Annotated in this window: 35 protein-coding genes (1 of these 35 running past the window's edge); 16 read left to right on the top strand and 19 right to left on the bottom strand. The window is 71.4% G+C overall.

The window, feature by feature from the left end:
- Window positions 1-175: 175 nt before the first annotated feature.
- Window positions 176-1,060 carry a TIGR01777 family oxidoreductase gene (locus CU044_RS18460; RefSeq protein ID WP_129769822.1) on the bottom strand — a complete coding sequence of 295 codons (885 nt, stop codon included), beginning with the start codon at window positions 1,058-1,060 and terminating at the stop codon, window positions 176-178.
- Between the two features lie 43 nt (window positions 1,061-1,103).
- Between CU044_RS18460 and CU044_RS18455 the strand changes: the two genes are divergently transcribed.
- Window positions 1,104-1,601, top strand: a complete 498-nt coding sequence (locus CU044_RS18455) for a GNAT family N-acetyltransferase (protein ID WP_129769821.1) — start codon at window positions 1,104-1,106, stop codon at window positions 1,599-1,601.
- A 39-nt stretch (window positions 1,602-1,640) separates the two neighbouring features.
- On the opposite strand, the gene CU044_RS18450 is transcribed toward CU044_RS18455, so the two are convergent.
- The 7 genes from CU044_RS18450 to CU044_RS18415 all read right to left on the bottom strand — a co-directional run bounded on the left by CU044_RS18450 (window position 1,641) and on the right by CU044_RS18415 (window position 12,119).
- Complete coding sequence (locus CU044_RS18450; protein WP_129769829.1) at window positions 1,641-2,162, bottom strand: DUF4240 domain-containing protein; 522 nt, start codon at window positions 2,160-2,162, stop codon at window positions 1,641-1,643.
- Between the two features lie 108 nt (window positions 2,163-2,270).
- Entirely contained in the window at window positions 2,271-3,236 is a 966-nt protein-coding gene (locus CU044_RS18445; RefSeq protein WP_129769820.1) for a WYL domain-containing protein, read from the bottom strand.
- A 156-nt stretch (window positions 3,237-3,392) separates the two neighbouring features.
- Window positions 3,393-6,062, bottom strand: coding sequence for a pyruvate dehydrogenase (acetyl-transferring), homodimeric type (aceE, locus tag CU044_RS18440; protein ID WP_129769819.1), 2,670 nt, complete (start codon window positions 6,060-6,062; stop codon window positions 3,393-3,395).
- A gap of 217 nt (window positions 6,063-6,279) precedes the next feature.
- Window positions 6,280-6,903 (bottom strand): GntR family transcriptional regulator, encoded by a 624-nt coding sequence (locus CU044_RS18435; RefSeq protein ID WP_129769818.1) that lies wholly within the window; start codon window positions 6,901-6,903, stop codon window positions 6,280-6,282.
- 134 nt (window positions 6,904-7,037) lie between these two features.
- A complete protein-coding gene (sucB, locus tag CU044_RS18430; protein WP_129769817.1) occupies window positions 7,038-8,849 on the bottom strand; it encodes a 2-oxoglutarate dehydrogenase, E2 component, dihydrolipoamide succinyltransferase in 1,812 nt (603 codons plus the stop codon).
- Between the two features lie 96 nt (window positions 8,850-8,945).
- Complete coding sequence (lpdA, locus tag CU044_RS18425) at window positions 8,946-10,334, bottom strand: dihydrolipoyl dehydrogenase (protein ID WP_129769816.1); 1,389 nt, start codon at window positions 10,332-10,334, stop codon at window positions 8,946-8,948.
- A gap of 255 nt (window positions 10,335-10,589) precedes the next feature.
- A complete protein-coding gene (locus tag CU044_RS18415) occupies window positions 10,590-12,119 on the bottom strand; it encodes a leucyl aminopeptidase (protein WP_129769814.1) in 1,530 nt (509 codons plus the stop codon).
- 250 nt (window positions 12,120-12,369) lie between these two features.
- Between CU044_RS18415 and CU044_RS18410 the strand changes: the two genes are divergently transcribed.
- Complete coding sequence (locus CU044_RS18410) at window positions 12,370-13,185, top strand: adenosylcobinamide-GDP ribazoletransferase (RefSeq protein WP_240045675.1); 816 nt, start codon at window positions 12,370-12,372, stop codon at window positions 13,183-13,185.
- A gap of 60 nt (window positions 13,186-13,245) precedes the next feature.
- Here the strand turns inward: CU044_RS18410 and CU044_RS18405 are convergent, their stop codons facing one another.
- From CU044_RS18405 to CU044_RS18395, 3 genes are all read right to left on the bottom strand, one after another.
- On the bottom strand, window positions 13,246-15,024 hold the full coding sequence (locus CU044_RS18405) for a phosphatidylglycerol lysyltransferase domain-containing protein (RefSeq protein WP_129769813.1): 1,779 nt from the start codon (window positions 15,022-15,024) through the stop codon (window positions 13,246-13,248).
- A gap of 75 nt (window positions 15,025-15,099) precedes the next feature.
- On the bottom strand, window positions 15,100-16,188 hold the full coding sequence (gene cobT / locus CU044_RS18400; protein WP_129769812.1) for a nicotinate-nucleotide--dimethylbenzimidazole phosphoribosyltransferase: 1,089 nt from the start codon (window positions 16,186-16,188) through the stop codon (window positions 15,100-15,102).
- A gap of 100 nt (window positions 16,189-16,288) precedes the next feature.
- Window positions 16,289-17,497 carry a bifunctional adenosylcobinamide kinase/adenosylcobinamide-phosphate guanylyltransferase gene (locus CU044_RS18395; protein ID WP_129769811.1) on the bottom strand — a complete coding sequence of 403 codons (1,209 nt, stop codon included), beginning with the start codon at window positions 17,495-17,497 and terminating at the stop codon, window positions 16,289-16,291.
- A 93-nt stretch (window positions 17,498-17,590) separates the two neighbouring features.
- On the opposite strand from CU044_RS18395, the gene CU044_RS18390 reads away from it, so the two are divergent.
- Window positions 17,591-17,800, top strand: coding sequence for a hypothetical protein (locus CU044_RS18390; RefSeq protein ID WP_129769810.1), 210 nt, complete (start codon window positions 17,591-17,593; stop codon window positions 17,798-17,800).
- Window positions 17,801-17,867: 67 nt separating this feature from the next.
- On the opposite strand, the gene CU044_RS18385 is transcribed toward CU044_RS18390, so the two are convergent.
- From CU044_RS18385 to CU044_RS18370, 4 genes are all read right to left on the bottom strand, one after another.
- The gene (locus CU044_RS18385; protein WP_129769809.1) at window positions 17,868-18,956 is read right to left on the bottom strand and encodes a trypsin-like peptidase domain-containing protein; all 1,089 of its coding nucleotides are present in this window, start codon (window positions 18,954-18,956) and stop codon (window positions 17,868-17,870) included.
- A gap of 165 nt (window positions 18,957-19,121) precedes the next feature.
- Window positions 19,122-20,912: an ABC transporter ATP-binding protein gene (locus CU044_RS18380; RefSeq protein ID WP_129769827.1), complete on the bottom strand. Its 1,791-nt coding sequence runs from the start codon at window positions 20,910-20,912 to the stop codon at window positions 19,122-19,124.
- A gap of 75 nt (window positions 20,913-20,987) precedes the next feature.
- A complete protein-coding gene (locus CU044_RS18375) occupies window positions 20,988-21,710 on the bottom strand; it encodes a class I SAM-dependent methyltransferase (RefSeq protein ID WP_129769808.1) in 723 nt (240 codons plus the stop codon).
- A gap of 71 nt (window positions 21,711-21,781) precedes the next feature.
- Window positions 21,782-22,378: a DUF3043 domain-containing protein gene (locus tag CU044_RS18370; RefSeq protein ID WP_129769807.1), complete on the bottom strand. Its 597-nt coding sequence runs from the start codon at window positions 22,376-22,378 to the stop codon at window positions 21,782-21,784.
- Between the two features lie 285 nt (window positions 22,379-22,663).
- On the opposite strand from CU044_RS18370, the gene CU044_RS18365 reads away from it, so the two are divergent.
- The 5 genes from CU044_RS18365 to CU044_RS18345 all read left to right on the top strand — a co-directional run bounded on the left by CU044_RS18365 (window position 22,664) and on the right by CU044_RS18345 (window position 29,208).
- Window positions 22,664-23,431, top strand: a complete 768-nt coding sequence (locus CU044_RS18365) for a PspA/IM30 family protein (RefSeq protein WP_129769806.1) — start codon at window positions 22,664-22,666, stop codon at window positions 23,429-23,431.
- 9 nt (window positions 23,432-23,440) lie between these two features.
- Window positions 23,441-23,722, top strand: coding sequence for a hypothetical protein (locus CU044_RS18360; RefSeq protein WP_129769805.1), 282 nt, complete (start codon window positions 23,441-23,443; stop codon window positions 23,720-23,722).
- Between the two features lie 205 nt (window positions 23,723-23,927).
- On the top strand, window positions 23,928-25,169 hold the full coding sequence (locus tag CU044_RS18355) for a sensor histidine kinase (protein ID WP_129769804.1): 1,242 nt from the start codon (window positions 23,928-23,930) through the stop codon (window positions 25,167-25,169).
- Window positions 25,166-25,852 carry a response regulator transcription factor gene (locus CU044_RS18350; RefSeq protein WP_129769803.1) on the top strand — a complete coding sequence of 229 codons (687 nt, stop codon included), beginning with the start codon at window positions 25,166-25,168 and terminating at the stop codon, window positions 25,850-25,852. Before CU044_RS18355 ends, CU044_RS18350 begins: the two co-directional genes overlap by 4 nt.
- Window positions 25,853-26,046: 194 nt before the next feature.
- Window positions 26,047-29,208, top strand: coding sequence for an efflux RND transporter permease subunit (locus CU044_RS18345; protein ID WP_129769802.1), 3,162 nt, complete (start codon window positions 26,047-26,049; stop codon window positions 29,206-29,208).
- Between the two features lie 143 nt (window positions 29,209-29,351).
- Here CU044_RS18345 and CU044_RS18340 read toward each other — a convergent pair whose 3' ends face one another.
- Window positions 29,352-30,563, bottom strand: a complete 1,212-nt coding sequence (locus CU044_RS18340) for a multidrug effflux MFS transporter (protein ID WP_129769801.1) — start codon at window positions 30,561-30,563, stop codon at window positions 29,352-29,354.
- 478 nt (window positions 30,564-31,041) lie between these two features.
- Between CU044_RS18340 and CU044_RS18335 the strand changes: the two genes are divergently transcribed.
- From CU044_RS18335 to CU044_RS18320, 4 genes are read left to right on the top strand one after another with little or no spacing between them, the layout of a single operon-like run.
- Entirely contained in the window at window positions 31,042-32,625 is a 1,584-nt protein-coding gene (locus tag CU044_RS18335) for a YwqJ-related putative deaminase (protein WP_193563998.1), read from the top strand.
- 28 nt (window positions 32,626-32,653) lie between these two features.
- Window positions 32,654-33,127, top strand: coding sequence for an SUKH-3 domain-containing protein (locus CU044_RS18330; RefSeq protein ID WP_165371923.1), 474 nt, complete (start codon window positions 32,654-32,656; stop codon window positions 33,125-33,127).
- A complete protein-coding gene (locus CU044_RS18325; protein WP_129769798.1) occupies window positions 33,120-33,509 on the top strand; it encodes a YwqJ-related putative deaminase in 390 nt (129 codons plus the stop codon). The genes CU044_RS18330 and CU044_RS18325 overlap by 8 nt, the downstream gene beginning before the upstream one ends.
- Complete coding sequence (locus tag CU044_RS18320) at window positions 33,506-34,204, top strand: SUKH-3 domain-containing protein (RefSeq protein WP_240045673.1); 699 nt, start codon at window positions 33,506-33,508, stop codon at window positions 34,202-34,204. The genes CU044_RS18325 and CU044_RS18320 overlap by 4 nt, the downstream gene beginning before the upstream one ends.
- Window positions 34,205-34,707: 503 nt before the next feature.
- On the opposite strand, the gene nadA is transcribed toward CU044_RS18320, so the two are convergent.
- Window positions 34,708-35,895 (bottom strand): quinolinate synthase NadA, encoded by a 1,188-nt coding sequence (gene nadA, locus CU044_RS18315; RefSeq protein WP_129769797.1) that lies wholly within the window; start codon window positions 35,893-35,895, stop codon window positions 34,708-34,710.
- Window positions 35,896-36,208: 313 nt separating this feature from the next.
- Between nadA and CU044_RS18310 the strand changes: the two genes are divergently transcribed.
- The gene (locus tag CU044_RS18310) at window positions 36,209-36,565 is read left to right on the top strand and encodes an iron-sulfur cluster assembly accessory protein (protein ID WP_030355429.1); all 357 of its coding nucleotides are present in this window, start codon (window positions 36,209-36,211) and stop codon (window positions 36,563-36,565) included.
- Between the two features lie 162 nt (window positions 36,566-36,727).
- On the opposite strand, the gene CU044_RS18305 is transcribed toward CU044_RS18310, so the two are convergent.
- Complete coding sequence (locus CU044_RS18305) at window positions 36,728-38,260, bottom strand: hypothetical protein (RefSeq protein ID WP_129769796.1); 1,533 nt, start codon at window positions 38,258-38,260, stop codon at window positions 36,728-36,730.
- Window positions 38,261-38,518: 258 nt separating this feature from the next.
- Here CU044_RS18305 and CU044_RS18300 point away from each other — a divergent pair, with 258 nt between their 5' ends.
- The gene (locus tag CU044_RS18300) at window positions 38,519-39,496 is read left to right on the top strand and encodes a carbohydrate kinase family protein (RefSeq protein WP_129769795.1); all 978 of its coding nucleotides are present in this window, start codon (window positions 38,519-38,521) and stop codon (window positions 39,494-39,496) included.
- A 15-nt stretch (window positions 39,497-39,511) separates the two neighbouring features.
- Here the strand turns inward: CU044_RS18300 and CU044_RS18295 are convergent, their stop codons facing one another.
- Window positions 39,512-40,897, bottom strand: coding sequence for a cysteine desulfurase/sulfurtransferase TusA family protein (locus CU044_RS18295; RefSeq protein ID WP_129769794.1), 1,386 nt, complete (start codon window positions 40,895-40,897; stop codon window positions 39,512-39,514).
- Between the two features lie 304 nt (window positions 40,898-41,201).
- Between CU044_RS18295 and coxB the strand changes: the two genes are divergently transcribed.
- Together coxB and ctaD are read left to right on the top strand one after the other, a co-directional pair.
- On the top strand, window positions 41,202-42,164 hold the full coding sequence (coxB, locus tag CU044_RS18290) for a cytochrome c oxidase subunit II (RefSeq protein WP_129769793.1): 963 nt from the start codon (window positions 41,202-41,204) through the stop codon (window positions 42,162-42,164).
- Window positions 42,161-42,223, top strand: partial view of a cytochrome c oxidase subunit I gene (ctaD, locus tag CU044_RS18285; protein WP_129769792.1) — the 5' portion only. The gene runs 1,677 nt beyond the window's last position; the window shows 63 of its 1,740 coding nt (coding positions 1-63); the start codon lies at window positions 42,161-42,163; the stop codon falls past the right edge of the window. Before coxB ends, ctaD begins: the two co-directional genes overlap by 4 nt.

Here is a 42,223-nt window from a genome sequence, read left to right as displayed (position 1 = left end):
ACGCACCCGTACCCACGGCCCGCCGGAGGCGCACCGCGTACCCCGGCGACAACCCGCACACGACGGCCGGCCCGAGCCGAGACGCACCCGTACCCACGCCCAGCAACCCGCACACGACCACCGGCCCAGCCCAAAACGAACGCCCCCGGACCGCCCCCCGCCGGAGGCGCCCCCCCTACGCCACACGAATCGCCTCCTCAATCGTCGGGAACGCGAACCTGAAGCCCGACTCCAGCAGCCGCGTCGGCACCACCCGTTGGCTCCCCAGGACCTCCGCCGACAGCTCGCCCAGCGCCACCCGCAGCGCCACCGCCGGGACCGGGAACGGCGTCGGGCGGCGCAGGACTCGCCCCATCGCCGCCGTGATCTCGCGGTTCGTGGCCGGTTCCGGTGCGGTGAGGTTCACCGGGCCTTCCAGGCTTTCCGTGTCGATCAGGTGCCGCAGCGCGGCCACCTCGTCGTGGAGCGCGACGAAGCTCCAGTACTGGCGCCCCGAGCCGATCCGTCCGCCCAGGCCCGCGCGGAACAGCGGGAAGAGCCGGCCCCAGGACCCGCCCCCGCGCGCGACCACGAGGCCCGTGCGCGCGAACACCGTGCGTACGCCCGCCTCTTCCGCCGCCAGGGCGGCTTCCTCCCACTCGACGCAGAGCGAGGGGAGGAACCCGTCGCCCGGAGGCGCGCTCTCGTCCACCTTCCGGTCCCCGGTCTCGCCGTAGAAGCCGATGGCGGACCCGCACACCAGCACCCGTGGCGGCTGGTCCAGGGTGGCGACGACCTCCGCGATCGTGGCGGTGCCGAGGACTCGGCTGTCGCGGAGTTCCTTCTTGTACGCCTCGGTCCAGCGGCGGTCGCCGATGCCGGCTCCGGCGAGATGGACCACGGCCTCGCAGCCGTTGAGGCGGCGGCCGTCGACCCGCTGCCGCAGCGGGTCCCACTCGACTTCGTCGGCCGTCCGGGCGGGGCGCCGTACCAGGCGGACCACCTCGTGGCCGTCGGCGCGAAGGGAGCGTGCGAGTGCCGTACCGATGAGCCCGGTGGAACCGGTGATCGCGATCCTCATGGGCCCATCCTGCCCGTGGAACGCCCCATGGCACAGTTGCGCCATGTCCGACGCACAGATACGTCCCGCGGTCCCTTCCGACGACGGCAGCCTGGGCGAGCTCGACCGGGCGACCTGGTCGTCGCTGCACGCCGTGTCGCCGCGGCCGGAGCCGCCGTACGGTCCCTTCTTCGACGCGCGGCACCGGCCCGAGGAATTCCTGGTCGCCGAGGTCGACGACGAGCGGATCGCCGGCTACATCCGGGTGGTGCGGCCCACGCCGCTCGCCAGCAACGCGCATGTACGGCAGATCCAGGGGCTCGCGGTCCACGAGTGGGCGCGCGGGCGCGGGGTGGCCCGCGCTCTGCTGCGCGCGGCGGCGCTGCACGCGCGCAACCAGGGCGCACGGCGGCTCACGCTGCGCGTGCTGGGCCACAACGCGCCGGCCCGCACGCTGTACGAGAAGGAGGGCTATGCCGTCGAGGGCGTGCTGCCCGGGGAGTTCTGTCTCGACGGCGTGTACGTGGACGATGTGCTGATGGGGATCTCGCTGACGGACTGAGCGCGAGGGGAGCGGCGCGCGGCCGGGTCCGGACAGGACCTACGAGCCGCCGAAGCGCTCGGAGAGCCGGGGGAAGCGTTCGGCGAGTGCCGCCTCGTCCTCGAAGTCCAGCGGTGTGCCCTCCGGCTCGGCGGGCTGCGAGGCGATGCCCAGGGCGGGGGCCACCACCCCGGTCAGCTGTTCGTACGCCTCGTCCGCCGCGTACCCCAGTTCCTCGCCGTCCCCGTCGATGTCCGGGTCGAAGTCGTCGAGCAGCTCGGCGAGCGCGTCCGGATCGTGCAGCGCGCCCTCGAAGATCTCGCGGCCCTGGCCGATGAGCCAGCAGCGGAAGTAGTCGAAGGCGTCGTCGCTGACGCCGCCGAGCAGTACGGCGGCGGCGCCCCACAGGTCCCAGCGGTACGCGCGGTTGTAACGCGACTCGAAGTGGCGCGAGAAGTCCAGTACGGAGTCGGGGTCGAGCTGCAGCAGCCGCTCGACCAGCTGATCGGCCTGGTCCTCGGGGTCGCCCTCGGCGATCTCGCGGGTGCTGTCGACGATCTCCCAGAACTCCGTCTCGTCCATCACGGGTCCAGCATCGTGCTTACGGGAGGGCGGCGCATGCCGAGCCACGGATTGTGAGCCGTTTCGTTGCCGGGTGTTCGGGTCCGTCGCCGCGGGGCGGCGTCCTGGTCATCCGTACAGCGTCCGCATCCGCCGCGCGGCCTCGGCGAAGCGGTCGCGCAGGGTGGCCGGGCTCAGGACCTCCACATCGGGGCCGAGCGTGAGCAGCTGGGAGTACGCGACGTCCTCAGACTCCACCGGCAGCGTGAGCGTGACCAGGCCGCGGTCGTCCGGCGGGTCCGCCGTGGCGAGCGCCTCGCGCGCGGCCTCGCGGTCGACGGTGTACGGCAGCCGCAGGGCACCGTCCGCCGAGAGCCGGATCAGGACCTCCGTACGCAGCAGCGAGCGCGCGAACTCCGCGGCGCGCTCCTCCCAGAACCCGGGCAGATCGAAGGTCTCATCCCTGGAAAAACGTTCCTGCAAGGTCTCCGCCGAGGTGAACCGGTCCACTCGGTAGACGCGGAAAGACCCCTGGGAACAGGCGCAGACGTACCAGACACCGGCCTTGAGCACGAGACCGTACGGGGCGAGCTCCCGCTCCACCTCGATGTCCCGGCGCAGGTAGCGCGCCGCGACCAGCCGGTCGCCCCAGACCGCCTCGGCGAGGACCGGCAGCAGCTCGGGCGTCTCCGGCTCCTGGTACCAGCCCGGCGCGTCCAGATGGAAGCGCTGCGCCGCCGAGTCCGGGGCGTCCCGCAGCGACGGCAGCAGCGCCGCGGACACCTTCAGCCGGGCCGCCGACGAGATGTCGTCGAGGCCCATCTCCCGCAGCGCGCCCGGCACTCCGGAGAGGAACAGCGCCTCGGCCTCGCCGCGCGCCAGCCCGGTCAGCCGGGTGCGGTAGCCGCCGACCAGCCGGTAGCCGCCGCTCCTGCCCCGGTCCGCGTAGACCGGGACCCCGGCCTCGGAGAGCGCCTGGGCGTCCCGGGTGATGGTCCGCTCGGACACTTCGAGCTCCCGGGCCAGTTCGCCCGCGGTCATGGAGGGCCTGGACTGGAGCAGGAGCACCATCTTGATCAGCCGAGCAGCACGCATGGATCCATGATGCAGGGAACCCCCGCCACAGCGTGACGGGGGTTCTCCCGGGGCATGACCGGACATCAGGCCCGGCCTCGGCTGCCGCAGCGCTCAAAGGCCGCTGGACGCAAGGCCGTAGCGCTCAGAGGCCGTGGCGCTCAGAGACCGCGGAACTCAGAGGCCGTAGCGCTCGCGGGCCTCCACGACCCGCTCCGGCTTGACCTCGCCCCGGCGGGCCAGCTGCGCCAGCGCCGCGACCACGATGGACCGGGCGTCCACGCCGAAGTGACGGCGGGCCGCCTCGCGGGTGTCGGAGAGCCCGAAGCCGTCCGTACCGAGCGAGGTGTAGTCCTGCTCGACCCACTGGCTGATCTGGTCGGGGACCTGACGCATCCAGTCGCTGACCGCGAGGACCGGACCCGGCGCGCCGGCCAGCGCGCGCGTCACATACGGCACCCGCTCCTCGCCGTGCAGCAGCGCCTCGTCGGCCTCCATCGCGTCCCGGCGCAGCTCGCCCCACGACGTGGCGGACCAGACATCGGCGGTGACGCCCCAGTCGTCGGCGAGCAGTTCCTGTGCCTCCAGGGCCCAGTGGATCGCCGTACCGGACGCCAGCAGCTGGGTACGGGGGGCGTCGGCCGCGGCCGGGGTGCCCTCCTTGAAGCGGTACAGGCCCTTGACGATGCCCTCCTCGACGCCTTCCGGCATCGCGGGCTGCGGCATCGGCTCGTTGTAGACCGTCAGGTAGTAGAAGACGTCCTCGGCCTCGGGGCCGTACATCCGCCGCAGGCCCTCCTTGACGATCACGGCGATCTCGTACGCGAACGCCGGGTCGTAGTTGAGCGCGGCCGGGTTGGTGGACGCGATCAGATGGGAGTGGCCGTCGGCGTGCTGGAGTCCCTCGCCCGTCAAGGTCGTACGGCCCGCGGTGGCGCCGACGATGAAGCCCTTGCCCAGCTGGTCGGCGAGCTGCCACATCTGGTCGCCCGTGCGCTGCCAGCCGAACATCGAGTAGAAGATGTAGAAGGGGATCATCGTCTCGCCGTGCGTCGCGTACGACGTCGCCGCGGCGATGAAGTCCGCCATCGAACCGGCCTCGGTGATCCCCTCGTTGAGGATCTGGCCGTCCTTGGCTTCCTTGTAGTACATGATCTGGTCGCGGTCGACCGGGTCGTACGTCTGGCCGAGCGGCGAGTAGATGCCGGCCGACGGGAACAGCGCCTCCATACCGAAGGTGCGGGCCTCGTCCGGGACGATCGGGACCCAGCGCCTGCCGGTCTCCTTGTCCCGCATCAGGTCCTTCATCAGCCGGACGAACGCCATGGTGGTCGCCACCGACTGCTTGCCCGAACCCTTGTAGACCGCCTGGAACGGCTTCTCGGACGGCTCGGGAAGGGCCACGGCGTGCACCCGGCGGGCCGGGGCGGGGCCGCCCAGCTCCGCGCGGCGCTCCTGGAGGTAGCGCACCTCGGGGGAGTCGGCGCCGGGGTGGCCGTACGGTACGAGGCTGTCGTCCAGCTTCGCGTCCGGGATGGGCAGCTCCAGCAGATCGCGCATGGCGCGGAACTGGTCGCCCGAGAGCTTCTTCATCTGGTGGTTGGCGTTGCGCGACTCGAAGCCGGAGCCGAGCGTGTAGCCCTTCACCGTCTGCGCCAGGATCACGGTCGGGGCACCCTTGTGCGCCAGGGCCGCGCGGTAGGCCGCGTACACCTTGCGGGCCTCGTGGCCGCCGCGCGAGGTGTAGAAACACTCGGCGATCTTCGCGTCGGACACCAGCTTCGAGAGCTCGATGAGCGCCGGGTCCACGCCGAAGAAGTGCTCGCGGATGTACGCCACGTCGCGGGTCGCGTAGGTCTGGAACTGCGCGTCGGGCACCTGGCGCAGCCGGCGTACCAGCGCACCCGTCGTGTCCAGGGCGAACAGCTCGTCCCAGGCCGAGCCCCACAGCGACTTGATGACATTCCAGCCGGCGCCGCGGAACTGCGCTTCCAGCTCCTGCACGATCTTGAAGTTGGCGCGGACGGGACCGTCGAGCCGCTGGAGGTTGCAGTTGATGACGAAGGTCAGATTGTCCAGCTGCTCACGGGACGCGAGTGCCAGGGCCGCCGTCGACTCGGGCTCGTCCATCTCGCCGTCGCCGAGGAACGCCCAGACGTGCGAGGCGGAGGTGTCCTTGATGCCGCGGTTGGTCAGATAGCGGTTGAAGCGCGCCTGGTAGATCGCGGAGAGCGGGCCGAGCCCCATCGAGACGGTGGGGAACTCCCACAGCCAGGGCAGCCGGCGCGGATGCGGGTACGAGGGCAGGCCCTTGCCGCCCGCCTCCTGGCGGAAGTGGTCGAGGTCCGACTCGGTCAGCCGGCCGTCGAGGAAGGCGCGGGCGTATATGCCGGGGGAGGCGTGGCCCTGGATGTAGAGCTGGTCGCCGGAACCGTCCCCCTCCTTGCCGCGGAAGAAGTGGTTGAAGCCGGTCTCGTAGAGCCAGGCCGCGGACGCGAAGGTGGCGATGTGGCCGCCGACGCCGTATCGGGCGCCGCGGGTGACCATGGCCGCCGCGTTCCAGCGGTTCCAGGCCGTGATCCGGGACTCCATCGCCTCGTCGCCGTCGAAGGCGGGCTCGGAGGCGGTGGGGATGGTGTTCACATAGTCGGTCTCCAGCAGCGCGGGCACCGGGACCCCGGCCGTTCCCGCGTGGTGGAGGGTGCGCCGCATCAGATAGGCGGCGCGGTGCGGGCCGGCGTGCTCGGTCACGGCATCGAGCGAGGCCGCCCACTCGGCGGTCTCCTCGGCATCACGGTCCGGGAGCTGGTCGAGCTCGCTCGGAAGCTTGCCTACGGGGTCGGGCATGGTCGCCGCCTTCCGGACAGGAGGGGGGTGGAGAAAGAGCCTTGTCTGGCAGGACAGGGCGGAGGACTGGGTGCAGTCCGTCTAAGACTGTAAGTCGCTGATCGATGATCGATCAAAGGGTTGAAAGGCAAAACTTCTCGATCTGGAGGAATTGGCATTCCGTGCCACAGAAGGGGGCACCGAGTGACGGAGAGTGAGTCATGACAGAAGGGGTGATTCAGGCGCGCGGCGCACATCCGAGCACATGGTCCTTCACCAGTGCGCCAATGCCGGGATCCCTTCTGCGGAACGCCTCGACCAGTTCCTCGTGCTCCTCGGCGTACGACTTCTGCACCGTTCCCAGCCAGCGGATCGACAGCGCGGTGAAGACCTCGATGCCGAGCCCTTCCCAGGTGTGCAGCAACACACTGTTACCGGCCGCTCGCACCAGCTCCCGGTGGAAGCCCACGGTGTGCCGCACCTGGCCGGTCCCGTCCGCTCTCCGGTCCGCCTCGTACAGCGCCAGTACGTGCGGCTCCAGGGCCGAGCAGTCCCGCGCGAGACGCTCGGCGGCCAGCTCCGCGGCGATCTGCTCAAGGCCCGCCCGCACCGGATAGCTCTCCTCCAGATCGGCCGCGGTCAGGTTCCGTACCCGTACGCCCTTGTTGGGCGCCGACTCGATCAGCCGCAGACTCTCCAGCTCGCGCAGCGCCTCACGTACGGGCGTCTGGCTGACCTGTAGTTCGGTCGCGATGCGCCGCTCCACGATCCGCTCACCCGGCTTCCAGCGGCCGCTGACGATCCCCTCCACGATGTGCTCGCGGATCTGTTCGCGCAGCGAGTGGATGACGGGCGGGGTCATGAAGCGCTCCTGGGGACAGCGGTCGATGGATGAACGATACGGCGGCGTGCACCATACGGCGGCGCCCCCGCCCGGAGATAGATCCGGGCGGGGGCGCCGTTGCCGTACGTGTTTTTGGCTTGTTCGCCTCGGGCCTACAGACCGAGCTCGACCTCGAACTCGCCGGCCTCCAGAATCGCCTTGACCGCCGTCAGGTAGCGGGCGGCGTCGGCGCCGTCCACCAGCCGGTGGTCGTAGGAGAGCGCGACGTACGTCATGTCGCGCACCGCGATCGTCTCGCCGAGGTCCGGGTGGTTGATGACCACGGGACGCCGGACGGTGGCACCGATGCCCAGGATGGCGACCTGGTTCGGCGGCACGATGATCGTGTCGAACAGCGCACCGCGCGAACCGGTGTTGCTGATGGTGAAGGTCGCGCCGGCCAGGTCGTCCGGGGTGATCTTGCTCGCCCGGACCGCCGCCGCCAGCTCCGCGGTCTTCTTGGAGATACCGGCGATGTTCAGATCGCCCGCACCCTTGATGACCGGGGTCATCAGACCCTTCTCGGAGTCCACGGCGATGCCGATGTTCTCCGAGTCGAAGTACGTGATCGTGCCTTCGCCCTCGTTGATCCGGGCGTTGATGACCGGGTGGGCCTTCAGCGCCTGGGCCGCCGCCTTGACGAAGAACGGCATCGGGGAGAGCTTGACGCCCTCACGGGCGGCGAAGGACTCCTTGGCCTGGGCGCGCAGCCGCATCAGCTTGGTGATGTCCACCTCGACCACGGAGGTCAGCTGGGCCTGCGTCTGGAGCGCCTTCAGCATGTTGTCGCCGATGACCTTGCGCATGCGGGTCATCTTGACGGTCTGGCCGCGCAGCGGGGACGCCTCCAGCGTGGGCGCCTTCGACGCGGCGGGAGCGGCTGCCGGGGCGGGGGCCTGTGCGGCGGCACGCGCGGCGGCCTTGGCGGCCTCCGCGGCGGCGATGACGTCCTGCTTGCGGATACGGCCACCGACGCCGGTGCCCTTGACCGCGCCCAGGTCGACGCTGTTCTCGGCGGCGAGCTTGCGCACCAGCGGGGTGACGTACGCGCCGTCGTCGCCGGTGGTCGCGGCGGGCGCCGGGGTGACCGGGGCCGGGGCCGCCGGGGCCGGAGCGGCCGGAGCAGGAGCCGCGGGCGCGGCCTGGACCGGCGCGGGCGCCGGAGCCGGGGCGGCCGGAGCCGGAGCCGGAGCGGCGGCGGGTGCCGGGGCGGGGGCCGGAGCCTCCTGGACCGGCGCGGGCGCCGGAGCGGCAGGAGCCGGAGCGGCGGCCGGGGCCGCCCCCGGAGCGCCGATGACGGCGAGCTTGGCGCCGACCTCGGCGGTCTCGTCCTCGCCGACCACGATCTCCAGCAGCACACCGGCGACCGGAGCGGGAATCTCGGTGTCGACCTTGTCGGTGGAGACCTCGAGCAGCGGCTCGTCCTCCGCGACCTCCTCGCCGACCTCCTTCAGCCAGCGGGTGACGGTGCCCTCGGTGACCGACTCGCCCAGCGCGGGCAGCGTGACGTCGGTGCCGGAGGCGCCACCGGCAGGGGCGGCGGCGGGCTCGGGCTGTGCGGCCGGAGCCGCGGGAGCCTCGGCCACGGGGGCCGGGGCGGCGGGGGCCGGGGCGGCGGGGGCCGGAGCGGGCTCGGCGGCGGGGGCCGGAGCGGCCTCCGTCGGCTGGGCCGCCTCGACGCCGCCCGTCCCGTCGTCGATGATGGCCAGCTCGGCGCCGACCTCCACGGTCTCGTCCTCGGCCACCTTGATGGAGGCCAGCACACCGGCCACCGGGGCGGGGATCTCGGTGTCGACCTTGTCGGTGGAGACCTCGAGCAAAGGCTCGTCGGCCTCGACGCGCTCGCCCTCGGCCTTCAGCCAGCGGGTGACAGTGCCCTCGGTGACGCTCTCGCCGAGCGCCGGCAGGGTTACGGAAACCGCCATGGTTTCAGTTGCTCCTAACGATGGGGTCTCCCCAGCTCGCGCGGAGCGCCGAGCGAGGGGAAGTGCGGTAGTGGTCGTCGCGCCCGGACTGAGGCATCAGTCGTGGGAGTGGAGGGGCTTGCCGGCCAGGGCCAGGTGGGCCTCGCCGAGAGCCTCGTTCTGGGTCGGGTGCGCGTGGATGAGCTGCGCGACCTCGGCCGGCAGAGCCTCCCAGTTGTAGATCAGCTGAGCTTCGCCGACCTGCTCGCCCATACGGTCACCGACCATGTGGACGCCGACCACGGCGCCGTCCTTGACCTGGACGAGCTTGATCTCGCCCGCGGTCTTGAGGATCTTGCTCTTTCCGTTGCCCGCGAGGTTGTACTTGAGGGCGACGACCTTGTCCGCGCCGTAGATCTCCTTGGCCTTGGCCTCGGTGATACCCACGGAGGCGACCTCGGGGTGGCAGTACGTCACCCGCGGCACGCCGTCGTAGTCGATCGGAACGGTCTTCAGACCGGCCAGCCGCTCGGCCACCAGAATGCCCTCGGCGAAGCCGACATGCGCGAGCTGGAGGGTCGGGACGAGGTCACCGACCGCCGAGACGGTCTCCACGTTCGTGCGCATGTACTCGTCGACGACGACATAGCCGCGGTCGGTCGCGACGCCCTGCTCTTCGTACCCGAGACCCTCGGAGACCGGACCGCGGCCGATCGCGACGAGCAGTATCTCCGCCTCGAACGTCTTGCCGTCGGCCAGCGTCACGCGGACGCCGTCCGGGGTGTACTCGGCCTTCTCGAAGAACGTACCGAGGTTGAACTTGATGCCGCGCTTGCGGAAGGCGCGCTCCAGCAGCTTGGAGCTGTTCTCGTCCTCGGCCGGGACGAGGTGCTTGAGGCCCTCGACGACCGTGACGTCCGTGCCGAACGACTTCCACGCGGAGGCGAACTCGACGCCGATGACACCGCCGCCCAGGATGATCGCGGACTGCGGGACCCGGTCCAGGGTCAGTGCGTGGTCCGAGGAGATGACACGGTCGCCGTCGATCACTAGACCCGGCAGCGACTTCGGTACGGAACCGGTCGCGAGGAGGACGTGACGGCCCTGGACGCGCTGCCCGTTCACATCGACGGAGGTGGGGGAGGAGAGCCGGCCCGCGCCCTCGATGTAGGTCACCTTGCGGGAGGCGACCAGACCCTGGAGGCCCTTGTACAGGCCCGAGATGACCTCGTCCTTGTACTTGTGGACACCCGCGATGTCGACGCCGTCGAAGGTGGTCTTGATACCGAACTGCGCGCTCTCGCGTGCCTGGTCGGCGATCTCGCCGGCGTGCAGCAGGGCCTTCGTGGGGATGCAGCCGTTGTGCAGGCAGGTGCCGCCCAGCTTGTTCTTCTCGATCAGTGCGACGTCCAGGCCCAGCTGCGCTCCGCGCAGCGCCGCGGCGTAACCGCCGCTACCGCCGCCGAGGATCACTAGGTCGAAAACGGTGCTGGCGTCGTTCGCCACGTCACGTCCTCCATGCATGTGCGCCGGGCGCGGTCCGGTGACCGGGCGGCGGCTGGTCTTCGGCCGCTATGTCTTCGGCCCTGTGGTGGGGGCCCTGTCCTGCCGAGAACCCATCTTCGCACTTGTCGAAGCAAGACGGGACGCGGGGCCCCGGAGGTGAGACGGGCCACATCGTTCTGCCGCCCTCGCCCACCTCCGGAGCCCCGGTCCCGCGGCCGGCCGGAGCCGCCCGCCGGCCGTCGCGCGGACCCGCGGTCAGCCCAGGTCGCCCGCGGCGGTGCGCTCCGCCAGCTTCACGAGCGTACGGATCGAGGCGCCCGTACCGCCCTTCGGCGTGTAACCGTACGGCGCCCCCTCGTGGAAGGCCGGGCCCGCGATGTCCAGGTGGGCCCAGGTGATGCCCTCGCCGACGAACTCCTTCAGGAAGAGCCCGGCGACCAGGCCGCCGCCCATCCGCTCGCCCATGTTCGCGATGTCGGCGGTGGGGGAGTCCATGCCCTTGCGCAGGTCGGCGGGGAGCGGCATCGGCCAGGACGCCTCGCCGGCCTCCTCCGCGATCTCGTGGATCGAGGTACGGAACGCCTCGTCGTTCGCCATGATGCCGAACGTGCGGTTGCCCAGCGCCAGCACCATCGCGCCGGTCAGGGTCGCCACGTCGACGATCGCGTCCGGGTTCTCCTCGGAGGCCCGGGTCAGCGCGTCCGCCAGCACGAGCCGGCCCTCGGCGTCGGTGTTGAGGACCTCGACGGTCTTGCCGCTGTACATGCGCAGCACGTCACCCGGGCGGGTGGCCGTGCCGGACGGCATGTTCTCCGCGAGGGCGAGCCAGCCGGTGACGTTGACGGCGAGACCGAGCCTGGCGGCGGCGACGACGGCGGCGAACACCGCGGCGGCGCCGCTCATGTCGCACTTCATCGTCTCGTTGTGACCGGCCGGCTTCAGCGAGATGCCGCCCGAGTCGTAGGTGATGCCCTTGCCGACGAGGGCGAGGGTCTTCTCCGCGTCGGGGTGCGTGTAGGCGAGCTTCACCAGCCGCGGCGGGTTGGCCGAGCCCTGGCCGACCCCGAGGATGCCGCCGTAGCCGCCCTTGGCGAGCGCCTTCTCGTCGAGGACCTGCACCTTGATGCCGTTCTCCTTGCCGGCGGCGGTGGCCACGGCGGCGAAGGACTCGGGGGTGAGGTCGTTCGGCGGGGTGTTCACCAGATCGCGGGCGCGGTTGACCTCCTCGGTCAGCGCGATCGCGCGCTCGGCGGCGGCCTTGTGCGCCTTGTCGCGCGGCTTGGCGCCCAGCAGTGCCACCTCGCCGAGCGGCTGCTTCGGGCCGTCGCCCTTCTTGGCGTTCTTCTCGCCGCCCTGGTAGGCGGTGAAGGCGTACGCGCCGAGCAGCGCGCCCTCGGCGATCGCCTCGACGTCCTCGGACGCCTCGACGGGCAGCGCGAACGCGGCCTTCTTCACGCCGGACAGAGCGCGCGCGGCGACCCCGGCGGCACGGCGCAGCGGCTCGGCGCCGTACGTCGCGTCCTTCTTCGGGACCGGGCCGAGCCCGACCGCGAGGACGACCGGTGCCTTCAGGCCCGACAGCACGGGCAGCTTGGTCACCTCACCCTCGGCACCCGAGGCGCCGAGGGTCTCCAGGACGGAGGCGAGCTTTCCGTCGAACGCCTTGTCCACGGCCTCGGCGCCCGGCGCCACAACCGGCCCTTTGGCGCCCTTCGCGACGCCGACGACAATCGCGTCGGCGCGCAGCGTCGCCGCCCCGGAAGTGCTGAGAGTGAGAGCAGTCACGGTGGTGAAATCTCGCTTTCGTTAGGTTCGTTGGCGGTCGAGGGGTGGGCCGACCGAGCCCGCCGCATCGTAAGCGGGCGCTCTGCGCGGCGGCAACGAGCCTACGCTCAGTGATATCCGCCGCCGACGGGGGCGGCGGTTCCTTCGGCTGTGGGCGGCTTTCCCACCTTTGCGGCCCGCCGGAGTGTGCGTCTGTCTGTCCTCCGGGCCGACGACGCCCCTTCGGACGTACTCGTCGTAGTCTCGCGCGATGACCTCCATGGACGGCGAAGGCGCGGACGCCGCACGCTCCCCGGTGGCCGACGGCATACGGTTCGCCTTCGGCACCCTCACCGTGCTCCCGGTCCGGCTGACGCGCTGGGACCGCGGCGCCGCCCGCGGCGGAATGCTGACCGCGCCTGCCGCCGGGCTGGTCGTGGGCGCGGGCGCGGCGGGCGCCGGCGCGCTGCTGCTCCTCGCGGGCGCGCCGCCGCCGCTCGCGGCGGTGGCGGCGGTGGCCGTACCCGCCGTCCTCACCCGCGCGCTCCATCTCGACGGTCTCGCCGACACCGCGGACGGTCTCGGCAGCGGCAAGCCCGCCGAGGACGCGCTGCGGATCATGAAGCGGTCGGACATCGGCCCGTTCGGGGTGGTCACGCTGGTGCTGGTGCTGCTCGGGCAGGTCGCGGCGGTGGCCGGTCTGTACGCGGGGAGCGCGGCCCGCGGCGCGGTGGCGGTGGTCGTCGCCGGGGTGACGGCGCGGCTCGCGCTCACCCTGGCCTGCCGTACGGGGGTGCCGCCGGCCCGGCCCGACGGTCTGGGCGCGGCGGTGGCGGGGGTGGTGCCCGTACGGTCCGCCGCGGTCGCCGCGTTGCTGGTCACGGCGGCCTGCGGGGCGGCGGGCGCGCTGCTCGGTCCCGCCGATGCCGTGCGGCACGCGCTGGCGGCCGTGGCCGGGCTGGTCGCCGCGCAGCTGCTGCTGCGGCACTGCGTACGGCGCTTCGGCGGGGTCACCGGCGATGTCTTCGGCGCCCTGGCGGAGACGGCCGCGACCGTGGCGCTGGTCGTGCTGACGCTGGGCTGGTGACACCCGCCGGCCGGGGGCGCGACGGCGAGAGCGACGTCCGGCAGGACCGTGCCGGCCCGCTCAGCGACGCGTCCCCAGCCTCCTGCGGTGCAGCCACCCCGGCAGACCCGGCGCCTCCAGGAAGCCCTCGGCGCGGCCCGCCGCGATCCCGATGCGCAGCAGATCCGCGCTCTTCTCGAAGAGCATGAAGCGCGGCTCCCAGATCGGCCGGTACTTGGCGTTGGCGCGGTACAGCGACTCGATCTGCCACCAGCGCGAGAAGAAGCTGAGCAGCGAGCGCCACAGCCGGAGCACGGGACCCGCGCCCAGCTTCGCGCCCCGCTCGAAGACCGACCGGAACATCGCGAAGTTCAGCGAGACCTGCGTGATCCCGATCTCCCCCGCGCGCCGGAGGAGTTCGATGACCATGAACTCCATCAGTCCGTTCTCGCTGTCCCGGTCACGGCGCATCAGGTCGAGCGAGAGCCCCTTGGGCCCCCAGGGCACAAAGCTCAGCACCGCCCTCAGTTCGCCCTTCCCGTCATGGCATTCGAGCATCACGCACCGGCCGTCGCCCGGATCGCCCAGCCGTCCGAGCGCCATCGAGAAGCCGCGCTCGGTCGCGCCGTCGCGCCAGTCGTCGGCGCGGCGCAGCAGCTCGGCCATCTCATCGGCCGGGATGTCCTCGTGGCGCCTGACCGTGACGCGGTAGCCGGCCCGCGCGACCCGGTTGTACGCCTGGCGCACGGTCCGCATCGCCCGCCCCTCCAGGGTGAAGTCGGCGGTCTCGACCAGCGCCTCGTCGCCCAGTTCCAGCGCGTCCAGACCGTGCCGGGCGTAGATCGTCCCGGCCTCCTCGCTCGCGCCCATCACGGCGGGCAGCCAGCCGTGCTCCCGCGCCTCGGCCAGCCACGGTTCGATCGCGCCCGGCCATGCCTCCGGATCACCGATCGGATCGCCTGAGGCCAGCGACACCCCGCCCACCACGCGATAGGTGATGGCGGCCTTGCGGGTCGGGGACCACATCACGCTCTTCTCGCGGCGCAGCGCGAAGTAGCCGAGCGAGTCGCGCTCCCCGTACCTGTCGAGGAGCACCCGCAGCCCCGCCTCGTCGTCCTCGGTGATCGGGTCGACGGCACGGCGCGAGCGGAAGGCCGCGTACAGCACGGCGAGCAGCAGCAGCGTGGACAGGACGTTGATGGTCACATTGACCCAGCCGGGCGTGACGATCCCCGGGAAACGGGAGTCGTCGGCCATCAGCGAGACGAGCCGGGCCGTGCCGTAGCGCCAGCGCTCCGTGAACGACGAGGTCCCCGCGGCGGTGTTGGTGACGGTGACGAGCAGCGCGGCCAGCAGCGAGGCGGCCAGCAGCCCGCCGACCGCCACGGCCGCCGCCAGCCGCGGGTTGGAGCGGTCGCCCTTCGCGTAGAACTCCCGCCGCCCCAGCAGCAGCGCGCAGACGAAGACACCGGTCAGCCCCAGCGAGATCCAGTTCTGCGGATAGCGCCTGATCTCCGGAAAGACCATCACGAACGAGAACAGCAGCAGGAAGGACCCGGCGAGAACGACATTGAGAATCCAGGCGGCACGCTTGCGGCGGCGCATGGTGATCGCGAGGAAGAGCGTGAAGACACCGGACGCGAAGCCCGCGGTGAGCAGATACGGGGTGAAGTAGTCGTCGACGTTGTGCCGACGCAGATCCTGTCCGAGCGAGACCCACACGGCGCTCAGGAAGTTGACGAAGGTGACGGCGCGCAGATACCAGACCGCGAACGCCGCGCCGCGCCGCGAACGTTCGGTGGCCCGGCTCGCCCCGGCAGCCCGGCCCAATGGATGGACGGCCATGCGGACTTCTCCCATAAAACACGATCATATGGGGCATCGTGCTTCATGCAGACTGATACGGCCGCCCGTGGTGGCGACCGCACCGTCGCCTCACTCGGTGACGTACTCCGCGGAGTTCTCCACCGGCTCCGCCCCGGCCCGCTCCGGCAGCTCCGCCGCGAGAGCGGCCGCGGCCCGGACGAGCGGGAGCGCCAGCAGCGCCCCGGTTCCTTCCCCCACCGTGACGCCCTGGTCCAGCAGCGGGTTGAGGGCCATCCTGTCCAGCGCCTTCGCCTGCGCGGGCTCCCCGCTCAACTGCCCCGCTAGCCACCAGTCGGGAGCGCGGAACGCCGCCCGCTGGCCGACCAGCGCACAGGCCGCCGAGACCACACCGTCCAGGATCACCGGCATCCGCCGCACGGCGCTCTGCAACAGGAACCCGGTCATCGCCGCCAGATCCGCGCCCCCGACCGTCGCCAGCAGCTCCAGCTGATCCCCCAGCACCGGCCGCGCCCGGCGCAGCGCGTCCCGCACCGCCGCGCACTTGCGCATCCACGCCAGATCATCGATCCCGGCGCCGCCGCGCCCGGTCACCACGGACGCGTCCGTACCGCACAGCGCGGCGATCAAGGTGGCCGCGGGCGTCGTGCCGCCGACGCTCAGATCGCCCAGGACCACCAGATCGGTGCCCGAGTCCGCCTCCTCGTCCGCGATCGCCATGCCGAGCCGCACGGCACGCTCGGCCTCCTCGACGGTCAGCGCGTCCTCGATGTCGATCCGCCCGCTGCCCCGCCGCACGCGGTGCCGTACGACCTCGTCGGGCAGCAGCGCCGGATCGCAGTCGAGCCCGGCGTCCACGATCCGCACCGGCACCTCCGCCAGCCGGGCCAGCACGGCGACGGGGCTCTCGCCCTCCAGCACCGCGCGCACCAGCGCCTCCGCGCTGCCGGCGGGCCGTCCCGAGACATCGAGCGCGGCGACGCCGTGATCGCCCGCGAACAGCACGACGCGGGGCTGCCGGACGGCCTTGACCGGTACGGATCCCTGCGCGGCGGAGAGCCACTCACCGAGCTCGTCCAGGCGCCCCAGCGCCCCGCTCGGCACGGCCAGCCGCTCACGCCGTTCCTCGGCGTCCCGTCGCGTACCGCTGTCGGGACGCTCGATCAGATCGGAGAAGTCATCGAGATTAAGCGAGCTCATTCGCCGACAGTATCGTCAGGCGGGGAGCGGTCTTTCCCTGGCCGGGACCACCGGGCCGCCCCCGCCGCCCCGCACAAGGCCCCACCCGCCCCGCACAGGCTCAGCGCAGCGTCACCGCCTGGCCCGCCACCACCAGCAGCACATGCTCACACTCCCCCGCCACCCCCGCGTTCAGCCTCCCCAGCTCGTCCCGGAACCGCCTCCCCGACACCGTCGCCGGCACCACCCCCGCCCCCACCTCGTTCGTCACCGCCACCACCGTGCGCCGCGCCCCCCGTACCGCCGCCACCAGCGCCCCCGTCCGCTCCCGCAGCGCCTTCTCGCCCCCCGCCGCCCACGCCGCGTCGTCCCACGCGTTCACCCGGTCCATCGCGTCCGTCAGCCACAGCGACAGGCAGTCGATGAGCAGCGGCGGCCCCTCCGCCGCGAGCAGCGGTACGAGGTCGCAGGTCTCCTCCGTGCGCCAGGACCCCGGCCTGCGGTCACGGTGCGCGCGGACGCGGGCGTCCCACTCCGGGTCGCCCTGGCGACCGCCGCCGGTCGCCACGTACAGCACCCCGGGGAACGCCGCGAGCCGCCGCTCCGCCTCCCAGGACTTGCCCGAGCGCGCCCCGCCCGTCACCAGCGTGCGCCGTGGTACCTCGGGCACGGGGTGGTACGCGCCGACCGTCAGCGTCGTCCCGTCGGGCACGGCCCGCGCGCCCGCCGCCGCCAGCCGCCGGTCCAGTTCCGGGCCGGGCGGCACATCGTGGTCGAGGTGGACGGCGACGACGTCGGTGTCGGGCCCGATGGCGCCGGCCGCCCGCAGCCGCGCCACCGCGTCGGGGCGCCCCACCACGTCGGCTGCGACCATGTCGTACGGGGCCACGGCCCGGCCGTTCTCGGGCGGCAGACCCGCGGGCGCCCCGCCGGGCGGCAGGTACAGCAGCCGCTCGCCGCCGGACGCCGTCACCTCGTACCCCGTACCCGGCGCGTCCATCGGCACCGCCCGCACCCGGTGTCCGCCGAGCAGCGTCAGCACCCGGCCGTCCGCCACCCGGCCCGCCGTCGGCAGTCCGGCGGGCAGTTCCACCGCGGGACCGTCGTGCGGATGGCTGAGCAGGACCTGCCGTACGCCCGCGAGAGAGTGCCCGGCGCGGGCCGCGGCGAGCGCGGCCCCCGGGGTGAGGTCGAGCAGCAGAACGCCGTCCACCAGCAGGGCGGTCGCGGCGCGGGCGCGCTCGCCGCGGGCGGTCGCGCAGGCGGCGCAGGTGCAGTGGGGGCGGGGGAGTCCCGCGGGGGCTCCCGTGCCGAGCAGAGTCAGTTCCACGGGGTTGATCCTCCCGTGTCACCGCTCACGGTGCGCGCCCGGCTACGCTGCGGGCAGGAAATCGATCAGTTCCGCGGGACCCGGGAGGCGCACATGGCGTGGACGTGGCGGTTCGAGAAGGCCGACGGGACGGAGGTCCCGCCGGCTGTGGAGCCGGAGGAGTTCACGACGCAGGGGGATGCCGAGTCGTGGGTCGGCGAGGCGTGGAAGGAGCTCCTCGACGGGGGCGCGGACCAGGTCACGCTGTTCGAGGACGGTGCCAAGATCTACGGTCCGATGAGCCTGCGGGCCGACGGGAGCTGACCGTACGCGTCCGGGCGCCCGCGGACCGCTCCGCGGGCGCCCGTCACTGTGTCCCGGCGCCCCTCCGCTACATCTCGCCGAGCGTCACCTCCGCGGTCTTCGCCGCGCCGCCGCGCGTGAAGGTCACCTTGATCTTCTGTCCCGGCTTGTCCGAGGCGAGTTCCTCGGACAGCGAGGTGATCGTCGTGACCGGGGTGCCGTCGATCCTGGTGATGATGTCCCCGGGCTCGATCCCGGCCTTGGCCGCGGCGCCGCCCCTCGGGGCCGTGACGACCGCGACGCCGGCCGGCTGGAAGTCGGAGCCGAGTACGGTACGGCCGCTGATGCCCAGCGCCGCCCGGCCCGAGTCGATGACCCGGCCGTTCTTGATGATCTGGTCGGCGACCGTCTTCACCATCGACGCCGGGATCGCGAAGCCGATGCCGGGCGCGGCGCTGTTGCCCAGCTGCTGATCGGTCGCGGCCAGCGTCGGGATGCCGATCACCTCGCTGTTCAGATTGACCAGCGCGCCCCCGCTGTTGCCCGGGTTGATGGCGGCCGACGTCTGCACCATGTTGGCGATGGTGGCGCCCGTACCGCCGCCCGACGAGGCCTCGCTGACGGTCCGTCCGACCGCCGAGACGATGCCCTGGGTGACGCTGCCCGACAGCCCCAGCGGCGACCCCATGGCCAGCACGATCTGCCCGACCGCGACCGCGGAGGTGTCACCGAACTTGGCGGCCTTCAGCCCGGCCGGGACCTTGTCGAGCTTGATGACGGCCAGATCCTGCTGGGGGAAGCTGGAGACGAGTCTGGCCCGCAGGAGCCGCTCGCTGTTGGCCACGGTGACGGAGAAGGCCCGCTGTTTGCCGACGACATGGGCGTTGGTGACGATGTGGCCCTTTCCGTCGTAGGCGACGCCCGACCCCAGATTGTCCCCGGCCTGGATCTGGACGACCGAGGGCAGCACATTCCTGATCGCCGTCTCGTAGGCGGTCTGCAGATCGTTGCCGGCGCGCCGCATGGCCGCCGCCTGGGTCGTGGTGTCGGGGTTCGACATGCGGGAGCCCGGGGTGGCGGCGCCGGCGCAGCCACCGGCCAGCGCCGCCGCACAGATCGCGGCGGTCAGAGGCAGCAGCGGCCGGCGGGCGCGACGGCGGCGAAGGGAAGCATCCATGCCCGGAGTATCCCGTTTGTCCTATTGGTGTGGCCTGCGGTACACCGCCGATCAGGGCCCTGGCCGTACCGGGCCCCGGCCGTACCGGGCCCCGGCCGATCAGAGGTCACCACCGGTCATGCGCCACCGCCGCCGGGGACACCGCGGGCTCACGGTGACACGGGGTCAGCGCGCCGCCGCCAGGAACTGGGTGGCGGCCAGCTCCCCGTACAGCGGATCGTTCGCCACCAGTTCGTCGTGCGTGCCCACCGCCCGCACCTTGCCCGCGTCCATCACCACGATCCGGTCCGCGAGCGTCACCGTCGACAGCCGGTGCGCCACCACCAGCACCGTCACCTCCCGGGCCGCCTCCGCCACCGCGTCCCGCAGCGCCAGCTCGTTGACCGCGTCCAGCTGGGACGTCGCCTCGTCCAGGAGCAGCAGCCGGGGTCCGCGCAGCAGCGCCCGCGCGATCGCCACGCGCTGGCGCTCGCCGCCCGACAGCTTGGAGCCGCGGTGGCCGACGAGCGTCTCCAGCCCGTCCGGCAGCCGCTCCACGAGCTCGTTCAGCCTGGCCCGTACGAGCACCTCCCGGATCCGTTCGTCGGTGGCGTCGGGGGCGGCGAAGACCAGATTCTCGCGCAGCGTCCCGGCCAGCACCGGCGCGTCCTGCTCGACATAGCCGATCGTGGCGCGCAGTTCGGGGAGCGCCCAGTCGCGTACGTCCCTGCCGTCGACCAGGACCCGGCCGCCGGTGGCCTCGTAGAACCGTTCGATCAGTCCGAAGACCGTCGTCTTGCCGGCGCCCGAGGGGCCGACGAAGGCCGTCATCCCGGGGCCGGGGATCTCGAAGGAGACGCCGTGATGGACGTACGGAAGCTCCTCGCGGTACCGGAAGGTGACGTCCTCGAAGGCCACGGTGGCCGGACGTGCGCCGGGCCGCCCGGCCGTCCCCGTCCCGACGGCCGCCGGTTCCAGGACCTCCGTCTCCAGCCGCTCCGCCTCCGCGATCCTGGCGACGGCCGCCGATCCCACCTGGTACTGCGTCACCGCCTGCACCAGCTTCGACACCGGATCCATCAGATAGAAGAGGAACAGCAGAAACGCGATCAGCGTCGAGATGGAGATGGCCCCCGAGGCCACCCGCGCCCCGCCGATCCCCAGCACCGCCAGGAACGACACCTGTACGGCCAGTCCGACCGAGGTCCCGGCCAGCGACTGCCACTTCGCGGCCCGCACGCCGTGCCGCCACGCCTCCTGGGCCGCCGCCTCCACCACGGCGGCCTCGCGCTCCTCCGCGCCCGACGCCTTGACCGTACGGAACGCGCCGAAGGCCCGCTCCAGCACGGTGGATATGTGGCCGACCGCCTCCTGCGACCGTCGCGTGGCCCGCGAGATCCTGGGCATGACCAGCGCCACGGCGGAGCCGATCACCACGATCACGCCCAGCGTCACCCCGAGCAGCACCATGTCCATCACGCCCATCAGCGCGATGGTCGCCAGGAACGCGAGTCCGCCGGTGCCCGCCGAGACGATCGACTGGGTCGTCACCGCGCGCAGCAGCGTGGTGTCGGAGGTGACCCGGGACATCAGATCGCCCGGCTGGGTCCGCTCCACCTCGGGCAGCCGCAGCCGCAGCAGCCGTCCGATCAGGGTGCGGCGGGCCGCGAGGACGACTGACTCCGCGGTCCGCTCCAGGAGGTACGAGGCGAGCGCCTCGATCGCCGTACCGAACACCACCAGCCCGGTGAGCACCAGCAGAATGCCGGTGATCGAACCGTCCTCACCGAGCCGTTCGACCAGGGCCTTCGTGGCGAGCGGCTGGGCCAGGCCGCTCGCCGCGCCGATCAGTGCCAGGAACGCGCCGAGCGCGACGATCCGGCGATGCGGCCGGAAGTGCCGGTACAGGGCCCGCCAGGTCTCCCCGGCGGAGAGCCGGGCCGTCTTGGGTGCGCCGGCTCCGCCGCCGCTCTCTATGCTGCTCACGACCGTGAGGACGCGTCCGGGGGCCCGTCACCTGAGCGACTCCCCGGCCCGGTCATCTTCCGTCTCTCAGCCGCGCACGCCGCACAGATGCAGCAGCCCGGCGACCCTGCGGTACGGCTCGGTGCGCCCCGCCCGGTCCTCCAGGGCCAGCAGCCGTTCGAGTTCCTCCCCGGCGGACGGCTCCGCGTCCCCGGCCGCGCCGTCCGTGAAGACGCGTACGCCGTACCAGGCGTGCAGCGGCGCGGCGATCCCCGCCAGCGTGGCGGTGAGCGCTCCCAGCCGGTCCGCGCGTACGAGCAGCCCCAGCCGGTTGACGCAGGTGTCCGTGTCGAAGGAGTCCAGCGCTCCCGCCCAGTCCCCGGCCAGGCCTGGCCGCAGGGCCAGGGTGTCCCCGTTGCGTACGAGCAGCGACAGCAGGCCGCCAGGCGCCAGCATTCTGGCCAGCCCCGCGAGCAGCGCGTCCCGCTCGTCGGTGTACATCAGCACGCCATGGCAGAGGACCACGTCGAAGCTGCCCGGCAGGAAGTGCACCCCGGTCTCCAGGCCGTCGCCCTCGATCAGCCTGACCCGCTCGCGTATGCCCGCGGGCTCCTCGGCCAGCGCCGCGCGCGCCGTGGTGAGGTGCGCGGCGTCCGACTCCAGCCCGGTGACCGTGTGTCCGGCGCGCGCCAGGCGCAGGGCCTGCGTGCCCTGCCCCATGCCGACGTCCAGCACGCGCAGCCGCTGTCCCACCGGGAAGCGGCCGGCGATCTGCTCGTCGAGCTGGCGCGCGACGAGTTCCCGCCGGATGACATGGCGCAGCGCGCCGTGGCCGGCCGACCGCTCGGCCGAGCCTTCCGCGCAGCCGGAGACGTCCGTGCTCAGGGCCGCTCTCCGCGCTTGACCTGCGGCTTCGGCAGCCGCAGTCGGCGCATCTGGAGCGTACGCATCAGGCCGTAGGCCACCGCGCCACGCTTCGGGGTGTCCGGGAAGCGCTCGGCGAGCTGCTTCTTGAGCCGGAACCAGAGCCCGATCGAGTCGATGACGATCAGCACGATCACGCCGAGCCAGAGCAGCAGCGCGATGTTCTGGAGGGCGCCGACCCTGACCATGCTCAGGACGAGGATCACCACCGCGAGCGGCAGGAAGAACTCGGCCATGCAGAAGCGTGAGTCGACGAAGTCGCGGACGAAGCGGCGTACCGGCCCCTTGTCACGGGCGGGCAGATAGCGCTCGTCACCACTCGCCAGCGCCTCGCGCTGCTTCGCCAGATCCGCGCGGCGTGCCTCGCGCTGGCGCTTCATGGCCGTCTTGCGGTCGGTCGGCGTCGTGGAGGCGCGACGTCGCTGCGTCTGCGCCTCACTGCGCTTGGGGGTCGGGCGGCCCTTGGGGGCCTGCGGGTCGCGGGGCTGCGTGGAGAGGCCCGGTGTCACCTGGGTGGCGGGGGCCTTCTCTTCCTTGGAACGGCTTCGGAACACAAAACCCAAGGGTACGGGGTGTCGTGGTTGGACCCCACCCCCGTGGGGAACGATCCCGCAACAGCGAGCGTCTGTATGTGGACAGAGGGGGACTTTGTCTCCCCTGTCCCCGACTTCCGTCTACTCCCTGCGCCTGACTGGGGCGCGGAGCAGTCGTCCTTGGGGAGGAGCGCATCCGCGCTCGAACAGTGCGGTAATAGAGGCAGGGCCCGTACTGTGGGTTCTGTTGGAGTGCTGGAGCTGTAGTCCGTCAGAAGGGGGCGCGCGAAGCCCATGAGCGGTGTCATGAAGCGTATGGGGATGATCTTCCGCGCGAAAGCCAACAAGGCCCTTGACCGGGCCGAGGATCCGCGCGAGACCCTCGACTACTCGTACCAGAAGCAGCTGGAGCTGCTGCAGAAGGTACGCCGCGGGGTCGCCGATGTGGCGACGTCGCGCAAGCGGCTGGAGTTGCAGCTGAACCAGCTGCAGGGCCAGTCGTCGAAGCTGGAGGACCAGGGCCGCAAGGCGCTGGCGCTCGGCCGGGAGGACCTGGCGCGTGAGGCGCTCTCCCGCCGTGCCTCGCTCCAGCAGCAGGTCACCGACCTGGAGACGCAGCACCAGACGCTGCAGGGCGAGGAGGAGAAGCTCACGCTCGCCGCGCAGCGCCTCCAGGCCAAGGTCGACGCCTTCCGTACGAAGAAGGAGACCATCAAGGCCACCTACACCGCGGCACAGGCGCAGACCCGGATCGGAGAGGCCTTCTCGGGCATCTCCGAGGAGATGGGTGACGTCGGCATGGCGATCCAGCGCGCGGAGGACAAGACCGCGCAGCTACAGGCGCGGGCCGGCGCGATCGACGAGCTGCTGGCCTCCGGCGCCCTGGACGACCAGTCCGGGATGGCGAAGGACGACATCGCCGCCGAGCTGGACCGCATCTCCGGCGGTACGGACGTCGAGCTGGAGCTCCAGCGCATGAAGGCGGAGCTCGCGGGCGGCTCGGCCCCGAAGCAGGCGATCGAGGGCGGCACCCAGGACGCCCCGCCGACCTCGAACAAATTCGACAAGCAGTAGGGATTCGTCATGATCGTACGGATCATGGGGGAGGGCCAGGTGAAGCTGGCGGACAGCCACTTCACCGAACTCGACACGCTGGACGACGAGCTGCTGGCCGAGATCAGGAACGGCGACGAGGACGGCTTCCGCCGTACGTTCCACGCCCTCCTGGACAAGGTGCGCGAACTCGGCGAGCCGCTGCCCGTCGACTCCCTGGAGCCGTCCGAACTGATCCTTCCCGCTCCTGGCGCGACCCTGGAAGAGGTCCGCGAGATGCTGAACGACGATGGCCTGATCCCCTCGGCCTGACCGGCTTCTCCCGCACTCCAGCACCCCCGCGTGCCCCGTGTCCCCGGCTCTGACCGGCGGCGCGGGGCACGCGTGCGTACGTCACGGGCACGTCTGTAGGGCGGTGCGCGACACGCGTGCGTACGGCCCGTGTCCGGGGTGCGGCGCCGACGCGCGTGAGTACCGCCGCCCGTACCCCGTACCGTTGCAGCGTGACCCCTTCCGGATGCCCGACGTGACCTCCCTCGGAACCCCGCTCGTCCGTGCGCGGAGCTGGGTGCGCGCGCATCCGCTCGCGTCCGACGGCGTGCTGGCGGCGGCCGTCCTCGTCGGCATGGTGCTCGGATCGTTCGCCGAGAAGCACGCCGGCCCCGGCGGCCCCACCTTCGGTACCCGCACGCCGGAGCCGCTCACCGTCCTGCTCATGGTGCTCGGCGCGGGGGCGCTCGTCTTCCGGCGCCGCGCGCCCATGCCCGTCCTGCTGTGCACCGGCGGGCTGACCCTCGTCGACATCCTCGCGGGGCATCCGCCCACCCCCGTGGTGTTCAGCGCCGTCATCGCGCTCTACACCGTCGGCGCCCACACCGACCGGCCCACCACCTGGCGCGTCGGCCTCGTGACCATGGCCGTCCTCACCGCCGTCGCGATGCTGCTCAGTCCCGACCCCTGGTACGCGCAGCAGAATCTGTCGATATTCGCCTGGACCGGCATGGCGAGCGCCGCGGGAGACGCCGTACGCAGCCGCCGTGGCTTCATCGACGCCATGCGCGAACGCGCGGAACGCGCCGAACGCACCCGTGAGGAGGAGGCGGGCCGCCGGGTCGCCGAGGAGCGGCTGCGCATCGCCCGCGATCTGCACGATGTGGTCGCCCACCACATCGCCCTGGTCAATGTGCAGGCCGGCGTCGCCTCGCACGTCATGGACAAGCGCCCCGACCAGGCCAAGGAGGCCCTCGCCCACGTACGGGAGGCAAGCCGCTCCGCGCTCAACGAACTGCGCGCCACCGTCGGGCTGCTGCGCCAGTCCGGCGACCCGGCGGCCCCCACGGAACCGGCCCCCGGCCTCGCCCACATCGACGGGCTCCTCGACACCTTCCGCAACGCGGGCCTGCCCGTGGAGTTCGCGGCGAACGGGGCCGGCGCCCCGGAAAGCCCCCTCCCCGCCGCCGTCGACCTCGCCGCGTACCGGATCATCCAGGAGGCCCTGACGAACGTGCGCAAGCACGCCGGGCAGGCGGCGAAAGCCGAGGTCAGCGTCGTACGCGTGGGCGCCACCATCGAGATCACCGTGCTGGACGACGGGCGGGGCACGGGCGAGCCCGCGGACGGCGGCGGCCACGGCCTCATCGGCATGCGCGAGCGTGTCAACGCCCTCGGCGGCGCCCTCACCGCGGGGCCCCGCTACGGCGGCGGCTTCCGCACCCAGGCGATACTGCCGGTCATGAACCGCACGGGGGAGAACGTATGACGATCCGGGTCCTGCTGGCCGACGACCAGACGCTGCTGCGCAGCGCGTTCCGGGTCCTGGTGGACTCCGAGCCGGACATGGAGGTCGTCGCGGAGGCCGCCGACGGCGCGCAGGCCGTGGCCCTCGCCCGCTCCACCCGGCCCGATGTCGTCCTGATGGACATCAGGATGCCCGGCACGGACGGTCTCGCCGCGACCCGCATGATCAGCGCGGAACCGGAACTCGCCGCCGTGCATGTCGTCATGCTGACCACCTTCGAGGTCGACGAGTACGTGGTGCAGTCGCTGCGCGCCGGGGCCTCCGGCTTCCTCGGCAAGGGCGCGGAGCCGGAGGAGCTGCTCAACGCCATCCGGATCGCGGCGGCGGGCGAGGCGCTGCTGTCGCCCGTCGCGACGAAGGGCCTGATCGCCACCTTCCTCGCACAGGGCGCGGGTGCGGGCGAGGGCGCGGACCCGGCGGTCAGTCCTGAGCGGCTGGACGCGCTCACGGTGCGCGAGCGCGAGGTGCTGGTGCTGGTCGCGGGCGGCCACTCCAATGACGAGATCGCGGAGCGTCTTCAGGTCAGTCCGCTGACGGTCAAGACCCATGTGAACCGCGCGATGGCCAAACTAGGGGCTCGCGACAGGGCCCAATTGGTGGTAATCGCCTACGAATCGGGCCTGGTACGCCCAAGGGTGGAGTAGCACACCTCTCGCGTGTACTCCAAGCGCGGTACAGGCCGGATAAGGAACTCGACCTGCGGTCTACACATCGGCCCCCGCCGATGGCCGATCGTATAGAGGGGCCGTCGTGCCCATCCGCGGAGGCGCCGCAGCGCCCCTCCGCGGCCGAGCCGCCGTGTCCACCTGCCGCGCACACCACAGAAGAGAGACACCCAATGTCCTGGCTGTCAAGATTCAGCCTCGCGCAACGGGCCCTGATAGGGCTGATGTCGATCATCGCGATCGTCTTCGGAGCCATCGCGATACCGCAGCTCAAGCAGCAGCTCCTGCCCTCCATCGAACTCCCCATGGTGTCGGTGATCGCCCCGTACCAGGGTGCCTCCCCCGATGTGGTCGAGAAGCAGGTCGTCGAACCGCTCGAGAACTCCATCAAGACGGTCGACGGCATCAGCGGCATCACCTCCACGGCCAGCGAGGGCAGCGCCGTCGTCATGGCCAGCTTCGACTTCGGCGACGCGGGCACCAAGCAGCTCGTCGCGGACGTCCAGCAGGCCGTCAACCGCGTGCGCTCCCAGCTCCCCGCCGACGTCGACCCGCAGGTCGTGGCCGGCTCGACGGACGACCTCCCGACCGTCGTCCTCGCCGTCACCTCCGACAAGGACCAGCAGGCGCTCGCCGATCAGCTGGACCGTACGGTCGTCCCCGCCCTGGAGGACATCTCGGGCGTCGCGCAGGTCACCGTCGACGGTGTCCGCGACCTCCAGGTCGCCGTCACCCCCGACGACAAGAAGCTCGCCGCCGCGGGCCTCAACACCATGGCGCTCTCCGAGGCGCTGAAGGCCGGCGGTGCCACCTTCCCCGCCGGTTCGTTCTCCGAGGACGGCAAGAGCCGTACGGTCCAGGTCGGCGGCGGGTTCACCTCGCTGAAGGAGATCGAGGACCTGCGGGTACTGCCCCAGGCTGCCGCGGGCGGCGCGGGCGGTTCCGCCGACGCTCCCTCCCCGGTACGCCTCGGTGACATCGCCACCGTCGAGCAGAAGCCGGCCGCCGCGACCTCGCTGACCCGGACGGACGGCAAGCCCAGCCTCGCCGTCTCGGCCACCATGGACAAGGACGGCAGCGCCGTCGCCGTCTCGGACGCCGTCAAGGACAAGCTGCCCGACCTCCGCAAGGACCTCGGCTCCGGCTCCACCCTCACCGTCGTCAGCGACCAGGGCCCGGCCGTCTCCAAGTCGATCTCCGGACTGACCACCGAGGGCGCGCTCGGTCTCGTCTTCGCCGTGATCGTGATCCTGGTCTTCCTGGCCTCGCTCCGCTCCACCATCGTCACCGCCGTCTCCATCCCGCTCTCCATCGTCCTGGCGCTGATCGTGCTGTGGACGCGTGACCTCTCCCTCAACGTGCTCACCCTCGGCGCGCTGACCATCGCGATCGGCCGCGTCGTCGACGACTCGATCGTCGTCCTGGAGAACATCAAGCGGCACCTGGCCTACGGCGAGGAGCGCGAGGCCGCCATCCTCACCGCCGTCAAGGAAGTCGCGGGAGCGGTCACCGCCTCCACGCTCACCACCGTCGCGGTGTTCCTGCCGATCGGTCTGACCGGCGGCATGGTCGGCGAGCTGTTCGGCTCGTTCTCGCTGACGGTGACGGCGGCGCTGCTCGCGTCCCTGCTCGTCTCGCTGACCGTCGTACCGGTGCTCTCGTACTGGTTCCTGCGCGCGCCGAAGGCCGCCGTCGGGGTCAGCCCCGAGGAGGCCCGCCGCCTGGCCGAGGAGAAGGAGGACCGCAGCAGGCTCCAGCGGCTGTACGTACCGGTGCTGCGCTTCGCGACCCGCCGCCGCATCACCAGCGTGGTCATCGCGATCGTCGTCCTGCTCGGTACGTTCGGCATGGCGCCGCTGCTCAAGACCAACTTCTTCGACCAGGGCGACCAGGAAGTCCTCTCCATCAAGCAGGAGCTGGCCCCGGGCACCAGCCTGGAGTCGGCCGACGCCTCCGCGAAGAAGGTCGAGAAGGTCCTCTCCGGCATCGAGGAGATCAAGGACTACCAGGTCACCGTCGGCTCCTCCGGCTTCATGGCGGCCTTCGGCGGCGGTACGGGCGCCAACCAGGCGTCGTACCAGGTGACCCTGAAGGACTCCGCGACCTACGAGAAGACTCAGGACCGCATCGAGAAGGAGCTGGCCGGGGTCGACGGCATCGGCGAGACGACGATCGGCGCGGGCGGCGGCTTCGGCAGCCAGGACCTGAGCGTCGTCGTCAAGGCGTCCGAGGCGGACACCCTCCGCAAGGCCGCGGACCAGGTCCAGGCCGCCGTCGCGAAGCTCGACGACGTCACCGACGTACAGAGCGACCTGTCACAGTCCGTCCCGCGCATCTCGGTCAAGGCCAACTCCAAGGCCGCCGCGGCCGGGTTCAACGACACCACGCTCGGTCTCGCGGTCTCGCAGGCGGTACGCGGCACCACCTCGGGCAAGGCGGTCCTGGACGACACCGAGCGGGATGTCGTCGTCACGTCGGCCAAGCCGGCCAAGACGATCTCCGAGCTGAAGAACCTGCCCCTGGGCCCGGTGAAGCTCGGTCAGATCGCGGACGTGAAGCTGGTCCCCGGTCCGGTCTCGATGACCCGCATCGACGGCTCGCGGGCCGCGACGATCACGGCACGGCCGATCGGTGACAACACCGGCGCGGTCAGCGTCTCGCTCCAGTCGGAGATCGACGCCCTGGATCTTCCCGAGGGCGCGACCGCGACCATCGGCGGTGTCTCGCAGGACCAGGACGACGCCTTCGGACAGCTGGCTCTCGCCATGCTGGCGGCCATCGCGATCGTCTTCATGGTCCTGGTCGCGACCTTCCGCTCGCTGATCCAGCCGCTGATCCTGCTGGTGTCCGTCCCCTTCGCGGCCACCGGCGCGATCGGCCTGCTGATCCTGACCGGTACGGCGATGGGCGTCCCGGCGATGATCGGCATGCTGATGCTCATCGGCATCGTGGTGACCAACGCGATCGTGCTGATCGACCTGATCAACCAGTACCGGTCGCAGGGTCTGGGCGTGGTCGAAGCCATCATCGAGGGCGGCCGTCACCGGCTCCGCCCGATCCTGATGACGGCGCTGGCGACGATCTTCGCGCTGCTCCCGATGGCACTGGGAGTCACCGGTGAGGGCGGCTTCATCGGGCAGCCGCTGGCGGTCGTGGTGATCGGCGGCCTGCTGTCGTCGACGCTGCTGACGCTGCTGCTGGTGCCGACGCTGTACGCGATGGTGGAGCTGCGGAAGGAACGCCGCGCGAAGAAGAAGGCGGCGAAGCGGCACGCCAAGCGGAACGACACCCCGGCCCCGGAGTCGCAGCGCGAACCGGAACCGGCGAACGTCTGAGGTTCCGACGCACTGAGGTACTGAGGTACTGAGGTACCGACCGGGGGATGCCCCGGGGTGGCCGCGAGGACCGGGCCGCCCCGGGGCATCGCTGTGTGCGGGTGCGGATGCGCGTACGGGCGTGGGCCGATGGCTCGTCGGGGCTACCCCGCGGCCGGGACCCGCGCTCCCGCCCGCCCCGCCCATCCCGCCGCCGTCACCGCCCCCACGCCGCACGCCGTCATCACCGTGAACAGCGGCACCGCCGTCTCCGCCCCGCCGAGCCCCGCCAGCGGCGCCACCACCGCCCCCAGCGCGCTCTGCGCCGTACCGAGCAGCGCCGAGCCCGTGCCCGCCGCGGCCGGGACCCGGGCGAGCGCCAGGGACGTCGCGTTCGTGAGGACCAGGCCCAGGCCGCCGCACACCACCGCCATCGGGACCAGACAGCCGGCCACCGACAGTCCCCCCGCCACGGCGGCGGCGAGCAGCGACACGGTGCCGGCGAGCACGGTGCGCACCCCCGTACGCAACAGCCACTCCGGGCCGATCCGGCCCGCCGACCGCGCGCTCACCGCCCCGGCCAGCGCGGTGCACACGGCGCCGCCCGCGAACGTCACGGACGAGACGCCGACGCCCAGCCCCAGTACGTTCTGGAGCAGGAACGGCGACCCGGCGATATAGCAGAAGAGCGTCCCGAAGGCGAAGGCGTACGCGAGGGTGTAGCCGGCGTACGGGAGGTCGCCCGCGACCTCCCGTGCCGTACGGAACAGCTCCCCGCCGCTGCCCGTCCGCCGCCGCGACGGCGGCAGGCTTTCCGGTACGGCGACCACCACGGCCGCCGTGACCAGCAGCGCGACCCCGGCGAGCAGCCAGAACACGCCGCGCCAGCCGGCCGCCCCGAGCACGGCGCCGCCCGCGAGCGGCGCGAGCACCGGCGCTGTCCCGGACAGGGTCATCAGGATCCCGAACAGCCGCGCCGCCGCGGCTCCTTGGGCGACATCCGTGACGACCGCCCGCCCGATCACGACCCCCGCGGCCCCGCTGAACCCGGCCACGAAGCGCAGCACGACCAGCCGGCCGAGCCCCGGCGCGACCGCGCACAACGCGGTGGCCACGGCACACACGGCCGCCCCCGCGAGCAGCGGCCCCCGTCGCCCGTACCGGTCCGAGAGCGGCCCGAAGACGAGATGGCCGGCCGTCATCCCGGCCAGGAACGAGGTCAGCGTCACCTGCACCCCGGACGCGTCGGTCCCCAGCTCCGCGGTCATCCGGGGAAAGGCAGGCAGATACATGTCCGTCGACAACGGACCGACGAAACAGAGCAGTACGAGCGCGACGGTGAGCCGGGAGCGGGGGCGGCGGTGTGATCGGGGCATGGGGCGGCAACCTCTTCGTCCGGTGCGGAGGAGACGGTGAATCGACCGGGAACACAAGGGGATTGCTGGAGCGCAACGGCACAAGAGAACACGCCACGGCTCCGGGAACCGCCCTCGGGCGGAGTACGGCGCGACGGCCGTGCTCGAAACGCCTGGGCGGTTGACGAACGTAGGAGACGGTAGACGACACCGGGGACGCCCCGCAATCAAGCGGAACGCCCCTGACCACGGCGGGGACCACGCCGGACAGGCATTGCAGCGGCGCCGGCAACCATCTGGCGCGTCGCCGCGTCGCCGCGTCGCAGCAGCGACCGGGAACCGTCTCGGCCGATGTCACCGGTGCGTGGCATTCTATGGATCTTGCTGACGGGATTGGGGGGATGGGCCAGTGGGCTACACGATTCCCGAGGGTGTCGACACGATGCTGGATGTTGTGGGAGTGGGGTGGCCCAATGTCGACGAGGACGCGTACCGCGACATGGCCGACGCGCTCCGGGAGTTCGCGGACGACGCGGAGGACGATGGGGCTGCCGCGAACCAGTACATCCAGAAGCTGCTCTCGACCGGGCGGAGCGAGTCGCTGACCGCACTGGACGAGCACTGGTCCAAGGTGCAGGGGAAGCACAAGGACCTCGCGAAGGCATCGCGGATCATCGCGGGCGCGCTCGACAGGGTCGCGGACATCATCGTCGCTCGGAAGATAGCCGCCGTCGGTGAACTCGCCGATCTGTGCGCCACGGTGGGCGTCACACTCGCTTTCGCGCCCGTCACGGCCGGCCTGTCGACTCTGTTGGCCGGAGCGAAGATAGCCGCCACACGGATCGCCTTCAAGCGCATCCTCAAGGAGATGGCGGAGGCAGCCGTCGCGGAGATCGTCGCGACGCTCACCCAGCCAGCGGTGGCCGCGATCGAGAACGTCGTCGCGGACCTGGCGATCCAGACGGCACTGAACGTCACGGGTGTGCGGGACGGCTACCGCACCGACCAGACCGTCAAAGCCGGCGTGGAGGGACTGAGGCTCAACTCGGCAGACGGCCCGACCGGCCCGGTCCCTGGCGGCGACCTGGAGATCGACCATGACGCGCACGGCAGTACTGGCATGCACCTGGCCAATGTCCAGATCTCCATGCAGGGCAAGACGAAAGCCAAGATCGGTAAAGCCAAAGGAGCTCACGGCCGGGCGAGAGGCAAGGACTCTCTCACGGCCGCCCTCGACACCACCATCGACGGTGTCACCGAAAAACTAGACAAAGCACTCGACGATCTCGGAGACCACGTCGGCAAGAAGCTCCCGGACGCCATCAAGGGCGGGTCCAAGGCTCACCGCGACGCCGACGCCGATGTCCGTGACCAGGTCGGTAAGGGTGGCAAGGGTGACGGTGACGACTTGGGCAAGGGCGGGAGCGGAGACGGCGGACATGGCGGCGGGGGAAGCTCCGGCAGCGGGAGTGGAGGCGGCAGGCCCCTTCAGCCTCCGCCCGGCTGGCACGGCAGGAGTGCAGGCCGCATGCGGCATCACCGCGGGGACGCACTGGACGTCAGCGGACTGGATCAGCAGCAGCGCCTTCGGCTCCTGGAACACGAAGCCCGCGATCTCGCGGACGCCGCTCGCGATGCCCGGGGGCAGCAGCCGGAGGGCAAGGACAGGCTTCAGCAGGGATGCTCCGGCGCGTTGGTCCATGGCGACGTCCTGACTTCGCACAGCAGCTCGCAGGGCCGGCACGGGCAGAAGACGCCTGACACGCATCCCGTATTGCGGTCCGTCTACGACGAGCTCGCAGCGCGGGCCGACCGCGGCGAACTCGTCCTCGGGCGCGGGCACGGAAAGTGCGCCGAAGTATCCTTGATCTCCGACCGATTGCATGATCTCGACGACAAACACGGCAGCATCACCACGATCGAGGACGCCCGCCGCGCCATGTCGGGGAGCAAGATCTACACGGTGGCCATCGGCGACCAACAGGACGGCGACGGCAATGTGGCCAAGCATGGTTCGTATTTACCGCCCTGCCGGAGCTGCGGCCCCGCATTGGAAGCTCTGGGGATCGGCTTGCACAGTTGAGCACTGTTTCCGGCAGAGAGGAACAACGATGAAATCACCGCCCCCCCAGGAGAAGCTGGACGAGTGGCTGCGGGCCAACGGCTGGTACCCGGGACGCGAGAACGCGGACGAGGCCGGGCGTCTCATCGCCATTCGCGTCAACAACTCCAAGGACCAGGGTTTCCCACTGCGACCGTGGGACGAGGTCTTCCGATTCGTCTCGTCCTTCGTCGGGCTGGAGTTCCCCGTTCCCTTGGCACCCGAGAGGAAGTTCCGGGCAGACCCCACATTCGGTTATGACGGGGACGCGGAGTTGATCGTCGAACTCGCGGAGAATCTCGGGCAGCGGCTCTTCCCCGTCGGCTGGGAAACGTCCGAGAACGGGATCGTTTTGCTGGACGAGACCGGGCGTTACTTCTATCTGCACCACACTGGGGCCTATTTCCTCGGGAAGAATGAGTCCCAGGCCCTCTCCAGCCTGATGACCGGCGACCAGGAAGATGCGGAGGACTACTATGCCTGACCTGATTCCGGGAGTGGCGGCCTCCTTGCTCGTTCAGGAAAAGATCGTCAGTCACACCAGTCTGGCCGGGGAAGACCTGCCTCGTCTGCACCCCGCCGTGCAGGACTTCTTCGACGCGCTGCCCGTCGGACAGCGTGAGCCGTTCATCGGCTACTGCGCCGAATCCGCGCTGATCTCCGACCAGATGTGGGCCCTGGACCAGCAGCGGGCCGACCGCGGAACGACGAGCCTTCGCGAGGCGCGAGCCCACTTCGAGGGGGCGGCCCTCGTCGCGAAGAAGATCCGCGACCACGGGGACCCGGAGCACGGCACTCCTGCCGCTGTCTGCCGCTCCTGCTCGGCGCTGTTGGGCGAGCTCGGCATCGACGTCATCGGCGCATGAGCGGGGACGGTGATGCGCTGACCGCCGCCGGCTGGTTTCCCGGCCGGGATGTCAGGGACGCCGCCATGTCCGCCGCACTGGAGACCGCGGCGGTCGCCGTGCCGGTCGCCGGAGGTTCCCCATGGACGCTGTTTCCCGCTGCCATGCGGGCATTGCGGGAGTTCCACGGACTGAACCTCCGTCCTGCCGGTGCGGGCAGGGACGTCGCCGCCTCGGGCTGCTACCTGGAGCCCTGCGAGGCACGGCACGCATTCCGGGCCTTCGAAGCGCTCGGTGAGATAGTCGGTCTACGCCTCTTCCCTCTCGGCCGAACGGACAGCCACGGACTTCTTGGCGTGGACGAGTTGGGGCGCCTCTTCTGTCTTGACCATGGTGGCCGCTGGCTGCTCGGTGACACCGTGCGGGAGGGCCTCGGCGCGCTGACGGAGGGGTGCGCTCCGCACCGGATCGCGCCTCGGCGATGGGCGTGGGCGGCGCCGCATGCGTACGAGGAGCCCCTGGGCAACGCGGTCCGCACCGCGCTGGTGGCGGTGTACGTCCTGCACCACAGGAAGGTATTCAGTGCCCGTGAGCTACGCCTGACGATCACGACGCTGCGTGGCATTGGCAGGAGACCTTGGACCGTCTCATCGCCCTGCCTCGTGGCTCCCTTCAGGACAGCGCCGTGCCGCTCGTGGCGCGGATGCGTGCGCTGATGGCAGCGGAGGGGGTCGTCCCCCAGGGAGCCGAGCTCAAGATCACTGTGGCCGCGCCGGAGGGAACGCGATTCCCGCGGGCTTCCGTGAGCTGTGCGGTGCGCGTGGGGCACTCGGCCACCGCGCCCGCCGAAGCGGAGCTTTCGCTTTCGGCGGGCGCCGGTGCGGTGGTCGGCCGTCCATGGGCGGCCGTCCGCGGGTGCGTGGAGGACCTGGCCCGTTACGGCCGTGCCCAGGGGTGGAGCGACCAGGTGCCCGTTTTCCCTGCCTCGACGGGTCCGCCGTTCTGACGTGGAACCCTGATCATGCGACGCCGAGTCCCCGACCGGTCGGCACCGGTCGGCACCGGTCGGCACCGGTCGGGGACTCACCCGCGCTGACGTGGGCGTCGCGTCGGGCCGGGCAACGGCCCCGCTGATGACGGGCACGGTCCGGAGCGCCGCACGGCGGCAGACCGTGCCCGGACCGTCGCCCCGCCCCGTAGGGCCCGTGCCCCGGCGCGGCTACGGCAGGGCCAGCATCCGTTCCAGCGCCAGCTGTGCGAAGTCCGCCGTCTCCTTGTCGACCTGGATGCGGTTGACCTCGTTGCCCTCGGCCAGTGACTCCAGCGTCCACACCAGGTGCGGCAGATCGATCCGGTTCATCGTCGAGCAGAAGCAGACCGTGCGATCGAGGAACACGATCTCCTTGTCCTCGGCGGCGAAACGGTTCGCCAGCCGCTGTACGAGATTCAGCTCCGTGCCGATCGCCCACTTCGAGCCCGCCGGGGCCGCCTCCAGCGCCTTGATGATGTACTCCGTCGAGCCGACGTAGTCCGCCGCCGCCACGACCTCGTGCTTGCACTCGGGGTGCACCAGCACGTTCACGCCCGGGATCCGCTCCCGTACGTCGCGGACGGAGTCCAGCGAGAAGCGTCCGTGCACCGAGCAGTGGCCGCGCCACAGGATCATCTTCGCGTCGCGCAGCTCCTGTTCCGTGAGGCCGCCGTTCGGCTTGTGCGGGTTGTACAGGACGCAGTCCTCCAGCGACATCCCCAGATCCCGCACCGCGGTGTTGCGCCCCAGGTGCTGGTCGGGCAGGAAGAGCACCTTGTCGCCCTGCTCGAACGCCCAGTTCAGGGCCCGCTCGGCGTTGGAGGACGTACAGATCGTGCCGCCGTGCTTGCCGGTGAAGGCCTTGATGTCGGCCGAGGAGTTCATGTACGAGACGGGGACGACCCGCTCGGCTATGCCGGCCTCGGTCAGTACGTCCCAGCACTCCGCGACCTGCTCGGCGGTGGCCATGTCCGCCATCGAGCAGCCCGCGGCCAGGTCGGGCAGGACGACCTTCTGATCGTCGCCGGTCAGAATGTCCGCGGACTCCGCCATGAAGTGCACGCCGCAGAAGACGATGTACTCGGCGTCGGGCCGCGCCGCCGCGTCCCTGGCCAGCTTGAAGGAGTCGCCGGTGACATCCGCGAACTGGATGACCTCGTCACGCTGGTAGTGGTGGCCGAGGACGAAGACCTTGTCCCCGAGCTTCTCCTTCGCCGCGCGGGCGCGCTCCACCAGGTCCGGGTCGGACGGGGAGGGCAGGTCGCCCGGACACTCCACGCCACGCTCGCTGCGCGGGTCGGCCTCGCGGCCGAGCAGCAGCAGGGCGAGGGGCGTCGGCTGGACGGCGAGATCCTGACGGGGTTGGGCGGTGGTCACGTCACGCACCCTTTCTTCTCTGCAGACGAGCCTTTTCGTCTAATTGACGCTATCTATCATAACTGGTTCACGTCACTTTGACGATGGCGATAGTGTCGATGTGACGCATTCCCCGGGCGGAGCCCTGCCGGAGCCCTGCCCGAGGCCTTGCCGAAGTCACGACGCGGCCCCCGAGGAACGCCCGCTGCCGCTTCGCGGGCCGGTGTGCGAGCATGAAGAAGGGAAAACGACACGCGCCAGGGCCCGGAATGAATCCGCGGCCGAGCCGGTTGCACTGTCGGCAAGCAGTCCGTACAACCCGGGAGAGAAGCAGATGTCCGTATCGGACGAGACCACCACCGTGAGCGACGGCATCCTCCTGTCCGACGCCGCCGCGGGCAAGGTCAAGGCCCTGCTGGACCAGGAAGGCCGGGACGACCTCGCACTGCGCGTCGCCGTACAGCCCGGTGGCTGCTCCGGCCTCCGCTACCAGCTGTTCTTCGACGAGCGCTCGCTCGACGGCGATGTCGTCAAGGACTTCGGCGGCGTCAAGGTCGTCACCGACCGGATGAGCGCCCCGTACCTGGGCGGCGCCTCCATCGACTTCGTCGACACCATCGAGAAGCAGGGCTTCACGATCGACAACCCGAACGCGACGGGCTCTTGCGCCTGCGGGGACTCCTTCAGCTAGACCGCTCGGACCAGCTAGACCGCTGGGACAGCGCGCGAACGAGAGGCGGCGCCCCCGGAATCCACCGGGGCCGCCGCCTCTCGTTCGCGCGCGTCAGATGTCGGATGTCGGGCGTCGGATGTCAGGGCCGCGTCCCAGGACCGCGGTCTCAGGACCGCGCTCTCACGACTTCAGCGGCAGTGGGTCGCCCGTCGTCGCCTCCACCACCCGCCGGTCGCCCAGCGGCGTGTCCAGCGTCACCTTCGCCGTCTGGGCCTTGGCCATCGCCACACAGACCTTCCCCGGCTCCGGACTCGACTCGGTCAGCCTCACCTTCACCGCCGTGCCGCTCTCGTCCGCCGACGCCGTGTACGTGCCGCACACACCGCCCCAGAAGTGCAGTGCCAGCGTCCGCCCCTCGGCGCTGTACGAGGTGACCTGCTCGCCCGGCGACTTCCCGCCCGGCGACTCCTCGCCCGGCCGTGCCTCCGGCCGCTCGGGCGCCGGCTTCGTCCTCGGCTTCGCCAGGAACTCCGGCGCGACCGCGGTCTGGGTGACCGTGTACGGCATGGCGTCCCCGCCCGGTACCACCTCGAACAGCCAGGACGGTACGAGAGCCCCGCGCCCCTCCACGGACAGCATCGCCAGCCCGAAGACCGCCTTCTCGACCACCATCGGCTCAGCCTCGGGGGCGTTCCCCGGCGTGCACGGAGCCGACGGCTTCTCGCCCGCCGAGGGCTTCCCGCCCTCCGGCGACGTCCCGCCCTCCAGCGGCGCCGGGGTCGCGCAGCCGCCGATGCGGCCACGGCCGGTGCTGTCGCCCGACGCGTTCAGCAGCTTCAGCGCCTCGTCCGCGCCGATCACCGGATACGCGTCGCTCTGCTCGGGCGCCTTCAACCGGCCCGTACCGCCGGTCACTTGCCCGTCGGCGCCCACCTGGATCCCGGTGGACCAGCCATAGGTGGGCAGCCCGCCGACCACCGGGTCCGCGTTCACCACCCGGATCGCGCCCATCAGCTGGCGGGCGTCCAGCGCGGCCTTCTCCTGGCCCAGCGCCTTCAGCACCGGAGCCGCCGCCCGCTTCGCCGCCGCCTCGCTCACGGCGTCACCCCCGGCCGCGTCCCCGGGGCCGCCGCCTGTGCTCGGGCAGCTCTTTCCCTTGAGACAGTTGTCACTGCCCGAAGGGCCGTACCGGTCGAACGTCCAGGTGCCCGGCGCCTGCTTGGCGACACGGAGCAGCGGACCCGAACCGTCCTTCTCCGTACCGACCTTCCAGACCGTCCTGTCCGAGCGCGGCGTGCCCGGCACGCCCAGCGCCTCCGCCAGCCGGGCCACGTCCGCCGACGCGACCTCTCCGCTCGTACGGTGGACATGGGCCGTCGCGGGGCCGTCGGGCAGCGAGCCCTTCGCGCGGTAGGTGACCCCGCTCGGATCCGGCTCGCCCGGCGCGATGCCGGGTGGTTCGGAGGGGCCGGTCCGGGATCCGGATCCCGGACCGGACGCGTTCGCCGCGTTGTCGAGGGCCAGCGGCGGCGGCCCGCCGCTCCCCGCCGTACCGTCGCCGGAGGCGCTCGTGGCGAAGTACGCGCCACCGCCCCCGGCGATCAGTACCGCCGCCGCCACCGTGGTGACGGCGAGCGGGGAACGCCGCCGGCGTGGGCGTTCGGCGTCGCCGCCGCCTGCTGTGCTCTCCTGAGGCCGCTTCGTGCTGGTCACCGCTGCGCTCCTTCGACTCTGGATCGTTCCCGGGTCGTTCCCTGCCGCCGGTGGGACGGAGCGGGGGAGCGCGCGGTTCCACGGAGTACGCCGACCGGGTGCCCGGGACCGGCCGTCCGGTCCGGTGCAACCGCACCGTACGACCGCCCGGTTCGTGAAGAAAGCTCCACTATCGGGTATTTCGTGAGCTTAGGAGGGTCGCCGTCGACCCGATAGCGTGAACTGTCAACCGTTCTCCTCATCAGGAGCGTTCACGCCGTGCGAATCGCAGTCACCGGCTCCATCGCCACCGACCATCTGATGACCTTCCCAGGCCGCTTCGCCGACCAGCTGGTCGCCGAGCAGCTCCACACGGTCTCCCTCTCCTTCCTGGTCGACAACCTCGATGTGCGCAGGGGCGGTGTCGGAGCGAACATCTGCTTCGGCATGGGCCAGCTGGGCACCGCTCCCATCCTGGTCGGCGCGGCCGGATCGGACTTCGACGAGTACCGCGCCTGGCTGGACCGCCACGGGGTCGACACCGCGTCGGTCCGTATCTCCGAGGTGCTCCACACGGCCCGTTTCGTCTGCACGACGGACGCCGACCACAACCAGATCGGCTCCTTCTACACGGGTGCGATGAGCGAGGCCCGGCTGATCGAGCTGAAGAAGGTCGCGGACCGCGTCGGCGGCCTGGACCTGGTGCTGATCGGCGCGGACGACCCCGAGGGCATGCTCCGCCACACCGAGGAGTGCCGTACGCGCGGGATCCCGTTCGCCGCGGACTTCTCGCAGCAGATCGCGCGCATGGGCTCGGACGAGATCCGCACCCTGCTCGACGGCGCCACGTACCTCTTCTCGAACGAGTACGAGAAGGGGCTCATCGAGTCCAAGACCGGCTGGTCCGACGCCGAGATCCTCTCCCGGGTCGGCCACCGCGTCACGACGCTGGGCAAGAACGGCGTCCGTATCGACCGCGTGGGCGAGGAGCCGATCATCGTCGGCTGTCCCGAGGAGGAGACCAAGGCCGACCCGACGGGCGTCGGCGACGCCTTCCGCGCCGGGTTCCTCTCGGGTCTCTCCTGGGGCGTCGGCCTGGAGCGCGCGGCCCAGATCGGCTGCATGCTCGCGACCCTCGTCATCGAGACCGTCGGCACCCAGGAGTACACCCTGCGCCGGGCGCACTTCATGGAGCGCTTCACCAAGGCGTACGGCCATGACGCCGCCGCCGAGGTCCAGGCGCACCTGGCCGCCTGACGTACGGCCCGAGAGCTACGACAGCCGGCGGACCACATAGGCGACACCGTGGTCCGCCGGCCGCTCGCCCACGTACTCCTGGCCGCGCATCTCGCACCACGCAGGGATGTCCAGCCGCGCCGCCTCGTCGTCCGAGAGCACCGTCACCGTGCCGCCCACCGGTACGCCGCCGAACACCTTCGCCAGCTCGATCACCGGGACCGGGCAGCGCCTGCCGAGCGCGTCCACCACGAGCGACGGCGCCTGGCCCGCGGACCCGGCGGCGGAGTCCGGCGCGCCGAGCCGCTCGCGCACACCGGACACCACCGAGGGCAGCACCTCCAGGAACCGGTCCACGTCCGCCTCCGGAGTCCCGAGGGGCAGCGAGATCCGGACATTCCCCTCCGACAGCACGCCCATCGCCCGCAGCACATGGCTCGGGGTGAGTGTGCTGCTCGTACAGGACGATCCGGAGGAGACGGAGAACTCCGCCCGGTCCAGCTCGTGCAGCAGCGCCTCTCCGTCGACATAGAGACAGGAGAAGGTGACGAGATGGGGGAGCCGGCGGTCCGGATCGCCCACCACCTCCACATCGGGCACCAGCTCCGGCACCCGCGCCCTGATCCGGTCCACCAGCGCCCGCAGCCGCACCGCCTCGTCCGCCGCCTCCGCGCGTACCGCCCGCAGGGAGGCCACCGCGGCCACGATCGCCGGAATGTTCTGGAACCCCGGAGCGCGCCCCGACTCCCGCTCGTCGGCCGGGCCTTGCGGCGCGAACCGGACACCCTTGCGTACGGCGAGCAGCCCGACGCCCGGCGGGCCGCCCCACTTGTGCGCGCTCCCCGTCAGCAGTGACCACGCGCCCTCCACCGGGCCCCAGCCCAGCGACTGCGCCGCGTCCACCAGCAGCGGTACGCCCCGGCTGCGGCACGCCTCGGCGACGGCCGCCACCGGCTGCTCCGTCCCCACCTCGTGGTTGGCCGACTGGAGGCAGGCCAGCGCCGTGTCCTCGCGCAGCGCCCCGGCGTACGCGTCCGGTGACACCGCGCCGAGCCGGTCCACCGGCACCTCGGTGACCGGGCCACCGGTCGCCGACTCATGGGCCGCTGCCGCGTGGAGCACCGAGGAGTGCTCCACCGCGGACACCACCGCGTGCCGCCCGATACGCCGGCGCCCCGCGAGCGCACCCGACATTCCGGAATGCACCGCATACGTCCCCGAAGGAGTGAAAACCAGTTCGTCGGGGCGGCAGCCGACGGCCTCGGCGGCGGCCTCGCGCGCCGCGTCCAGCAGGAGTACGGCCCGCCGGCCCTCGCGATAGAGCCGGGCGGGGTCGGCCCAGCCCTCGTCCAGGGAAGCCTGGAGAGCCTGGCGGGCGACGGGGTGCAGCGGAGCGGAGGAAGCGACGTCGAAGTAGGCCACGCCCCACGCTAACGCGGGTACCCGGACGTGCCGGTTCCGCGTTCCCGGACGTGCCGGTTCCGTGCATCCGGAGGGGGCGTCAGAAGAGCCCCGGAAGCGGTGCTTCCAGGGTCCCGTGGCCAGTGATCCCACCCCTTCGGGGAGTCGGGCGGCGCGTTGGGCACCCTCCCCGCACGGCCCCAAATCGCGTCCAGTAGGGTTTGGTCCGCATAAACATCCAAACCCCTGCCCGCGTCAGGGTCGGCGACCGACCAGGAGACGGCCGCAGCCGGCCGCGCGGGCGAGACTCTCGGGAAGGCGCTACGTGAGTCCCAACGGCTCCGACCGCTCGTCGCGGCGCCCGATGCGGCGGAAGCTGCCGCAGGTGCTGACTGCGGGCCTGATCCTCGCGACCGCCACCGGTTGCACATACAAGGACTTCCCCCGCCTTGGAATGCCCACCCCAGTGACGGAGGAGGCTCCCCGGATCCTCTCCCTCTGGCAGGGCTCGTGGGCGGCAGCGCTCGTCACGGGCATCCTGGTATGGGGTCTGATCCTGTGGAGCATCATCTTCCACCGGCGCAGCCGCACCAAGGTGGAAGTCCCTCCGCAGACCCGGTACAACATGCCCATCGAGGCGCTGTACACCGTGGTCCCGCTCATCATCGTCTCGGTGCTGTTCTACTTCACCGCCCGGGACGAGTCGAAGCTCCTCTCGCTCTCCGCGAAGCCGACCCACACGGTGAACGTGGTCGGTTACCAGTGGAGCTGGGGCTTCAACTACATCGAGAACGTGGACGGCGACGCCTCCACGGGCAACGAGCTCCCTCCGGAGCTCGACGCCATCCCGAGCCGGTTCACGGAGCAGTTCCCCAAGGGTGCCGAGGGCGTCTACGACGCCGGTGTCCCGGGCCAGCGCAACCCCCAGAACGGCAACCCGGGGCCGACCCTGTGGCTGCCCAAGGGGGAGAAGGTCCGGTTCATCCTGACATCGCGTGATGTCATTCACGACTTCTGGGTGGTGCCGTTCCTGATGAAGCAGGACGTCATCCCGGGGCACACCAACGCCTTCGAGGTGACCCCGAACCAGGAGGGCACCTTCATGGGCAAGTGCGCCGAGCTCTGCGGCGTCGACCACTCGCGGATGCTCTTCAACGTCAAGGTGGTCTCTCCGGAGCGCTACCAGAAGCACCTGGAAGAGCTGGCCAAGAAGGGTCAGAACGGCTACATCCCGTCGGGCATCGCGCAGACGGATCCGGCCAGGAATGCGGAGACGAACCAACTGTGAGCATCCTCAACGAACCCCAGGGTGCCGCCGCGGCAGCGGACGACTCGTATGAGAACGAG

This window comes from Streptomyces sp. L-9-10, from assembly GCF_004151105.1.
Lineage (GTDB): Bacteria > Actinomycetota > Actinomycetes > Streptomycetales > Streptomycetaceae > Streptomyces.
Note: the sequence above shows the minus strand (reverse complement) of the source record. Positions and strands in the feature narration are given on the sequence as shown.

What these genes read in the sequence shown, in the direction of transcription:
- CU044_RS18460 (WP_129769822.1), bottom strand. Translation starts at nt 1,060, where the DNA reads ATGAGGATCGCGATCACCGGTTCCACCGGGCTCATCGGTACGGCACTC.
- CU044_RS18455 (WP_129769821.1), top strand. Translation starts at nt 1,104, where the DNA reads ATGTCCGACGCACAGATACGTCCCGCGGTCCCTTCCGACGACGGCAGC.
- CU044_RS18450 (WP_129769829.1), bottom strand. Translation starts at nt 2,162, where the DNA reads ATGGACGAGACGGAGTTCTGGGAGATCGTCGACAGCACCCGCGAGATC.
- CU044_RS18445 (WP_129769820.1), bottom strand. Translation starts at nt 3,236, where the DNA reads ATGCGTGCTGCTCGGCTGATCAAGATGGTGCTCCTGCTCCAGTCCAGG.
- aceE (WP_129769819.1), bottom strand. Translation starts at nt 6,062, where the DNA reads ATGCCCGACCCCGTAGGCAAGCTTCCGAGCGAGCTCGACCAGCTCCCG.
- CU044_RS18435 (WP_129769818.1), bottom strand. Translation starts at nt 6,903, where the DNA reads ATGACCCCGCCCGTCATCCACTCGCTGCGCGAACAGATCCGCGAGCAC.
- sucB (WP_129769817.1), bottom strand. Translation starts at nt 8,849, where the DNA reads ATGGCGGTTTCCGTAACCCTGCCGGCGCTCGGCGAGAGCGTCACCGAG.
- CU044_RS18410 (WP_240045675.1), top strand. Translation starts at nt 12,370, where the DNA reads ATGACCTCCATGGACGGCGAAGGCGCGGACGCCGCACGCTCCCCGGTG.
- CU044_RS18405 (WP_129769813.1), bottom strand. Translation starts at nt 15,024, where the DNA reads ATGGGAGAAGTCCGCATGGCCGTCCATCCATTGGGCCGGGCTGCCGGG.
- cobT (WP_129769812.1), bottom strand. Translation starts at nt 16,188, where the DNA reads ATGAGCTCGCTTAATCTCGATGACTTCTCCGATCTGATCGAGCGTCCC.
- CU044_RS18390 (WP_129769810.1), top strand. Translation starts at nt 17,591, where the DNA reads ATGGCGTGGACGTGGCGGTTCGAGAAGGCCGACGGGACGGAGGTCCCG.
- CU044_RS18385 (WP_129769809.1), bottom strand. Translation starts at nt 18,956, where the DNA reads ATGGATGCTTCCCTTCGCCGCCGTCGCGCCCGCCGGCCGCTGCTGCCT.
- CU044_RS18365 (WP_129769806.1), top strand. Translation starts at nt 22,664, where the DNA reads ATGAAGCGTATGGGGATGATCTTCCGCGCGAAAGCCAACAAGGCCCTT.
- CU044_RS18360 (WP_129769805.1), top strand. Translation starts at nt 23,441, where the DNA reads ATGATCGTACGGATCATGGGGGAGGGCCAGGTGAAGCTGGCGGACAGC.
- CU044_RS18355 (WP_129769804.1), top strand. Translation starts at nt 23,928, where the DNA reads ATGCCCGACGTGACCTCCCTCGGAACCCCGCTCGTCCGTGCGCGGAGC.
- CU044_RS18350 (WP_129769803.1), top strand. Translation starts at nt 25,166, where the DNA reads ATGACGATCCGGGTCCTGCTGGCCGACGACCAGACGCTGCTGCGCAGC.
- CU044_RS18345 (WP_129769802.1), top strand. Translation starts at nt 26,047, where the DNA reads ATGTCCTGGCTGTCAAGATTCAGCCTCGCGCAACGGGCCCTGATAGGG.
- CU044_RS18340 (WP_129769801.1), bottom strand. Translation starts at nt 30,563, where the DNA reads ATGCCCCGATCACACCGCCGCCCCCGCTCCCGGCTCACCGTCGCGCTC.
- CU044_RS18335 (WP_193563998.1), top strand. Translation starts at nt 31,042, where the DNA reads ATGGCCGACGCGCTCCGGGAGTTCGCGGACGACGCGGAGGACGATGGG.
- CU044_RS18330 (WP_165371923.1), top strand. Translation starts at nt 32,654, where the DNA reads ATGAAATCACCGCCCCCCCAGGAGAAGCTGGACGAGTGGCTGCGGGCC.
- CU044_RS18325 (WP_129769798.1), top strand. Translation starts at nt 33,120, where the DNA reads ATGCCTGACCTGATTCCGGGAGTGGCGGCCTCCTTGCTCGTTCAGGAA.
- CU044_RS18320 (WP_240045673.1), top strand. Translation starts at nt 33,506, where the DNA reads ATGAGCGGGGACGGTGATGCGCTGACCGCCGCCGGCTGGTTTCCCGGC.
- CU044_RS18310 (WP_030355429.1), top strand. Translation starts at nt 36,209, where the DNA reads ATGTCCGTATCGGACGAGACCACCACCGTGAGCGACGGCATCCTCCTG.